Source organism: Gorillibacterium massiliense (assembly GCF_000455485.1).
GTDB lineage: Bacteria > Bacillota > Bacilli > Paenibacillales > NBRC-103111 > Gorillibacterium > Gorillibacterium massiliense.
The window spans coordinates 57672-115342 of sequence record NZ_CBQR020000101.1; the positions used below are offsets into that span (position 1 = coordinate 57672).

Below are 57671 nucleotides of genomic sequence, written 5' to 3' on the forward strand. Positions count from 1 at the left end.
CAGGACCGCCGCCGTGTCCGCCGGGACCGCCGTGTCCGCGTCTCGGGCCACGTCCGCCTGCGGGTGCTCCGCTCATAGGCTTGCTCATGCGATCTCCTCCTCGGACAGCTGCGAAGACACGATCTCACGGTATACCTGACTGGTCTCCATCAGTTGTTTATGCGTGCCCATGCCGGTGATTTCCCCGTCGTCGAGCACGATGATGCGGTCCGCATCCATAACCGTGCTCACCCGCTGGGCGACGATGAGCACGGTGGCGTCTCCCGTCTCCTTCTTCAAAGCCGCACGCAGTCTGGCGTCAGTTTTAAAGTCGAGAGCGGAGAAGCTGTCGTCAAAAATATATATTTCCGGCTTGCGCACCAAGGCGCGGGCGATGGACAATCGCTGCTTCTGGCCGCCGGACAGGTTGCCGCCGCCTTGGGCGATCTCTGAACCAAAGCCCTCCGGCATCGACTCGACGAAATCGGCGGCTTGGGCTACTTGGGCCGCATAGCGCACTTCATCATCCGTCGCGTCCTCTTTGCCGTAGCGGATATTTTCCGCGATGGAGCCGGTAAACAGCACCGCCGTTTGTGGCACGAGGCCGATTTTGGAGCGCAGATTTTCCTGAGTTAGCTCCCGTGCGTCCACGCCGTCGATCAGCAGTTGTCCGCCATTATTATCGATGTCGTAGAAACGGGGAATCAAGCTGATTAGCGTCGACTTGCCGGAACCGGTACCGCCGATGATCGCCGTCGTCTCGCCGGGACTGGCCGAGAACGTGATATTGCGGATCGCCGCTTCTTCGGCGCCAGGATAGCTGAAGGAAACGTTGCGGAATTCCACGAAGCCCCGCTTCGAGCCGGTCGTTTTCGGTGCGTTCGTATCGGTGATTTCCGCCGTCATATCCAGCACTTCGTTGATCCGAGCGGCGGAAGCTTGAGCCCGGGGAATCATGACGAACATCATGGACATCATGACGAGGGAGAACATGATCTGCATGGCGTATTGTAAGAAAGCCATCAAGGCGCCAACCTTCATGTCTCCGTTATCAATACGGATTCCCCCGAACCAGATGATCGCGATGGATGAAAAGTTCATCACCAGCATCATGACTGGCATCATAAGGGCCATGATTTTATTAACGCGGATTGCCGTATCCGTCAATTCTTCATTCGCTTTCGTAAACCGTTTGACTTCCCGGTCCGTGCGGTTAAACGCTCGGATAACACGGATGCCCATAAGGTTTTCCCGGACTACCCGGTTCAGGTTGTCGATTTTGACCTGCATGATTTTAAAGTATGGAATCCCTCTGCGAGCGATCAAGAAGATCGCCAAAGCCAAGACGGGGATGACGATCGCGAAAGACAGCGACAGCTCCGCATCCTTCGATACGGCCATGATGATGCCGCCGATACACATGATCGGAGCCATGATCATCATCCGCATGATCATCAACGTCACTTGCTGCACTTGGGTGATATCGTTGGTGGTACGGGTGATCAGCGAAGCGGTGCCGATCTTATCAATTTCATGCAGCGAGTAGCTTTCCACCCGGGAAAACACCTTCCGCCGCAAATCTCGGCCGAAGCCCATTGAGGTTTTGGCCGAAAAATAAGAAGCCAGAATACTGCAGATAGCCCCCCCTGCCGCTACCAGCAGCATGTAGCCGCCGATGCGCCAAATGTAGGGGATGTCTTTCCCGACGACACCCTTATCCACGATGTCCGACATCAAGGTCGGCAGGTAAAGCTCCGTCATCGCCTGAATGAACAGCAAAATCACCGAAATCACCACAATCCAGGCGTACGGCTTTAAATTGCGATAAAGCTTAAGCATCTCTTTTTCTCACTCCTGTCCGTTACATCCATCGGTTTTGAATGGCCTTTCCAGACCGACTGCTTGTGCCAAATTGTCTCGCATTTGCCCAAACAGCCTCTGCATGGTTAGCGTATCCTCCGGCGAAAAATGCTGAAAACATTCATCCCGCAAAGTCTGCATCACCTCTTGCATCTTTACGCATACGTCCCTCCCTTTATCTGTTAAATACACCCGGGAAATCCGCTGGTCATTGGGATCCTGGCGGCGCTCGATGAACCCGCTCTTCTCCATACGACCCAGCATGACGGTAAGGGTAGCAGCCTTAATGTGCAACAGATTGGCGAGCTCCTTCTGTTTCCAACCGTCTACCCTGCTCAAAGCGACCAAAAGAGGCGGCTGCCCCGGATATAAACCGACGGTATCCAACAACATTTGATTGCGCTGATAATGCAGCCGTATGACCTGAAAGAAAAGACGTGAAATGGAATCGTTGGAAGTTGGGGTCATCCTTTCTTTGTCTCCTTGTATTTTTAGTTAGCCGACTAAGTATCCCCATCATACGCGCTTAATCCTTTAGCTGTCAACTATCTAAATTTTGTCGAAAAGAAGACCTCGCTTACTCCGTTATAATCCCTTTATGTAAACGGAATATAAACAAATAGAGTGACTATTCCGACAGGCAACTACAAAAAGAACACCCTCAGGGGCGACCTGCCTTGCGGCATAAGTTCGTTTCCCGGAGGGTGTTTCATCCTTGTTAGTCTATGCTTACCATTAAAATCAAAATGCCCAGTTCCCTTTGCGGAAGACCGGAACCACCGAACCGTCGGCCAAAATCCCGTCGATATCCATCTCCGCCGACCCGATCATAAAATCGACATGAGTGATGCTTTCATTGACGCCATGGCGCTCCAGTTCTTCCGGGGTCATGGTCTTGCCGCCGGTGATATTGAAGGCGTACCCGCTGCCGATGGCCAGGTGATTGGATGCATTTTCATCAAACAGCGTGTTCAGGAACAAGATCCCGGACAAGGAAATCGGGGATTCATGGGGAACCAAAGCGACTTCCCCCAAATAATGCGAACCCTCATCAGAATCCACCAACCGCTGCAAAATCTCTTGTCCTTGCTCCGCCTCCACCTTGATGATGCGTCCCTGCTCAAAAGTAAGCTTGAACCCATCGATCAGATTACCGGCGTAGCTAAGAGGTTTCGTGCTGGAAACGAATCCGTTCACCCCGTCCTTCTGCGGCACGGTGAATACTTCTTCCGTAGGCATATTGGCCATGAACGTCACGCCTTTCTCGTTCACGCTTCCGGCCCCTACCCATTCATGCTTTTTGTTCAGTTCGACGACAAGATCAGTGCCCGGAGCCTTATAGTGCAGCTTGCGGATACGCATGGCGTTCAGCTCATCCACTTTTTTACCCAAGGAAGCGTTATGCTCTCTCCAGGCATGAACCGGATCCTCCGCTTGCAGCCGAACAGAATTGAAGATGGCCATCCACAGCTTGTCTACCGCTTCTTGGCCGGTTGCATCGGGAAATACCTTTTCCGCCCAATCTTTAGTGGAGGCGGCGACGACGGTCCAGCTTACTTTATCCGCTTGAACCGCCCTGCGGAAATAATCAAGCCCCTTGCCGGCCGCCTTTTGGTAATTTCCGATCCGCCCGGGGTCGATGCCCTTGAGGAGATCGGGATTCGGCGAGGTGATGGCGATAAAAGCCGCGCCGTTGTCCACGAAGGCGTTGCGCTTCGCCGTCTCCCACTCCGGAAAACGGGAGAACACATCGTCAGACGCCTTTTCATATTTCAGACGGGTCAGTATTTCGTCGTTCCAATCGACATGAACGTTGCTTGCCCCACATTCATAAGCTTTCGCTGCCAGAAGGTGCACAAGGGCGGCGGATTCTGCTGTCGCTCCATAGAGAAACACTTCCTGCCCCGGTTGGACATTGACGCCCACTTGCACGATCAAATCCGCGTATTTTTCTAGTTGCCGCTCAAATGTCATCGGTAATCGCTCCTTCTTTTATAACCGTCCGGTTCGGAAAATGGAGTACAGCACCCACAAGAACATCAGCCCCGCCACCGAGGAACCGACCTCGATCAGCGGAAAATGGTGCAGCAGCATCGGCACCTTGCCGACGGACGATGCGATGATCAGGCCCATGACGATAAGACTGAAGGACAGCAGCACGATACTGATGGAGATCCGGTTGCTGATTTGGTCCATTTTCTTCAGTAGGACATCCAGCTCAGGGATGCCGATCTCCACCTTCAACTTGCCGGCTCGAGCAAGCCGCGCCAACTGGCTGGCCTGCCGGGGCAGTCCAGAGATGTCCTCGAAAAACTGGGCTGTGGTCCTCCATGCCCGCTTGGTCATCTGTTCCGGATGCAGCCGCTCCCGGATTAGCCTCCGCCCGAAGGGCTCGGCCAGGTGTACCATGCTGAGCTCGGGATAGATGACCTGGGTAATGCCTTCCATGGTGAGCAGAGCTTTTCCGAGTAAAGTCATGTCCGTCGGGATGATAATATGATGGCGGTTAGCGACGCCGAACAGCTCCCGCATGGCCTCCGCTACGCTGACGTCTGCAAAAGGCACGTTGTAATATTTATCTCTTAGCATGTCCAAATCCTTGCGCAAAAGCACCATGTTGACCTCTTCCGAAACGAGGCCCAAATGGAGGATGGCGCGGATGATGGCATCGCTGCTTTTACGCATGAGGGCAATGAGCAGCGAGCTGAGGTGGTATTTCATCTCGTCGTTCAAATAACCGGTCAAACCGAAATCGACGAATGCGATCCGGTTGTCCTTGGTGATCATCACGTTCCCTGGGTGCGGGTCAGCGTGGAAAAAGCCGGCGATGAAAATTTGCTGGAACATAGCGTTGACGACGCGTTCAGCGATATTTTTCAGATCGTGGCCTTGGTTCTTCAACGTCCGCAGTTGGTTCAGCATCGTGCCTTCGACGAATTCCATCGTCAGCACTTTAGCTGTGGAGTGCTCCCAGTACACCTTCGGGATGAGCACGGTGGCGTCATTTTTAAACTGCTCGGCGATGCGGTCGCAGTTTTTTCCCTCGTGGGTGTAATCCAGCTCTTCCTGCATGGAACGGGACAGCTCGTCCAATATGCTGCGCACCTGAAAGCGGGCGATCCACTCCACTCGTTTTTCGGCCATGGCAGCCAAATCCCGCAAGATTTCCAGGTCGAGGGTTATGATCTTGTCCACGTTAGGCCGGCGGACTTTAACGGCGACCAGTTCGCCAGTGAGCAACTGCGCCCGGTGCACCTGGCCGATGGACGCAGCAGCCAGCGGAACTTCCTCAAAGCTGCGGAACACTTGCTCCATCGGCTTGCCGAACTCGGACTCGACAATATGGCGCACTTCTTCAATAGGAAAAGGCGGCACCTGGTCCTGCAGCTTCTGCAGCTCATGTATGACGTCTTCCGGAATGAGGTCGCTGCGGGTGCTGGAGAGCTGGCCCAGCTTAATGAAGGTCGGTCCGAGATCCTCAAGGACAAGCCGGATTCGCTCGCCCATGCTTTTGGTATTCTCTTCCCGCTCCTGCTTGCGGAGCCATTTGACCGGCAGGGACATCAGGTTGAGAAGCCCTATATCTTCTACCATATATCCAAATCCGTGGCGGGCGAGGGCCACGATAATTTCTCGGTAGCGGTTCGTATGCCGCATTTTCACCATTACGGGTTCGTCGTCTCCGGATTATTCGCGGACTCGGAAGAGGCAGACGCGTCTGTTGCCGATGAATCGGAAGAAACTGGAGCGGTGCCGGACAGCTTGGCTTCCAGATCGAGCAAATCCTGTTTCGTGGCGACGTCCAGTTCCACCAGGATTTTTTTCACCTGTTCGCGGACCATGCGCATGATCTCCGACTGCTGCTCTTGCCCTTTGGCAATCAGATTGTTGACCAAATCCTTGGACTCATTTTGACCCAGCTCGCCCTTCATCACTAACTCATCCACAAAGGATTGAACCTTCTCTTTGCTTACAGCTGTCACGCCGAGTCCCAAGGACAGGGCTTTTTTGATAAAATCGCTCATCTCTTATTCCCTCCAGTTCATTATGTTCACAAAACCCTTTTCATGAGGGGCAGATCCCCGCGTCTTGCTGTATTAACATTCTGCTAATATTATACAAGGGCTTAGATTAAAAGGAAAACAATCGACACTTCAAATATCAACGAGTCAGCACAAAAATGGACCCGCACTCCACAGTAGAGAGAACGAGGCCTTTAGCGATCTTGATCAACCACGTTTAACGATACTATTTTATAAGATTGCCCATTCGATCATAGAATAAATATTCACCTGTAAAATCTTCAATGGGCAATTTTATCAAAGTGAGTGAAGGATTGGCATCGATTTCTTTATCGATTGTTTTCCCGTCCTTTACCGTCATTTCTATTTTTGATAAGTCGGCATTCAAACTTAGGACAACTAAGTAGGGAACGATTTCATTTTTCTCGTCGAACAAGTCGATATATTGAATATAAATATCACTTGCTCGAGTTATCAACTTTTCAAAAGGAATTAACTTTATTAATTTATAGTTTGAATGACCGTTATTTTGCATCACGGCAAACGCGCACTTTTGTTCTTCCTCTACTATAGTGAATCCGACGATTTCTTTATCGTAAATCTCTTGGTTGTCAAAAATCTTGATAAGTGTTTTTGCCTTGTACTGTTTTGATAAATGATTCCCAATGAGTGTGACTTTATCGTGGCCCGTATTTCGCGAATAAATCAAGATTGCTGACGGTATGCTAATCCCTATGATAATGAGAAGGATCATGATCCTTCTTTTCCCCGTAATCATCGTACGCCCTCTCTCTCAGGTTATCTTAGTCCCTATCAGTTCAGAACACCCCTCCTTGCTGTTTACCCTTTTGGAACATCGGCATAATCAAGGCTTGTCCGCCAACTAATGGTATGGATTGAAGTTGAAGTTCCCCATATAGGTAAATGTCTTTGTCACAGTATGGTTTTTGCTATCGGTTAAAGCCACAGGAGTAATAACATTCTTCCAATATTATACAAAGGCTCAGATTAAAAGGAAAACAATCCGGTGACGCATACTAGAAAGGTCCATTGTTCTTTTTTCCGAAAGGAGCGTCAACCATGAGCTTGCTGCCAAATGCCCAAAGCATCCGCAGCTTCATCACCAAGCCTTTCGTCTTTTTCTCCCTTCTCCTCCTGTTCAAAAGCTTTCTCGCCTGGGCCGTCATTTTCGAAAATGGAATGGCCTGGAGGACGCTCATCACGGAAATCCCCTTTGTTTGGATTATATTCTGCTTCGTGGAATGGTTTTCCTCGCGGCATAAGCTGGTGATTTACCAAGGGGTGAACCTGGCGCTTACCGGGCTGCTTTTTGCCGTCATCATGTATTACAAATATTACGGGGTCGTTGTGACCTATCACGCGCTGCAACAGGTGAATCAGGTGACCGCCGTCAGCAACAGCGTCTTCTCCTTGCTCCAACCTTATTATCTACTGATCTTCACGGACGTTCTGGTGCTGGGTTATTTTTTTCTGCGGGGTAAGCGACGAAAAGCCTGGAAACGGCATGGGGCGATAAAAGTAAAACGAAGCGTCGTCATGACGCTGTTCATCTTTTCCCTGGCCGTCTGTCTGTTTAACATCCTGCCGAACCGGGCCAGTATGAGCGAAATCAAAAAGGCGGAAGGGATGGGCATCTTCGGCTACGAAGCCTATACCATCCTTTCCGATGAGAAACCGGAGGATCTGGTGCCCGTCTCGGAGATCAGCCAGCCGGTGATCGACAACCTGAAAAAAGGGTCCGGTTCCGGTCAGCAAAATGGGGAGCACTTCGGAATCGATGCGGGGAAAAATCTTATTATCATCCAACTGGAGTCCTTCCAAAACTTTCTCATCGGTCTAACGGTGGATGGAATGGAAATCACCCCGACGATGAACAAATTGGCGAAAGAAGGGTTGTATTTTCCGAATTTTTATCATCAAGTGGGGCAGGGCAATACGTCCGACGCCGAGTTTATCGTCAACACCTCATATTACATCCCTTACCGGGGAGCGGCTACCGGAAGCTACGCCTACAAAAAGCTGCCCAGCTTGCCCAAGCTGCTGAAGGAAAACGGCTACACGACGTCAACTTTCCATACGAATATTGTGGAATTCTGGAACCGGGGTGAATTATACGATGCTCTGGGGTTCGATCGGTATTACGACAAGGCGTTTTTCGGCAGCAGCGATGAGGTTTTCTTCGGCGCCTCCGATGATGTGCTGTATGCGAAAACGTTAGAGGAACTTAAAACGAAGGAGCAATCGAGCCAGCCGTTCTATTCGCAAATCATCTCCATGACGGCTCATCATCCGTTCACCATACCAGAAGACAAGAAGCTGTTGAAGCTGCCGAAAAGCTACGACAACACGCTGGTAGGCGACTATATCCAAGCACAGCATTACGCCGATCACGCCCTCGGCCAGTTCATCGAAGGGCTGAAGGAAAACCGGATGTGGGACGACAGCCTGATCGTCATCTACGGCGACCATATGGGCTTGCCCATCTACTCCCTTGAGCATGATGACAAGAAACTGATGGAAGATGCCCTTGGTCATGAGTACAGCTATCCGGATATGATGAATATCCCGCTGATGATTTTATCAAGCGGTGTCCCCCCACAAACGGTAGAACAAACCGGGGGTCAAGTGGACGTGCTGCCTACCGTCGCCAATTTGCTGGGCGTATCGCTGGAAGGACACCTGCACTTCGGCCAGGATATCCTGAATGAGAAGCATAATGTTTTGCCGGAACGGTATTACTTGCCTACGGGGTCTTTTATCGGGGACGATGCGGTATTTATTCCGGGCGTGGCCTTCGAGGACGGGACTTCCTATCCGCTGAAAATCACCAACGACGGCGCCGAGGCGCTGCAATCGGATTATGAGGCGGCGCTGCGGCTTTTGAAGCTGTCCGACAGCTACGTCCGTCGGCTGCCGGATCGGGGGAAGAATCCAAACGCCCAATCTGTTGAGAAAAATGAAAGCCCTGCGGATTGACACTGAAATCGTTTCATTCCATCGGTTTCATTAAACAACCAAAAAGCGACCTAAATCGGTCGCTTTTTGGATATTACTCATGATAGCGAACTACTTATTTATAACCGACCAGAAGCATGGCTTCGGTTCATGCTGATGGTTGAACAGCATTGGCCAAGTGGTGCGCTCTTTTCCCGGAAAATAATCAAGCCACGTATAATCGTCGGCCGCCCCCCAGAACGTAACATTCGTGATGACATCCTTATAAGAACGGAACAAATCGAAAATTTGTTCATACCGCAGCCGTTGCTGCTCCACCATTTCTTTGGACGGGGCTGTAAGATCCCTGCGTTTGTCGTCCTCTTTGAACATTGGGAGATCCATCTCAGTAATATGGAGTTGAAGACCTAAGGAAGCAAACCGCTCGATGGCTTCCTTGATCAAGTCGAGAGAAGGGTCATAGATATTCCAATGGGCTTGCAGCCCGATCCCATGAATCGGCGCACCGCGGTCGAGCAGACTTTTCACCAGCGTATACATGCGTTCCCGCTTTACCGGTTCCGATTCGTGGTAGTCGTTGTAGAATAATAGGGCATTCGGGTCGGCCTCATGGGCGAACTCAAAAGCTTTTTGGATATAATCCTCGCCGACGGATTCCAACCAACGGCTTCGGCGCAGAAGTTCGCCTTCTTTATCATTAATCGCTTCGTTCACCACATCCCAACAGTACACGTCGCCTCGGTAGCGGCAAACGACGGTGTCGATGTGGGTTTTCATCCGCGCCAGCACCTGTTCCCGTGAAGCGGGATTGCCGTCCCGCCCTTGGAACACCCAATCCGGCGTTTGATTATGCCAAACAAGAGTATGTCCCCGCATGCGCATGCCATGTCTCTTGGCAAAGGCCAGAATGGAATCCGCCTTATCGAAGGTAAAGATGCCCTCTTCCGGTTGAAGTTCTTCCGGCTTCATGTGATTTTCGCAAGTCAGGCTGTTGTAATGACGGGCGATAAGCGATCCCGTCGATTGCAGGACATCGGGGTTAACGGCGGTCCCTATCGGAAAATACCCCGCAAAAGCATTGTGCAGCGATGGGATTTCATTGAGGCATTCAGCTGGTTGCTGAACTGGCTCTTTATTGATATTCATCTTATTTCCTCCCCATCCGAGATCCTCGGTATCTTTGCGGCAAAAGTGCCCGCTGGGTCTATGTTTGCTCCTGTCCTTGCTCCTGTCTGGCAAGCGATCAACCCTTCACGCTGCCCATGACAAGTCCTTTCATAAAGTACTTCTGCAAGAACGGATAGACCACTAGTACCGGCAATGCCGCCAGGAAAACTTGCGCCGCTTTGAACGTACGGTCGGATACTTCGCTCATATCCACCAGTTCATTGCTCGAGACCGCGTTAAGCTCCGGCGTAATAATAATCGTCTGCAAATAGCTTTGCAGCGGATAATTTTTCGGAGAATTCATATAGATCAGACCGTCGAACCAGGAATTCCAATGTTGAACCACCGTGAACAACGTAACTGTCGCGATCGCCGGCAACGAGAGCGGGCAGAAGATTTTCGCCAGAATCCGCCATTGCCCAGCTCCGTCGATCAATGCAGCCTCCTCAATCTCCTTTGGCAAATTGCGGAAGAAGTTCATAAGCAAAATAACATTGAAAACCGGAACGGCTCCTGGAAGTACGAGTGCCCAAATCTTATCGAGCAAATGCAGTTCCTTGATCGTCATATACGTCGGAATCAAGCCGCCGCTGAATAACATGGTGACGATGAAAAACCAAGCATAGATGTGCCGTGTTCTAAAGGAAGTCCGTTCCTTAGAAAGCGGATATGCCGTTAAGATCGTCAGCAGCATGCTGATGGTATAGCCAATCGCAACCCGCTTCAGCGAGATCAAGAACCCAGTCAGAAATTCAGGCTTCGAGAGCACGTATTTATAAGAAGCGATGGTAAAATCGACTGGCCACATTTTCACGTAGCCGGCAGCTGCCGCTGCTTTCGAACTAAACGAAATCGCCAGCACGTTTATAAGCGGCAAAATGCACAGCAGAGCAGCAAGGATCAATATGGCGTAATTGGCGACGAGAAATACTTTACGTCCCATCGTAGGTTTGTGCATTAGTTATCCCCCCTTAGAAAACCCGGTAACCAGCGTACTTGTTGGCAAGCTTATTGGACAATACGATCAGCACGAAGGAAATGACCGACTTGAACAGTCCGACTGCCGTTGCCACACCATACTGTGCATCCAAGAGTCCGATTCGATAGACAAACGTATCAATGATATCCCCTGTACTGTAAACCATCGGGCTATACAAGTTGAACACTTGCTCGAACCCTGCATTCAGCACGTTCCCCAGACTAAGTACGGTCATCAGTGTAATGATCGGCATCATCCCAGGCAACGTAACGTGCAGCGTCTGCTTCCAACGGCCCGCTCCATCGACGACTGCTGCTTCGTACAAGCTTTGATCGATGCCCGTGAGCGCAGCCAGATAAACGATTGTACCGTAACCAAAGTTTTTCCAGGTATCTGAAACCACGAGGGTAACCGGAAACCAATGTTCGTTACCGAGGAAGAAGATCGGCTTGATGCCGAAAAAACCGAGGAATTCATTGACTAAGCCGCTTGAAGGCGACAAAATGTCGATGAAAATGCCTCCGAGGATGACCCAGGACAGAAAGTGCGGGAAGTAAATGATCGTCTGTACCGTCCGCTTGAAAAAGGCTTTTGAAACTTCATTAAGCAGCAACGCGGCAATGATCGGTACGATCAAGCCCGCGATAATTTTCAACACGGCAATATACACGCTGTTCCATAAAACGCTTGTAAAGTTCGGCAAATCCAGCATGTAATTAAAGTTTTCGAGTCCGATCCATTTCGAATGAAAGATGCCCTTAGACGGTTGAAACTTTTGAAAAGCCATGACGATCCCAGCCATTGGCACGTAGCTGAACAGCAGCGTGAGGATGACACCCGGTAATAACATGATGTGCAGGGGAAACTCCTGCATTCTTTTCTTCCAAGACATGATGGCACCTCCTGTTTGCTAGAAAAAGATGGGGAAAGCCATTAAACGCTTTCCCCATCGCTCGATACCTGTTTGTTATCGAAGCGCGATTAGTTTACTGTTTGGCTGCCCATTCGTTGACTTCTTTGGTAATTTGCTCCCCGCCAAGGTTCTTCCAATCTTGAACGAACTTGTCGAAGGTGTCGATCGATTGTCCCATGATGATTTTGGTGAATACTTCTTCTTCCATTTTATTAAGGGAAGCCATCTTCTCGACCATCGTCGGTGTCGACCCGCCATAGAAGCTGTCGAGCTTATAGTTGTCATCCTTCACATACTGATCGATAACATCGAAGCTACTTGGCGAGCCGAAGATACGGTCTTGTCCCCAATTAGCCCGGTTACCCGCACGATAGTCAACAATCTTGTCGTAGTACGTTTTCTCCTCCGTCGACAGCGTGGATGGATCTTTCGTTTCCAAGGCCTTCAATACGTTATGGTGCGCGTTCAGGTTTTTCATTGCCGGCTCGGCTCCGATGAAGTTATACAAATATACTGCGATACCGCTTGCACTGAACCCGAAGCCCGTATCTGCCGGAGCGTCAGGAGCGTAGCCTTGCATGCTGAAGTTGAGCAATTTCATAATGGCTTCTGGATGCTTGGACTGTTTGCTGACCGCGTAATAAAGCTGTACTGGCACTTTGCCCATCGGCGTCGCCTTCACTTCATCAGCGGACACGATTGAGAATGCCTTCCATTCAGCATTGGGGTCATTCGTTACGTTGTCCTGGATAATAGAGCCCGGCGAGGACATGCCGCCGTAGAACATGCCAAGTTTGCCGCTGACAACCGATTCAGTCACTTTGGCGCGGTCCTTGACACCAAATTCAACATCCAGAAGTCCGTTTTTATACATATCCTGCAGGAACTGCAAGCCTGCCTTGGTACCCGGTTGAATGCTGCCGTATTCGAGTTTTCCGGAGTCATCCGTTACCCATTTCTGTGGATAGGCATGGAAGCCGGCGAAGAAGCCCGCAGTACCGAAATGGTTATCCGTCAGAAATGTTTTCGTCAATCCGAGACCGATCGTATCGGCTTTGCCATTACCGTCCGGATCTTGCGTGACGAAGGCTTTTGCAATATTCTCGACATCCTGCATGGTCTTGGGTTCGGACAGATTCAGCTTTTTCAGCCAATCCGTCCGGATATGCAGGATCGGAAGGCCGTCTACCGCCGAAGCCGTCTTCGGAATAGCCATCAATTTACCGTTGATTTTTGCCGTATCGAAGGCCTTTTGGTCCTGTTGCAGAATTTCCTTAGTAGTTGACGATGCATATTGTTCGTAGAGGTCCGTCAAATCATAAAGCATGTCGTTGTCGGCCAAATCCGTCAGTTGCTTATTCGTCAGCCACATAATGTCCGGCAAATCGCCAGATGCGATCGATACGTTCATCTTCTGTTCGAACTGCTCGATCGGAACCGTCCATTTGTATTTGAGGTTGATTCCAAGATCATTCAAGTAAGCCTTCGTATAAATGTTGCTGTCGATAGTATCGCCGTTTTCATACTTATACGAAGCCTCTGTATACCGCCAAGCCGTAACATCGATAGGTGTTTCGTATTTAGCCGTGATATCCAATTTCGGTTCAGCAGTAGCAGTGGCGGCAGGCTGGTTCGAAGGAGCCGTGGTTCCTTTTGACTCATCCTTCTTGTCGCTGGATCCGCATGCTGATAACACAAGCACGCCTGCCATTGTCAACGCAACGGCCATATTGGTTTTGCGTTTAATACTCATCGTTCGTCCCCCTGAGTGTTAGTGATGTTCTTGTTACAATTTAATGATAGCGCTTACCGCCAAGGGACAACAATATTCATGAGTTGACATTCCGATCAGGCGTTTACTTGTTTGCCAGCGACACCCGGTAATCTTGAGGAGTCATTTGGGTAGCCTTTCGGAACGAACGGGTAAAATTCGTCGCGGTGCCGTAACCGAGCCGGTCAGCGACTTCCTGTATTTTCAGATTGGGATCCTCCAATAGCCGCTTTGCCCTTGTCAGGCGGACTTCCGCGATATATTCGGACAAGTTGATTCCGGTCACCTGCTTAAACAATCTGGACAAGTAGGAGGGATTGAAATAAGCCAGATCCGCCAGCCTGACTAGGGAAATCTCATTGGGATCGTGCAGGTGATTCTGGATGTGCATTTGAATGGTCGAGACGACCGAGTTCGCTCGCCGTTCCTCTTCTTGGTTCTGCAAATGAAACAGGACGTCTCCGACCTTGACTAAATAAGCAATCGCGGCCGGCCACGATTCATGTTCGGCAGGACGCATCAGCTTGCGAAGCCCTATTGCCGCATTCGCCTCTTCCGACAGCTGCCACCGATTCATATACGAGAGGAGAACCATCGCAATGGAATAGTACAACTCTTGTGCTTGCATGTGGTGCATTGAATTCAGTTCTCGAAGCCCGGCAGTGGCTTCGTTCAGCATTTTATGAAAATCATCTTTCCTGCCATTCTCAAGCCCTTCGGTAAGCAAGTCCAGCACAGCCGGCCGAACGCGCAGTTTGTTCGAAATCGGGTTCTCCATATTCCGGTCTCGTCTTGCCGCATGTTTATCGAGAAGCAGCCCATGTGATCGGCCGATGCGATAGTTCATCAACGTATGAAGTTGAGCGAATCGTTCCGCAGAATCCGGCCAAGCCACAGGGTCGTCGTCCAGCACAAGAGACAGCTCCAAACCTGACGATTCCTTGCAGGCCGCCTGCACCAGCTCCAGACTGCCCTTGAGAAACGTCAATAGCCTGGACCATGCAACCTGTCCCGGCACCGGGTCATCTTCGCTTGCTTGTAGCGGTTGAAGCAACCAGACGAGGTCATATTGTTCATGGACAAAATCGACAATCGCAGCGTGCGATGCCAAATAAGAACGGGCGACGGCACTAACGCGATAGAGCCGATTGATTTTATCGGAATACGTAGAACAATCGGATAAACGATTCACTCTGCCGAGCAAAAGCAGCACAGGATCTCCCGCGCAGAGCGGAATATCCAGGTTTGTAAACTGCTGCCGGTTCACTTCTCCGGTATCGATACGACCGTTCAGCACCCCATACAAAAAATCTTTGCGCAGCAATTCCTTCGCCTTCTCGGATTGTTCCCGGGCTCGCACCAGCAGCGCCTCTGCACGCCACTCCGCCTCGATATCGGAAATAGCCCGGGCGACGGTTTCGATCACTTTGTCGTAGCCCTCGGTTTTCAACAGATAGTTGACGCAATCGTTTTGAATCGCCGAGTACACGTACGAGAATTCATGGTAGCCAGTCAGGAAGATGACGCGGCACTTGGGCCACATGGTCCGGATATTCTGCAGCAGCTCCAACCCGTCCATCTCCGGCATTCGAATGTCGGTCAACACGATGTCGAAACGCGTCTTTTCGAACAGCTTGATCGCTTCATATCCCGAATAGGCTTTATATACGTCCAGCTCAAGATCCGGCACGCCTTGCAGCACTTCGGACAATCCATCGGCAATAATCGCCTCGTCATCAACAACAAGCAACCGGTACATTTTTTAACCCCTTCCTTCCGAAGTTTCGATTGTAATCGTAACCCTCACGCCGCCCCATTCACTTCGTGACAATACAAGGCCGCTGCCAGATCCGAATTTCAAACGGAGCCGTTGGTGGATGTTGATCAAACCGGTGGTTTCAATTTCAGGTTTCTCGAAATCGTGGTTGATGCGTTCGAGCTCTTCGTCGTCGATCGGTTCACCGTTATCTTCCACGATCAGATAAAGCCGACTATCTTCCTTCTCGAATTGAACGTTTAACTGGCCGCCTGTCGCTTTCCGCTCCAAACCATGCTCGAAGGCATTCTCGATCAACGGCTGCAGAATGAGTCTCGGCACCATCACATGTCCCGTATTTTCAGGCAATTCGCCGAACGAGACCGTAACGCGATTTGCGAACCGAAGCCCCTGAATTTCCGCATAGACCTTTGCATGCTGAACTTCTTTGCTGATCAGTACTTCGTCGGAATGGCTGCGCGTCATAAACTGGAAATACTCGCTGAGTTGATTGGCGAACCGTTCCACCTGATCATAGTCACCAAGACGAGTCATCGTTTTTAAAATAAAGAAACTGTTGTACAAAAAATGGGGATTGATCTGGGATTGCAGTTGCTTGAGCTCCGCCTTCTGCGTCAGAATCTGCTGCATGTAAACCTGATCGATCAACGATTTGATGTTGTCGATCATCGCATTGAATCGGGTATAAATATATTGAAATTCGTCCCGGCTTTCGTGCCGGATTTGCGCGCTGACATCGCCAAGCTCCACCTTGCGGAATGCTTTGACCAAACGGTCAAGGGGTTTGTGGATATATTTGTACACGAACAGCGAATAGAGGAGAATGATGGCCAGCGAGACCACTGCGAACAGCAGAAACCAATTCCTGTACTTTTCCAACGGCTGAAATACGGCTCGTTCGGGCACATACTTGATCAACATGGCTCCGAAGAAGCTTGATGACATGTTGACGGTCAAGTAACGTTGACCATCGACTCGGATAACCCGAGACGCAACGCTCCCCCCCTTCCCTTGAACGATCTGCTGCACGATTTTATCGTTCAGATCGGTATCCAAACTCGTCGCAATCTTTGTGAACTGTGTGCTGCTGAAGACCAGCCCCTCCTCCGGCAAGGTTCGCATGGCATATAGAGCATCCCGCAGCTTATCCAAGGATAACTTGATAGCGACAATCACGATCGGCTCGCGTTTACTTCCGGGCAACAGGTAAGGATAGGCGGAAACCATATACATGCTGTCACGGACGTTGACCACTTGCGCTTCGCCTAAAGCCGGAAGATTCATGAGATCAACGTACATGCCGCGGTCGAAATCCGACACGCTTAAGGCGGAGATATCTTTTGAAATGGCCGGAATATACGCATGCACTTCTTCAATGTAAGCGCTGCTATTTCGAATCGCATTGAGCCGCTGCTGCAGAGCTAATATCTTCTCTACCTTATCAATCGCGGTAAGAGATTCCGGAATGGCTGCAAGCGCATTCAAATTATCGTCGCTTAAACTGTCTAGTTGCAAATCCTGAATACGGCTGAATTCGTTCTCCAACCCGGTGAAATACTGGGATACTTGCGAAGTCATCGAATTGGATATTTCCGTTTGCAGCGTTTCGATTCCCCAGTTGTAGATCACCATCGCCAAAATATAAAGCGGTAAAAGAATGCAGATGAACGATAAAATGAGCCGATTAAGAACCATCTTCTTCCATGGGTTTCTGATCATCTTCATGAAGTGTTCCTCCCACGATCGTGATACGTACGTTTCTATCAAATCATACCATGACGATCCAATCGCACCCGTATCATGTATGACAGAATTGACAAAATGGAATAGCCTTAGGCCGATGGGAGTCGAGCTAAGGCTGATTGATAAATAGTTGGAATCTTCCATTTGGGCTTGTATAAACGTATTAATAAACCAGTCGTTGGGATATTTCGAGTCTCTACACCAGCTCCAGCTTTCCATTCCGCTCCTGGAGTTCAATAAAGACCGGCCTCTCATCCGGTGAGTGATTGGGAGTGTGCAGCGCCAATATGAGCTTCCCCTCGAAAGTGCGGAAAATCATGCCATGGCCCCCGTCGCTGGCATAGAGCGGGGCAGGCTCCTGGAGCCAAGGGCCAAGGATGCTCCCTGTGGCGGAACGGGCAATGCTCTGGGCATACTGGCCTTGCAGGAAGCTAGACCACAGAAGCAGCAGAGATCCGTCCTGGCAGCAGTAAGCAAATGGTCCGTCGGTAACATAGCCGACTCCGTTCTTGGCTGACTTTACCGGCTCTACCCAGACTGCATCTCGGGCTGCGAACAGCTCTACCGGCTCTCCCAAGGCCCTGTCCAGCTCCGGTGAAAGCTTCACGGCGCACACCGTACCGTTACCAATCTGCACCCACTCGTGGCAAAAAACCATCCAGGGCGTCCCATCCTGCTCCACCCACAATGTACCGTCCAGGCACTCCCAATCCCGGGGAGTCACCGGACCGTCGCTGTGGGGCAGGAAAGGACCGAGAGGATGATCGGCGGCGAGAATTTGCGTGCCTCTGCATACCCCTTCGGCTTTGAAAGTGGCGAACATGTAATATCTGCCTTTGTACGGATGTACCTCAGGCGCCCAATAATTGATGTCCGACCAGAATCCGGCCGGCGGACGAAAGGCGGGAAAAGGCCCTTCCCATTCTTTCAGATCCCTGCTCCGGTAAACATCGAAACCGATGGCTTTGCTCTTCCAGATGTCGGGATCGGTCGACCCGTATAAATAATAATAGCCATCCTTGTCTTCCCGAAGCACGAAGGGATCGCGCATCTGGATCTGTTCCTTGCTAAGCATCGCGCCATCCCTCCTTATCCCCGTTTCCCTCTCCATCCGGGCAAACGGTATTCGATTTAAGCTCAACTGATATAGCTTGCCTGTCGACGCCAGCCGCTTCCCATGCTGGATAAAACCTCATTCCGAGGCTGGGAACACGATGCCGGGCGCCGCCTCTGCTGTGAACGCTCCATTTTGGTAACGCAATACTTCGTTGCCGGAAACCCGAAACTGAATCTCCCCCTGGACGCGTTTCACTGCGCCGCTGACCGAACGGACCGACATGCCCACGACCTTGCTCAGGTTGCCCAAACGGTCCGTCACGATGCGGATGCCGGAAGGAAAGCGATATAATAGAGCGCCGTCCCGGTACACAAAACACTGATCACGGGTATTGCACAATTCAAACACCCGGCCGTCCACCATCCGGCTGTAAGCCGTCTCGTCCGCCAGCTTCACTCCATGGTCCCGTGTTTGCGGCAGCAAACCGGTAAACCATAACTCGCCTTCCGGCGTCGGCATAATTCCGCTCAACCGTTCAATGAAATCCAGGAGGCAGAGAATGGCCGGGGAATACGCTTCGGTATACCCTTCCTTTCCTGTCCAAGGGCTCAAAACTTGCCCGAAACGGGTCATCTGCGACATCGCCGACAGAATCGGCTGCATCACCCACGTCAGCTCGACGTGGCGGCCATACTTTTCAAAGGCATGGGGAGCCCGAATCAAACTCAAGAAATTGACCGCCCCGCCCCAGGTATTGTAATCGGAAAAGGGGTCGAAGCGCGGATCGTCCATGGCGACAGACGTAAAGGGATACTTGGCGAAAAGCTTGCGGGTATTCAGCAAATAGCGGGAAAGACTGGCGGCGAACAGCGCGTCATCCCCCGCTTCGCAGGCCAACACCCGCAAAAGGGTGTCGGTCTGAATACGGTTGAACCGGCCGCGGTTGTCCACGTCATAGAAAAAGCCGTCAACTTCGTCGAAACAATGGGCATACAGGTGGGCCAACGTTATCGCCGCTTTTTCCTCCCAAACGCGAGCCTGCTCCTCCATACCCAATTCCCCTGCCATTCGCGACAAATAGAGCCTGCTGCAATAAACGCTGGCCGTCAGATCAGGGGCGAGATAAGGCAGGAGCGGCGAGTCGGGATCATAGCTGGCAGGATCATCCCGGTACGGCGTATCGGGTACATGCCAGAACCGCGGCGACATATCGTGGCCGGTATCGAAGGTACAGAAGGCCTCGATACAGCCGGTACCGCGGGTATTGCGGTGCCGGTGGAGCCAATCGTCGTATCGGGCAAAAGCCTCATACATCGTTTGCAAAAAGGCCGTCTTCCCTCCGGCAAGCCGATAGTGATTCCACACGCTTCTGGCCGGCGGCGTGACCAGTTGAATTTGCTTGAAAGCGGGACCGTCCGCTGTCACCTTGTACGGAATCAAACCGTCCGCACGCTGAAACCGAGCGAATGGCTCAAAGGTCCGGCCCGCCGTCTCCGGACAGAAACGGGAGAGGATTTCAGCATTGATCGTTCCCGTGCTTTCCAGCCAGCATCCGTGATAGACGCCACCTTCCTGCAGAAAGAGACCTCCCTCACTGTCCGGTTTGACGCAATCCGCCAATCTTCTGACAGCGGCATCGTATACCTTTTCCAACGTATCCGGAGAAGCGGAGAAATGGACGCCGGAAGCGGCAAACTCCTCATGAAGAGGATGTACGCCTTCTATGCCGTTTCCCTTTGCCAAATCCACTACCGTCTTCGACCGCAACTTTTCCATTATCGTACTCACTGCCATCACTCCAACGGCTTATTAATGAAACTTCACCAGGTCCTTGATCTTCACCGGTTGGCCAGTGCGGATGGCCCGGTTGGCGGCAATACCCGTCAGGATCGAGCGGGCGCCGTCAATATGGTTGGCAGCCCGGTGGAACCGATCTTCAGCCGGTGTTCCGAAGATGTCATTCAGCAGCACGGGGTCACCGCCGCCGTGGCCGCCTTCTCCTTCACTGATTTCGATTTCCACCGGAGGCTTCCACATCGGGAACAGGATGATACGCTTGTCCTTGAGGGCGCCTTCCAGCGATTTGTCACCGCCGGAGTTGACGTAGGACTGCTCAACAATGGTCATTTCCAGCCGCCCCTTCGTTCCGTTGAAGGCAATGCGGTAACCTTCCCACGGCATGTAGGCGTTTAAGGAATAGGTCAGAATCGCTTTGTTCTTGTAGCGGACGATGACGCCCATCGTATCTTCAATATTGATGCCGTCGCCGAACACGCTTTGGTCCCGGCGGTAGCCATCTTCATGCTCGGCATCCAGATACATCGCCTTCAGATGCTCGTTATCGTCCAGATGCAGGGCGAAGGGATCTTCCTTGGCATAGGAATTGCCCGTAGCCCGCTCATAAAACTGCGTCACACCCCGCTGTTCCGCGTTTTCCCTGCCGTAAAAGAGCAGATCCCCGTATGCGAACACTTCTTCCGGTTGGGAGCCGATCCAGAAGTTGACCAAATCGAAATGGTGGGTCGATTTATGTACTAGCAGCCCGCCGCTGTTGCGCTTGTCCCGATGCCATCTACGGAAATAGTCAGCGCCATGCATCGTATTAAGTAGCCATTCAAAATGGACGGAAGTCACCTGGCCGATGGAGCCCTCCATGATTAATTCCCGCGCTTTCGTATGATGCGGGGCATAGCGGTAATTGAAGGTCACCCGCACGTTGCGGCCTGTCCGCTCCACGGCGTCAAGGATTTCCTGGCATTTGGCCTCGTCCACGGTCATGGGCTTCTCCGTAATGACATCGCAGCCCAGTTCCATCGCGCGAATGATATAGCGGTGATGGGTCCGGTCCACGCTGGTGACGATGACGGCATCAGGCTGCTCCGCTGCGATCATCGCATCGAAGTCCTCTGTTTTATAGGTCGCCACTTTGGGATAGTGATACTTCTCTTCCAGAAGTTTGTTGGCGTAGTCCATGCGCGTTTGGTTGATATCGCAGAACGCCGTCAGCTCCGATGTTTCATGATAGGTGGACGCAATCGCCCCGTAAAAAAACTCCGCTCTGCCACCAGAGCCGACTAAAACGTATTTTTTCTTCGCCATCGTCTGTTCACTCCTCACATATTGAAGCACAACCCCATCATAGGACAAAATAAATCTTTTGAAATGGTCTTTTTTGCTATAATGGTGGTATTCATGATCTATTTTGTGGTGAGGTGATCATTCAGGCTTATGCAATTGAAGGAGAAAGAAATCGTTGCGTTTGAATTTGCCGACCCGGCAGGCGACTTTTATATCCAGCAAGTGACGCGAACCGCTTCATTGGGGCAGTTCAACCACTACCATGATGCTTACGAAATCTATTACCTGTTCTCGGGGAGACGTTATTATTTCATCAAGGACGACACGTACCCCATGGCTCCTGGTGATCTCGTCTTTATCAACAAAAAGGATGTGCATCAGACCTCGGACCTCGGACATCCCCAGCATGAACGGTTGGTCATGAATTTCACCGATGCTTTTCTCGGGTTCGGGCATCCCCTGTTCAAGCCGGACCTGATGCAGGTTTTTCAGCGCAAAAGCAGCCTTTACCGGCTGAAGCCCCAGGAACAGCAAGCGGTGGAGGAGTTGTTCCGCAGGTTGGCGGAAGAGATTCGCCTGCGGGAGGAAGGATTCGAACTTTCGATTCGCCTATTGGTCTCGCAGTTGCTGCTGTTGGCCTACCGAAAGGGCGAGACGGAGATGTCGCTGGCCGACGACCCCATGAGTCCGACCCACAGGCGCATTGCCGAAGTCGTCCAGTATATCGGGGCTCACTATCAGGAGAGGCTCCCCCTCTCCGATCTGGCTCGGCAATTTCATCTCAGCCCCTCCTACTTGAGCCGCACCTTCAAAAAGGTGACCGGTTTCACTGTCGTCGGCTACCAAAACCTAACCCGCATCCGAGAAGCCCAGATCATGCTTCAACAGACTGATACCAAGGTGGCGGATATCGCCCTCACCGTCGGGTTCGAGCAGTTCGCCCATTTCAACCGCACCTTTCGTCGCATCGCTGGCACAACCCCCAGCCGGTACCGGAGTTGGCGTAGGGGCGATGTGTAAACGTACATGAAAATTCATCCTTCCTTCCACGATCCCGGCTTCCGTCAACAGGAAGAGCTTATCCGCGGAGAAAAGAATAACCTCCCCGTTTAATCGAGGAGGCTGTTTCACAATCATTTATCCTACCATTTTGAGTTGCCGGAGTTGTTGTGGTGCCCTCCGCAGTGGACGGCCGCGACGCCAATTCGGATTGCCGGAACAGCGCCGCCCCCAGCATACCCGTGGAATGCAGCGCGTCCAACACCGTTTTGGACAACATCCCGGAGCCGGGCAAGAGCCTATCCTTTCTCTTCCGCAACATGGAAAACGTCAGCACATAACCAAAAGAAAAAAATTACTCCCCTGCGCTCACCGGCATTTTCACCAACATATTCTCCGCCAGCCTGTAGTACGCCGTGCTCTTGTCTTGTCCGATCCGTCCAACAGCAAATAACGGCATAGCCACCTCTTTTTGCAGCATGGCAAACCACTTTGCCCCATCCTTTTGTGTCCCAGCCAAAGCGTCCACTACGGAGAAAAGAGTCTGCAAGGTGCCGCCCTGCCCTTTAATAATGGACAGATCTGACCGATCCACGAACAACCCTGGATTTTCCAGAATGATTTCATCCGTCCCATCATGGTCCATATCGATAAAAGTCGCATTCCCCCAAGTTTCAAAACCAAGCCACTGATCCGCTTGAGAATCGTATACGATCATCTTTTTTAAACCCGGATTCACGGACACCATCTCGATGCTTCCCGGAAAGTATAGCCCCTTTGCTCCATTGGGAATATATTCGTTAAAGCGTGTAATTCCTACAGGCGGGTTCCCGTTCGAAGTACTGAGAAACGCATCGCCATACACATCCGATATAAGATAGGTCTTTTCCCGCCATGAAAGCACGGCCGAATAGCGCGAGGTTTGGCGTGTAATGGTTGTATCCTGCTTTTCCTGTTCCCGATAGATCGTTAACGTAACAGGTTGCTCTTCCACCTTGCCGAAAGCAAGCTCTCCGAGCTTTACCCATTCCGCGGACGCTTTACCGGGAGTCAACGCTTCCAAGGCTAAAGGTTTATAATCGAACATCACCGTATCCGGATATCCCGTTTGATCCTGACCCGCCTTTGGCTCACCTGTCGGACCGCTGCCGCCGCTGGATGACTCTTGCGGCGTGCTATCCAAGCTTAATACATCCTTCCGACCGCCGCCGAAAAGATCGCAGCCTGCCCCAACAAACCCAATGACAAGAAAAATCAGGAGGGGGATCATCATCTTTTTCATAAACGTTGCGTCACTCTTTCCGTTTCATTACCCATTGTCCCAGAAATCGCCGCGATTTTTTCCACGAATATCGGCCCATTTCCCTGCATTCTATGATACAGTATGTACTTGTGGGGAAAAAGCCCCATCGCGGTTCGTAACCATCCCGCGTTATCAAAACTAAGGGAGAGATTTATCATGTTCAATTTTTGGTGGGGTTTGTTTTTTGTCATTGTCAATTTTGTCCTGTTTCTCGCCTGCTACCGCCTGTTCGGCATCCGCGGGCTCTACACCTGGATCGGTCTCGCCACCGTGCTGGCCAACATCCAAGTGGTGAAAACCATCGAAGTCATGGGGATCGTCATGACGTTGGGGAATACGATTTACGCCTCCATCTACATGACCACCGATTCGATGAACGAGCGCTACGGCACGAAGGAAGCTCGAAAAGCGGTGTGGTACGGCTTCTTTTGCCTATTGACCGCGACGGTGCTGATGCAAATGGTGCTGCACTTCCGCCCCGAGCCCAGCGATATCGCCCAAGGGCCCTTTGAAACCATCTTCGGTTTGATGCCACGGATCGCCGCCGGGAGTATTTGCGCGTTTCTGGTGAGCCAGCTTTTAGACGTGTTTCTGTTTTCCAAAATCAAACGGAAGTTTGCCGCGCGCAATCAGTTTTGGATCCGCATCAACGGAAGCACCATCGTCAGCCAGTTTATCGATACGCTGATCTTTTGCTCCATCGCCTTCCTCGGCGTGCACACATTCGATGTATGGATTCAAATTTTCCTGACGACATATGTCATGAAGTTTATTATATCCGTCGCCTCGACGCCGGTGCTATATATCGCCCGGACGTTTCCGAAAGAAACCGACGCTGAGCTGGCGCCGGGACGAAGCTAAGTCCAATAGACGCGGTGAACGGGTACCGATAGGAAAATGAGCGGTTTTGAAGCCTGATTGGCTTCAGGGCCGCTTTTTCATTTACCAGCTCCCTCCCTTTACTCCGTCTGCCACTCGGCGGGCAGCAGTGCCCGGTACTTCGGTTCCCGAAACCGGTCATCCACCAGCACAAGCACCCCTCGGTCCTCCTCCGTGCGAATCAACCGGCCTCCCGCTTGTAAGACTTTATTCATGCCCGGGTAAACGTAAGCGTAGTCGAAGCCGTTTTTGCCGGACTCGTCGAAATAACGCCGCAATATCTCCCGCTCCGGCCCCACTTGGGGCAGCCCCACGCCAACCACCACTACACCGGTCAGCCGGTCCCCCTTGAGGTCGATGCCCTCCGAGAATATCCCGCCCATCACCGCAAATCCCACCAGCGTTTCCTTGCCATGGTCCTGAAAAGCCCCGAGAAACTCTTCCCGTTCCTCCTCGGACATGTTCACTTGTTGCACGAGCACCCGCCCCGGCGTCTCCCTCTGGGCAAACACCTCATAGACGCCCGTCATAAACGCATAAGAGGGGAAAAACACGAGATAGTTTCCCGGCCTTTCTTCGGCTAGTCGGTGGATCAGTTCCGCCAGCGGTTCGACAGCCGCCTCCCTGTCCCGGTAGCGGGTGGACAACGGCTTGACGATCACCTCCAATTGCTCCCGGTGAAAAGGCGAAGGTACCGCGATGCTGTAATCCTCCCTTTCCCCGCCTAGCATATCGGTATAATACCCGAGGGGCGACAAGGTAGCGGAAAAGAACACATGCGACCGGTAACCCTTCCCCATCTGGCGGAGTAAAAAGGACGGGTCTAGGCAACTCAGCTTATGAACGGCTGCACCGCTGGAGATTTCCAAGTGCGCAACATAGCGTTCGTCAAACCATTCCGCTGTACGCACAAAGTTTTGGGCGGCAAAAAAAGTATCCAGCAGCAGGTTCCGTTCCTCCGCTTCTTCGGAAGACGAGGGCGCTCCAGCTTGGCCGGCCAGCTCCTTCTCCGCTTCCAGGAGAAAAGCTGCACTTAGCTCGACCAATTCCTCCGGCAGCTCCTTGCGGACGGAGCGCAGACCAGCTTGGCCTTCGTCAAACCCATCAGCTGCAGCTTTTCCCGCCTCCAGCGCCTTTCGCCGGGCGATGAAGTCCCCATTCACGGCGGAAGCGGCGGCGGACAGCCCCGGATTGCGCTTCTTGTACGCCCGCTTTAACTGTAAAAACGCCCGCTTGTCCAGCTCTGCCGAATACATGCTGCGAGCCCGGTCCACCAAGTTGTGGGCTTCGTCTACTAGCAAGACGGTTTTCCGCTTTTGCTCCTCCAGCTGGCGTTTCAACGAAATGCGCGGATCGAACACATAATTGTAGTCACAAATGACGGCATCCGCAGCATAGGCCGCATCCAAAGACAGCTCAAAGGGGCAGACTCTATGTTTGCGGGCGCAGCGCTCCACCTCCTCACGGGTAATGCGGTTGTCCGTGGAGAGCAGCTCCAGCATCGCTTCATTGATCCGGTCAAAGTGGCCTTCCGCATACTCGCACTTGTCCGGTGAACAGACAACCTCGTCCTTGAAACAAATTTTCTCTTTTGCCGTGATCGTCACCGTTCGAAACCGCAGCCCCCGCTTCTCCATCAGGCCAAAAGCTTCTTCCGCCGCCGTCCGCGTCGTCGTCCGAGCTGTTAAATAGAAGAGGCGTGACGATAGCCCAGCACCGATCGCTTTTACGGAGGGAAACAAGGTAGAGATCGTTTTTCCGATGCCTGTGGGAGCGCGAACAAAGAGCTTCCTGCCGTCCGTTATCGCTTTGTACACCGCTCCCGCCAGCTTTCGTTGACCGGGCCGGTAACCGGGATAAGGAAAAAGCAATTCACCGATGCTCGCATCCCGCTCCTTTTCATATTGCAGCTGCATCCGGGCAAACGGCTCGTAGGTTGCAAAGAGTCCGTCCACAAGCGCCGTTAAAGCAGCAATGTCCATTTGTCTCATAAAATGCTTCTGCTCGCCGGTATGGGCCTGCACATAGGTCAGCCGCAGTTTTATTCCCGGCAGATTTTGCCGTATGGCGTACATATACGCATAACAAGCGGCTTGCGCCCAGTGGACCGGATAGGTGTTCTCCTCGATGGCTGCCAAATCGCCGACCGTCGACTTGATCTCATCGATCATCATCCCGTCGGGAGTGGTTAGCAGGCCGTCGCACCGGCCTTCGAGTGAATACGTGATGTCGCCCCGGCAAAAAAACGCTGTCAGGTGTACCTCCTTTTGATCACTCTCGGCATACGTTTCCTGCACCATCCGGTGGATGCGCGCCCCTTCGTTTAGCTGAGCCATCGCCCCTACACTGAAGCCGCTAATGATGCTGCCGCTGCGGTGCGCGTATTCCGCCAACTGCCTCACCGATAGCCGTACCGCATCAGGATTTGCAGGCTGGGCAGCATTGGAGTCCTCCGCCGCTCGCAAGCTTTCCTCTTGTTCGGTGCCCGCCGCCGGCTCACCCTCCGGCCTCGTCAATATCCCCTTGTTATCCGCCGGGTCTGACATGCTATCCCTTCCTTTATCGCCGCACTTCGCCGTCCCGCACTTTCGCTGCAACAACGCCAGGCACTCTTTCCGTTCACACGCAAACATTCGTTCTGTTATCATACCATTTTTTCGGAAAATCAGCAGGGGATTTCCGCTATAATAGAAAAAAAGGAGGGATTCTCGTGGAGAAACCGTTAGCCGTTGTCACCGGCGCCAACTCGGGGATGGGCCTTGCCACTACGATAGAACTGGCAAAGCGCGGATACCGGGTCGTCATGGCGTGCCGACACGTCGGGCGCGGACAAGACGCCCTTGCCGAAGCGTTCAAACAAAGCAGCTCTGGGGATCTGGATTTAATGATATGCGATTTGGGCTCGCTTGCCGGCATCCGCAGCTTCGCAGCCGAATTCAACCGCAAGTACGATAAGGTAGATGTTTTGATCAACAATGCGGGAGTCGTTTCGATAAAACGCCAAGAGACTTCCGATGGCTTTGAGGCGATGATGGGTGTCAACCATTTGGGGCACTTTTTACTGACGAACCAGCTGCTTCCGAACCTCCAACGAGCGGAACAAGGACGCATCGTCGTCGTCTCATCCGGAGCCCACAAAATCGGGTCTATCCGGTTTGCCGACCCCTATTTCAATAAAGGATTTACTGTCTGGAACGGCTACGCCCAGTCAAAACTGGCGAATATCCTGTTTACGAAAGAACTGGCGAGAAGACTGCAGGATACGAAAGTTACAGTCAACTGCCTGCACCCGGGAGCCGTAGCCACCAGCATCGGCGTCGATCGAAAGACCGGCTTCGGCAAGCGCATCATGGGGATGACAAAAGCCTTTTTCCTCAGTCCCGCAGAAGGGGCGGACACCGCCATCTATCTGGGCACAAGCCCAGATGTACGCGGGGTGAGAGGCGAATATTTTTACAAGAGGAAGATCGCTCCAGTGTCCAAAAACGCAAAAGACCCTCAATTGGCGGCACAATTTTGGGCGTGGAGCGAGCATGAAGTGGGGCTCGATGAGTGACGAAGAAGGAAGGCCGGAACCTTTCAGGAAACCAGCGGTAGAGCACCGAAAGACCGGCACCGATTATGAGACTCTCGCCCATTGGCTCGATTCCAACCGAACCTACCCGCAGCTGTTTCCCTTTAATCAAAAAGCTACAGTCCACTAGGACCGTAGCTTTTTCGCATCTTCTATAGCATCCGTTCAACCGCGCCAATCGGAACTGCCTCCGTCGAAACTAGCTAGCTGCCAGTACAAAGAACGATTCCCAATCTACTCAACCCGGCCAAACGCCTTCAAGAATTTGACGTTCTCGATGATCAGCGTTCCCCGCCACCAGTTTGCGCTGATGGCAAACTCTTTTTCGTAGCCGCCCCAGTTCCAGGTTATGTCCCATACCCCGCTCGCGTCTCTCGTGTCCAACAGATAGTCGAGCTCTTTCTCCACGATCTCCTCGTTCCCATTGTAATAGGAACTGCCCGGGGATGAGATATAGACAGAGGGGCGCATGGTGTACTGGGGCCATTTTGCCGGATCGCGTTCGATTGCCTCATTCACACGGATCGCCAAGGCCTCCGCCAGAAATGTAGCATCAAACCGCTCGGACAACCCAGCCTGTCCAATATCGTCGAGAAACGTGCAGTACGCTTGCAGTTCATGAACTTCCAAGTGACCCTGCCGTCTCAGCTTGTCCACCATTTGATCCGCCAAGTCCAGCGCTTTCTCGTACACAACGGAAGATTCATCGGAGAAACGCAGGAGAAACCCGACCAAAATGGCTGTGGGATTAAAGCCCATCTCCGCATTGGCTGCCCCGCTGTATGACCACCAAGGGGCACACGGGTACTCGCTATTGGACGGAATGGTAAACGGCCACCCTTTATCCGTCGTATATTCGCCTCGTCCCAAAAAGTTCAGAATTCCCTGCGCCAGAGGATGACCGGTCTCCGAGAACCCGATTTCCTTTAACAATAGAACGGCAGTAGACGTCGTTAAAGGAGATGAGCTTGGGTTCCAGCTATCCGCCTCCAGCGCATGTCCAAAGCCGCCATCCTCGTTTTGGTAGGCCGATAAAGCCTGAAGCACCTCATCCCTGCTGCCGTTTTCGAAATGATACCGCCATCGGGCTAGATCGACCGGCCGCGCATTTCGGTACATCCAGGAACCGATTAGTTTGTAGGCTTTTGCATCCAGCTTCTTCTTCATCTCCCGCACCTGCCTCGCTTATTAGAGTTGTCTCCCATTAAACCATGGAAACCCATCCGCCGTATTGTAAAAAAACGACTTCCGACGCTGGCCTCTCCGAGCTTCGGTATTCATTGTTCAGGCGTTATGATGTTCAAGGCCCTTGCACGGGCTTGGGCGGGAGTGACGCCATGGAATTTTTTGAACTCGTGAAGCAGATGCGATTGGTCGGTGTAGCGGTATTTCACGACGGCTTCCTGCACATCGAACGTCTCAGAGCGAAGGACGTCCCGCCAAAGGGTCTGGAATCGCACCAAGGTGGAGAGCGTTTTGACGGAAATCCCGATGCGTCCGGCAAATAGGCGTTCCAGTTGCCTTTGGCTTACCCCCGTATACGCGCAAATTTCCTTTGCCGGCAGCGTTCCCCGCCCCTGCAGGATACGGTAAGCCGCATTGAAAACATCGGCGTTCATCCGATTTCCATTGAGCTTGGCCATAAGAAACGGCTCTACTAGCCGCGCCCGTTCCTGAAGCGTGTGCGCAGCGCTGAATCGCTCCATTAGTTGCGCCGTCCAGCCGTTGAAAAATGCATCTACCTCATCCGAGATGTTGCTGCTTCCCAAGAGCGTACGGCCAGCAAACAACTGGACGGCCCAAAAATGAAACCGGATACCGAAGATAGAGAGTCTTCCCGCCTGATCCGATCGACCGGTCGTAAACGGCTCGTCGTTCAATCCGCAAAAACAACTGCTCGCTTCTCCGGTCGTATGGTTGAAATTGAAAATAATGTCCATGCACGTATCCGGGATAACTAAGCCATGCCCAGCGGGAGCCGGTGACGTTTTTCTTCCTTCATTCTCATATGGCTCCGGCGAACCCCAGAAACAGACGATATATGGCTTCAGCGCATCGCAAGGCGAAATCTCGGAGTAAGCACGTGAGGACGAAAAGGGAGTCGCTATCAGCGGCCGGTATAACGAATTCAATTGGAACATGGGTTCACCATCCCTCGTAAAAGCGGAGCGGAAAGACGACTTCATCTTCCGCTCCGTATGGATGCTCAACTATTTTCCCGCTTAACAACTAGTCCTCCGGCGTCTCCATATGGCTGTTGGCCCCCCATTTGCCCATGAACGGCCACCAGTTGGCCGGTCCGAAGGTGCGCACCATGACCGGAATGAACAATGGCAACATAATCAGCGCGTAAAGGAATAGCCCGCACAACACGATAACCGAGATGATCATCAGCGACAGCACGCCCGAAGGCATCATTGCCGCAAAAGTCCCGCCCAGAATGACGGCGGCGGACATGATGACGGAGCCCATGTTTTTCATCGCCGCCAGGATAGCTTCCCGTGCCGGTAGATGGCGGTACTCCTTGAAGCGGTCCATGAGGAAGATGCTATAGTCCACCCCGAGGGCCATCAGCATGACGAAGCCGAAGAAGGGAACGGCCCAAGTGAGCCCCGAGTACCCGAGAATGCGGACAAAGATAACTTCCGTGATCGCCATCGAGGTGTAGTAGGTCAGCACCAACGACAAGATGAGATACAAAGGAATAATCAGCGAGCGGAACAGCAGGATCAAAATGACAGCGATCCCTGCCAGCATCAAAATAACCGTCCGAGTATAGTCTCCGTGGGACATTTCCCGCAGGTCGCTGTTCATGCTGGTTACTCCGCCCACGGCATACTCGGACTTGGCAAGGGCTGTTCCTTTGAGCGCACGGTCAACCGCCTGCTCCAGATCCTTCGATTTATTCATTGCTTCCTTTCCATAAGGGTTATCGGAAAGGACAACGTCAATTTTGGTGATTTTGCGGTCTTTGGACATGTACACATCCAGCGCTTTCTGGAAGTCCGCGTTGGACAGCGCCTCTTCCGGCATATACCAACCGGCAAGCTGCTGGTTGGGAGCGCCCGACAGCTGATTCAGATAACCCTGAGCGGAGCGCAAACCGGTGGAAATTTGTCCGATGCCGTCGACACTCTGGTCGAGGCCGCTGGTGAGTTGGCTCAGTTGATTGTCCAACTGGCTATACCCCTCAGCAAGCTGCTGCTGCCCGGACACCAATTGGTCGAAGCCGGCAGTAAGCTCCGGCAGCTTCGCCACGATGGCGCCTTGACCGTCGGCGGCTTGGGCGACGCCAGTCTGCAGACGAGCGATGCCGTCCGACAGGGATGCAAGCCCGCCCGCCAGCTTCTTCTGGCCGTCCGCTGCTTGAGCAAATCCGGTATTGGCGGTGCTAAGCCCTTTGTTGAGATCAGCCAATTGGCCGTTGATTTGCATAAGTCCAGCGCTTAGTTGCTGAGCGCCTGTCTGGAGTTGCGTTACCGCCGCCCGGGTTTGAGTATACACTGGATCATCCAGCAGCTCCGGGTGGGTTTTCGCCAAGGTATCAAGCCCCTGACCGACTGAGGTCAGCCCTTGGCCCAAGCCTGCCGCTTTGTCCGCGATGCCGCCGTAGGCGGTCGCCAGCTGGCTCAAGCCCCCGCCCAGCTGCTGATAGCTCTGCAGCAGCTTGCTGGAGCCCGCGGCCAGCTGATCGGCGCTGGCCTTCGCCTGTTTGAGGCCGGCGGCCAGGTCGCCCGCTCCCGCGGAGCCGCTTTGCAGGCCGCTCTGGAGCTGCTTCAACCCGTCACCCAACTGGGTGACGCCAGTCTGCAGCTCCTTGGTGCCCGCCTGCAGCTTCTCCGCTCCCGCGGCGGCCTCCTTCAGCTTGGGCGCATTAGCGCTGAGGGACTTACTGGCATCGGTCAAGCCGCTGCCGATTTTGTCCAGTCCCTCGCTGCTCTTGCCCAAGCCGCTGCCGACGGTGCCCGCCTGGCCCGCCACCTGCAGATCCGCCAGCGGATCGCCGGTGGGCCGGGTGGCGCTGCGCACCATTTTCACCCCGTCCACTTTCGCCAACTCGCGGGAAACCTGCTCGATCAGGGCGAGGTTTTGCTGGGTCGCCAGGGGTTGATCGCTCTTCAGCACCACTGTGGTGGGAAGAGTGTCCCCAGGCCCGAAGGCGTTGGCGATGATATCGAAGCCCTCGGCAGATTTATAACCCGATCCCAGCTCATCCAAAGAGTTAAACGAAACCGTGCCTTTATAAGCAACGAGAAAAGGAACCGTAATAATTGCGATCAAAGCCAATGCCGCCAGCGGCCGCTTCAAAGAGAATCCGCCGACAGTACCCCAGAGACGGTTTTCCCTATGCTCCAGAGACCCTTTTGAAGGCCAAAACAGCTTCTTGCCCAAAACCGAGAGGAAAAACGGCACCAACGTAGCCAACGCCAACAGCATGACGGCTACGCCTACCGCCACGCCTACTGCCGAACGGTAGAGGGAGAAGGTGGACAGTCCGATGGTGGAAAAGCCCACCAGCACTGCCGCTCCCGAAACCAGCACCGTCCGTCCCGCCGTGCGGTATGTAGTGAGCACCGCGTCTTCGCTTGTCGCACCGGCGGCTAGTTCCTCCTTAAACCGGCTGATCAATAGAATGCAGTAGTCCGTTCCGATTCCGAATAAGATCGCCACGATAAAGATCTGCGAGAAGTTGGATAACGGAAAATCAAACCAATCCACCAAATACGCAACCACCGACTGAGCCGTCAAATAGCTAAATCCAACGGCAATAAGCGGAATAAACGGTGCGACGACCGAACGGAACACAATGATCAAAATAACTAAAATGAATATGACCGTAATGATCTCCGTCTTTTTCAGCCCATCCTGCGAGCTTTGAACGACGTCTTCCACGATCAGCCAGTTGCCCGTGAAATAATGCTCCACCTTGTTATCGTCCAACGCCTGGTACAGAGCGTCCCGGGCTTCCGCCTCGGTTCTCCCGTTCATCGTCACGTTCATCAAAACGAGAGCCGTCGTTTTATCAGCGGACAGCATTTGGCTGGCCAACTGTTCATTATCCTGATATGTCGTAATGGAGGTGATGCCTAGAGCCTGCTGATCGGCTTTCAGCTTGTCGATGCCCCGCTTTATCTCCTGATTGTCCGCATCGGTAAACGGCGTCTTGCTGTGAAAAGCAAGAACCGTGCTTACCCCGCCGCCGCTCTTCGTATCTTTTCCCATCTCATCTAGCAATTTCGCAGCCCGGCTGAAGGAATAATTATCGGGTACGGTGATCTGGCCTTTTTCCCGCACCAGACTTTCCATACTGGGGGCTGTCGTGACTAGAATGGCCGCGATGGCAATCCAGAGCACCAGCAGGACCCATTTTAACTTCAATATGATTCTCATTTCTCTCTACCGCTCCCCTCATCCGGTTGCGCCAGCAGCTTTGCCAGCCTTTCGTAGGTGACCATAAACTGCTCCCCCTCGTCCTCCGTAAAATGACCCATATGCCGGCTCAATGCTTGGATCAGATTAGCCTCCACTTGCATAGACAGATCGACGCCCTCCTGGGTAAGGCGCAGATAGGAAACCCGCCGGTCCCGGTCGTCCGGTTCCCGCTCGACCAGGCCTTTCTCGGCCAGCCGGGTGATGATCGCCGTAACCGAGCTTTTGCCGACACCAAAGCTGTCCGCCAATTCGGAGGAAGTTACCCGCTCTTGATCGCGTAAATAGCGAATGGTAAGAAACTGATCGCTAGTCAACTCCCCTGGCACGACATTGCGCAGCATCGGACTCAACACACGATGAATCGTAAAGGTCGCTGCAAAAAACCGCTGGATGATCCCAGCAAGCATAAGCCGCGCTCCGTCTTCGTCCTGACACGACTTATTCGTCTTGATCTGGTCATCTTCCATCCTATCCCTCCTGACTCCAAACTCCCGTTATCTCTCCAGAAAAATAAATTAGTTCGATAGTGAAACAGTTCAACAATAGAACTATATCAGAAGATGAGTTCGCGAGTCAATTATTGGAAGCGGTTTCGCTAAAATATTGCAGCGGTCCTGCTCAACGAAAAACCTCCACTTGCCTATAAAGGCAAAATGGAGGCTAACTCAGGCCCGCCGACAAGCAGGATCAACCTTTTACGGCACCTGCCACGACACCTTTTACGATATATTTTTGCAGGAAGATAAAGACGATGATGGAGGGAAGCACCGCCATCACCATGGCAGTCATGGCGTACTGCCAATCCGATGTGTACTGGCCAACAAATGTATAGGCCGCCAGTGTCAAGGTCTTGGTCTCCTGCGAACCGTTGACCATGAGAAGGGGCAGCAGGAAGTCATTCCAGATCCACATGACGTCGATTATGACGATAGTAGCCGTGACCGTCCGAAGCAGCGGAAAAATGATGCTGAAGAACAGCCGCAAGCTGGAGGCCCCGTCTATCGTGGCGCTTTCGTCGATTTCCCGCGGGATGCCTTTGACAAATCCATGATAGATGAAGAGCGCCAGCGGAGCGCCGAAGCCCCAATATTGAATCCCAAGCCCCCACGCGCTTCCGGTCAGGTGCAGCATGCGCGCCAGTTTCAATACGGAAAGCATGATGGATTGAAAGGGAACCAACATCGGCATGATGCAGAGAAAGTACACGATCCCGCTCAGCTTCGATCTTGTTCTGGCCAGCCTGTACGCGCCAAGGGAGGATACCAGGACAATGCCCGCCAGCCCCAGAAGCGTGATAATCGCATTATTGAGGAACAACCGCGGATAGTTGATGTATTTCCAGACATACCGGTAATTCTCCAGAGAAAGCGACTTGGGCAGCGCGATGACATCCGTCATCACTTCGGAAAAGCTTTTAAAAGAGTTGAACAGAGCGAGAAACAACGGATAAAGAAACAGCAAAGCGAACAGGATCATGACAACTTCAAACACGACCATCCCTGTCTTCTTTCTGGCTGTCATCCTTCCACCTCCCTGCTCTTGAAGAACGTAAGCTGGATAATCGTAATGATCAGCACGGCGACGAACAGAATGAGCGCCTTCGCCGTCCCGTATCCGTACATATTGTTCTGGAAGGTATCCCGGTAAATATCATAGGCGACGCTGAAGGTGGTCCCCCCCGGGCCTCCGGCTGTCAGGGATACGATGACGTCAAAAATCTTGATGGAGTTAGTCAATGACATAAAAACGGAAATCGTAATGGAAGGAGCGAGCAAGGGAAGGGTGATGCTGAAAAACCGTTTGATCGGTCCTGCCCCATCCACCGTAGCCGCCTCTTTCAAATCATAGGGAATCGACTGCAGTCCGGCGATATAGATCACCAGGTAAAAGCCGACGGACTGCCAGATCGAAACGCCAAGTACCGAATAGAAAGCCAAATTCGCTTCACCCAGCCAACTCAGCTTGAAGATGCCCCATCCCGTACTTGCCCCCAAAGACTCGAACCCCTGCATGAAGATGAATTTCCAAATAAAGCCGACGATGACCAAACTTAAAATATACGGGATAAAAAACGCGGCTCGCAGCAGCGGCGCCGTCTTCAGCCTCAAATCCAGAATGACCGCCAGCAAAATAGCCAACACGTTGATCAGCACGATGTACAGCACCGCATATTTGAATGTGAACCAGGATGCGCTGCTGAAATTGGCGTCACCCGAAAGGATTTGCCGAAAGTTATCCAAGCCGACGAATTTGGGATGCTTGGATATCCCGTTCCACTCCGTGAGGGAATACCGGAACGTCATGCCGAGAGGAATATAAAAGGCAAAGACGACACAGATCAGGACAGGCAAGGTGAAAATGCCAAACTCAAGCTTCTCGGTCCATTTTCTCCCCAGTTTCATCATCCAGCACCTCTTCCCGAAACGATTTCCAAAATGAGGCCCTGACACGGCGAGATGAAGAAGGTTGTGCCAAATTCACCGGCAGGCTGGTCAATTATGCTTATCCTGCTCTTTATGTCCAGAATTATTCTGGCGGTCGCTTCGCTTCGTTGCATGAAAATATTTTTTTAAGCAGCGAGTATTATGAAACTTTTCAAGCAAAAATATGGCTCAAGGAAACCAACCTGCCTTTTGCGACCATTTTTTCAACAATAGAATGGCCTTGGCTTCAAAAAAACCACGTACAGATGGGGGCATTCCAATGATCAAAAAAGCAGTATCCCTTTTCTTGGTTGCCGTGCTGACAACCAGTTTACTGGCAAGCTGCTCCAGCAAAAAGAAGGAAGCAACGCCGGAGGGAACAAGCGATACATCGAAACCAGCCACGATCAAAATGTTTACGGCTTCCCCGGAATACACCAATGCCTTTAACGCTTATATCGCCGAATACAAAAAGGTCAAACCGAACATCACGATTCAATTGGAAATCATGCAAGCTGACTATAACACGGTCCTCAAATCCAGAATCGCTTCGGGCAGTACCCCCGACGTGTTTCAAACGACAGCCGGCGGTGATATCGATACCTACGCCGACTATAGCGCCGATTTGACCAACGAACCATTGGCCGCTGCCATGACCGATGCCGTTCGCAGCAACATGACCTCCTCGGGCGGAAAAGTCTTGGGTCTTCCGGTCAAAGGAAATCTGTTCACCTTAATCTACAATAAGACCCTTTTTGAGCAAGCCGGCATTACCAAAGCTCCCAAGACGACGGCCGAACTGAACGACGCCATCACGAAGCTGGAAGCCAAAGGGACCAAGCCCTTCGCCAACGCCTATAAGGAGTGGTGGGTGTACAAGCACATCTTCCAGCATTTCGTCGATGCCGCTTCCGATAATCCGAAGCAGTTGGTGAGCGACTTTATCGCCGGCAAAACAACCTTTGCCGACCATCCGGTGTTGGCTAACAACTTCTTCGCCTTCATTGATACCACCGTCAAACACGGCATGGATAAGCCGCTGGAACGGGATAGCAACGCGGAAGTCAGCGACTTCGCAACCGGCAAAGCCGCGATGATGACAGGCAAGGGCGCCTGGGACGAAGAAGCGATCATGAAGATCAACTCGAACATGAAACTGGGCATCATGGGCTATCCGGTCAGCGACGACGCCAGCCAGTCGAAAATCATCACCGGCGCGGATCAAGCTCTGCGCATCAACAAGGATTCCAAGGTGCTTAAAGAAACCGTCGAGTTCTTCAACTGGCTATACACCTCCGATTATGGCAAAAACTGGTTTTCCACCGTTGCAAAGGTTATCCCTCCTGTCAAGGACGCTCCTTTGCCTGATCTGCAAATGCCGAAGGAAATGGAGGAAATCCTCAAGACCGAGAAGTCCGGCGACCTGTCCGTCAACTATTCGCTCGATACCTTCCATCAAAAATTCGGCGAAATCATGCAGAGCTACATCGGGGGCAAATCGAAGGATGCGGTCATTAAGGAAATTGAAACAGCTTGGAAGCAGTTGGGCGGTGCTCGGTAAGTGTTCAAACAAATGCCCTTTCGTCTCCCGCCAGGAGTCGAAAGGGCATTATTTTGGGAAGAACTCAGTGGTACTTCCGGAAGGTTTCCGGCGTAATGCCCGCATGTTTACGGAAGCTGGCGACAAAATGGCTCGTATCGCGAAACCCGACTCGGTCAGAAACTGTCTTAACGGTCAGTTCCGGCCGGTTCAGAAGCAGCCCCTTGGCCTTGCGGATTCGGAGCAGGACCAGATAAGCATAGGGAGACAACCCGAAGGCTTCGCGGAACAACGTGTTCATGTGCCGGGGCGTCACTCCAATCCGCTGCGCCATATCGTTCACGCCGATAGACGGGTCGGCAAAATGCTCCTCTAGCCATTGCAGAAGCGGCTCCAGCCCCTCCATGATGCGGGATGGAGACAGACGGTTGTTGGGCTGGCCGTGCTTTTTCAACTCCGTGACGAAGCGGTACACCTCCATCGACCCATCAAGGGCGGAGAAGCGGCTGTTTTCTTCGACATTGTGCAAGATTCCCTCCACCAGCTCCTGAAGCGGCGAATCCTTGTTCCACCTATAAAAAGCGGACGTGCCGCCAAGCCCGATAAGCCGGAGGATTTCCTCCACCAGCGCGCCGCCAAAGGTTATATACACGGTAGACCATACCGCGCCTGTCGCCTCATAGCGATGGGGGTCACCGGGAGAAAGCAGCGCACCCGTTGACGGTGGGAGCAGATAAACATGATCACCAAGCCGCAGTTCCCCTACCCCTTCGTTCGTTTGAATCCAATGATAATAGGGATAGCCGGCATCTTCCCGGACGACAGGCTCCTGCTCCGGGTTATAGCCGATAGTTTCAATAAAAAGCGGATAGGCCTGACCGGATATTGGGGCCATAACGCGGCGGATCATCATTGCTTTTCACTTCCGTTTTTTTATATATGGCTTCGGTAATATTATATATAAAAGGAATGAGCGATCAAATAAAATAGAGCTAAACTTACATGTCTCCGTTCGCAACCTATCGGAACCGGGACGAAGAAGGAGCGAAGCACATTGATTAATACCAAACTGCCGAAGATGTGGTACGGCGGCGACTACAGCCCCGAGCAATGGGATGAAGCAACTTTTGAAGAGGATATGCGCATGTTCAAGTTGGCCGGCATCGACGTGGCCACGATCAATGTTTTTTCATGGGCGTTAACTCAACCGGATGAGGATACGTATCATTTTGAATGGCTGGACAGCTTGCTGGACCGTCTGTACCAAAACGGCATCTATGCTTGTCTTGCCACCAGCACCGGTGCCCATCCCGCCTGGATGGCAAAAAAACACCCCGACGTTACCCGCGTGGATTACGAAGGCCGCAAGCGGAAGTTCGGCGGACGCCATAATTCCTGCCCGAACAGCCCCACATACCGCAAATACGCGGAGCGCATCGCGGATAAGCTCGCCGAGCGCTACAAGGATCACCCCGCCGTCTTGATTTGGCACGTTTCCAACGAGTACGGCGGCTATTGCTATTGCGAAAACTGCGAAGCAGCTTTCCGGGACTGGCTGAAAGAACGCTACGGCTCTCTGGACGCCGTGAACAAAGCATGGAACACCCGGTTTTGGGGACATACCTTCTACGACTGGGATGAAATCGTCGTGCCTAACGCCTTAAGCGAAGAGTGGGCGGGTACCCGCACCAACTTCCAGGGCATCTCCCTGGACTACCGCCGTTTCCAGTCCGACAGCCTGTTGAACGCCTACCGTTTGGAGTACGAAGCGCTGAAAAAACACACGCCCCACATTCCGGTCACCACCAACCTGATGGGCTTTTATCCGGAGTTGGATTATTTCAAATGGGCGCCTTATCTCGACGTCATTTCCTGGGACAACTACCCTGGCCTTGATACGCCCCACAGCTTTACAGCCATGACTCACGACTTGATGCGCGGCTTGAAACAAGGGCAACCGTTCATGCTGATGGAACAAACCCCGAGCCAACAGAACTGGCAGCCCTATAACAGCTTGAAGCGCCCCGGCGTCATGCGCCTGTGGAGCTACCAGGCCGTCGCCCGCGGCGCCGACACGGTCATGTTCTTTCAACTGCGCCGCTCCATCGGAGCCTGCGAAAAATACCACGGTGCCGTCATCGAGCACGTCGGCCATGAGCACACCCGTGTATTCCGCGAGTGCGCCGAATTAGGCGCTGAGCTGCAAAAGTTGGGCGATGCAACGCTGGACTCCCGCTTCCAAGCAAAAGTCGCCATCGTCTATGACTGGGAAAATCGGTGGGCGCTGGGCCTATCCAGCGGACCGACCGTCGCTCTCGATTATGTGAATGAAATCCACAAATATTACGACGCCTTGTACAAGCAAAACATTGCAGTCGACATGATCGGCACCGAAACCGATCTGAGCTCCTACGATATTGTCATTGCCCCGGTCCTTTACATGGTCAAGCCAGGCTATGCCGCCAAGGTGGAAGCGTTCGTGGAGCAAGGCGGCACCTTCCTCACCACCTTCTTCAGCGGTATTGTGGGCGAGTCGGATCTCGTAACCGTAGGTGGCTACCCCGGCGAGCTGCGCAAGCTCTTGGGTATCTGGGCAGAGGAAATCGACGCTCTACTTCCTGACATGAAGAATGAAATCGTGATGAAGCAGTCTTGGAAGGATCTTTCCGGCAGTTATGACTGCGGCATCCTCTGCGACCTGATCCACTCCGAAGGTGCGGAAGTCTTGGCCGAATATGGCACCGATTTTTACAAGGGAATGCCCGTTCTGACTCGGAACCGCTTCGGTACCGGCGATGCCTGGTACGTTGCCACAAGTCCGGACAAAGATTTCCTGTCTGATCTCCTCAGCAGCATCTGCCGGGAAAAGGGCATCCGGCCGCTGGTCGCCGCAGCCCCGGAAGGCGTGGAAACGACCCTTCGGGCAAAAGATGGTCAGGAGCATCTTTACATCTTGAACCACAATGCCGGCACCCAGCAGGTCGAGCTGCAGCCTGGATCGTACCGCAATCTTCTTACAGGAGAAGCCCTCAGCGGCGCTATTGAGATCCCCGGCCGGGATGTACTGGTCCTCCGCGGCGAATAAGCGACTGGTCTACATTAATGAGATGAAAAAGACGCCAGCTCCCCTCGCGGAAGGCGTCTTTTTTCGCATTCCCTTTTCCCGACAAGTTGCGGCTCTGGTGTTTGAATCCGGAAGGACAAGGTTAATAGTTGTCACGTCATTCAAAAGACATTCATTATGAAGGAGTTGAATCCTATGGAATTCCTATGGTCATTGATTATCGGCGGAATTATCGGTTGGCTGGCAGGCTTAATTATAGGAAGAGATGTCCCAGGAGGCATCATCGGGAATATTGTGTCGGGTTTTGTCGGATCGTGGCTCGGTTCCGTGTTTCTGGGCGAGTTTGGTCCGGAAACCGGCGGATTCTTTTTTATCCCCGCTTTGATCGGAGCGGTCGTCCTCGTCTTTATCGTCAGCTTGGTGCTTCGCTCGGCAGGACGCAACCAAGTCTAAAAGAAACCAGCGAGCTGCGGGGATTTGTTTCCCGGGCTCTTTTTCACGTTCGGATCGTTTTTTTTCCTTTTTGGTGTATAGATTTTCATGCTTTTATAGTAAAATAGCACCGAGTGTGCCGATCAGAAATAATTCTATTTTATCAGTGACATCCGTAGAATTGTGTCGAAATGATGATTTTGCAACAAAAAGTGTAATATAAGTCACTAGGAATACCGATAAAATCTGGTATAATAGGAACTACTTTGTGAAACGGCTCACAAGCCAGATATATCATTTAGGGAGGAAGTTTTACATGAAGAAAACCGTTTTAGGAGTTTTGTCCACAGTTTTGGTCGTCGGTATGCTCGCAGGTTGCGGCGGCAAAAAAGATGAATCAGCAAGTTCTAGCCCTAGCACTTCCGCTGCTCCAGCTACGACTGCTCCATCCACCGCACCATCGACAGCTCCGACAGCTGCACCGGCTGAAGCGAAATACGCTGATGGGGTATACTACGCAGAAGGCGCCGATTTCGACGCCAAGACAGGCTGGAAAGAAGTCGTTGCTCTGAAGGTTGAAGGCGGCAAGATCACAAACGTAAATTGGACCGGTCTGAATAAAGACGGCGGCATCGACAAGAAAACCTATGCAGCGCAAGGCAAGTACGGCATGAAGAAGGCTGGCTCTGCCCTGGAATGGAACGAACAGGCTGCGAAGGCTGAAGCTTTCTTAATCGAGAAACAAGATCCGAAAGAAATTCCTTTCGACAAAGATAAGGGCACGACCGATGCCATCACCGGGGTATCCATTCACGTGAGCGGTTTTGCCGAGCTGGCTGAGAAAGCTCTTGCCGCAGGTCCTGTGCAAGCTGGCCCGTACAAAGACGGCACCTACCATGCAGAAGCAGCCGACTTTGATAAAGACTCCGGTTGGAAAGATACAGTTGACGTCACCGTGCTGAACGGTAAAATCTTTGCTGTACGCTGGTCTGGTGTCAACAAAGACGGCGCTGACAAAGTTCAATTCTCCAAAGACGGCAAGTACGGCATGAAGAAAGGCGGCGCTTCTTCCGAATGGCACGAGCAATCGCTCCTGGCTGAGAAAGCTCTCCTGGAAAAGCAAGACCCGGCTGCCATTACGGTTAAAGACGACGGCAAGACAGATGCAATCAGCGGCGTATCCATCCATGTTGCTGGCTTCACCACGTTAGCGGCAAAGGCTTTGGAAGGCGCGAAATAAATCAACACAATTGCACTACCCCTATCCATCAGAAGAGGTGAATGACAGATGAAACAGATCATTGTGCTTGGCGGGGGTTACGGCGGTATTCTCACTGCAAAACGTCTGGGCAAAAAGCTGAAGAAGCAGCGCGATGTCCAAATTACACTTATTGACCGTAGCCCGTTCCACACTCTCCTTACCGAATTGCATGAAGTCGCAGCAGGACGAGTGGAGGAAGACTCCATCCGCGTGGATCTGAAAAAGATCTTTGACGGATTCAAAAACGTCAATGTTGTACTGGACGACATCTCCCATATTGATTTCGACTCCAACACGCTGCAAGGAGAAGGCAAGACCTACCGTTACGATTATTTGGTTATCGGTACCGGCAGCAAGCCGACTTTCTTCGGAATTCCAGGAGCGGAAGAGCATGCTTTCACCCTGTGGTCTTATGAGGATGCCGTCAATCTGAGAGAGCATATCCTCAACATGTTCCGCGGTGCTGTGAAGGAACGGAACCCCGAGAAACGCAAGCAAATGCTCACCTTCGTCGTCGTGGGCGCCGGCTTTACCGGCGTCGAAATGATCGGTGAACTGGCCGAGTATGTCAATGATCTGTGCCGCGAGTTCCGCGTGGATCGCAGCGACGTAACCCTGCACGTAGCGGATATGGTCGACAAGATTTTGCCGATCCTCCCGGAAAAATTGATTCGCAAAGCGGAAAAACATCTGCGTAAGCTGAAGGTCAATATCATCACTGGCACCAAGATCACTGGCGTAAAACCAGATGGCGTCATCTTGGGCGATCAAGAGATCTCCTCCAAGACGGTCATCTGGACCGCCGGTGTCGAGGGCTCCGATTTGGCGGGCAATGCGGAAGTTGAGCAAAAGGGCAGAAAACGCCTGCTCACCAACGACAAACTGCAAGTCCCCAGCCATCCAAACGTTTATGTCGTCGGCGACAACATCTTCTACATTCCGGAAGGCGCAGCCGCTCCCGTACCGCAAATGGTCGAGAACGCTGAGAATTCCGCTCCGCTTGCTGCTAACAACATCATCGCGGACCTGCAAAACAAGCCGAAGGAATCGTATAAGCCTAAATTTCATGGTATGATGGTAAGCATCGGCAGCCGCTATGGCGTAGCCAGTGTCGGAGCATCGCCGAAATCGATGTTCAACTTGACCGGATTCTTCGCTATGTTCTGTAAGCATTTCATCAATATGTGGTACCTGTTCCAAATTTGCGGCTTCAACAGGGTGTACACGTACCTGCTGCATGAAATCTTCCATGTAAATCATAAGCGCAGCTTTCTCGGCGGTCACTTCTCCAAACGTTCGCCTAACTTCTGGCTGTTCCCGCTGCGTCTTTTCGTCGGCGGTAGCTGGTTGGTCGAAGGCATCGATAAGCTGAGAAAGGTCATCGACGATCCTAATAAGATTTTCTTGATCCCAGCTAAAGTGGCTGACGGAACCTCCGGCGCATCCGAAGCCGTGTCCGGTCTCGATACGAATACAATCTTGAAATCCATTAATGATATCATCGCTAACGGGGACCCGGCCGAAACTGGTTCGACCGTTTCCAGTATTACAAGTACCTTAGACAAGGCAGGCGCGATTCCGGCTGCGGCTCCGACGCCACTGCACGTTCCTCACTGGATCGAGCGCATCGTCAGCTGGTTCATGGACCTCTTCTTCTACACTGGCGACGGCGGCTACACGGGCCTGGCCCATGTGTTCCAAACCGGTATGGTTTGTGCGGAAATCCTGTTCGGCGTCCTTCTGATTCTCGGTCTGTTCAGCGCTCCAGCGGCGATTATCACCGTCCTGATGGGCATCATGATCTGGTCTTCAGGTATGGCCTCCCACGATATGCTTTGGTACATGTTCAGCGGTGTCGCCTTGATCGGCGGTTCCGGCAGCATCCTGGGTCTCGATTACTATGTGTACCCGGTCTTGAAAAAAGCATGGCGCAAAATTCCGTTCATCAAACGTTTTTACCTGTACGCTGACTAATTTTCACGCACGACCAATCATTTAACAACCGAGAGAGTAATCTGCCTGCTTCAGGCAAATTACTCTCTCTTATCTGGGAGAGGGTCCTATGGACACACAGCTTATACAAGATACCATCAGCATGCTGGAAGAAACCATTGATCCCGATGCCCTCATCAGCCTTGACGCAGATGAAAGCGGCCTCGCGGATATGGTTGCCCTGCTCCATTCTTATGAGATCACCCGATCACGGAAAATGACCATTCTTGGATGTTATATATTGCTGCAAGCAGCCGTCAGCAAGCATCATGAAGCGTCGCCGGATGAAAGCGGAGCGATGACCCGCAGCATATTGGATGGAGATTATTTGTTTGGCCTTTATTTCCGCATCCTTGTGCAATTCAGCGAATTGAAACTGCTGACGTATTTGGCGCCTGTGCAAAAGAAAATCCAGCTCGGTCTTATCGCCGGCAAGCCGATGGCCCATATTCTGACGGAGTTACACGAGCCTTTCCGTTTATACCTCAACGAACAGTGCGCATAAGGCGGTGACGACTATGCAGCTTCATGAAGCTCTGTCCATCGATCTGGCAGACCTCAATCAAACCTTGCTTAACATAATCGAATCGGATCAGGACCTGCCTAAACCTTCCGATATCCATTCCGGTATCATCCGTTTGATCGAAGCCGGGGGCAAACGCCTTCGTCCCATTATGGCCATCACCGGCGGAAGATTCGGGCCGGCAAACAACCCCGATAAAGTCATGCGCATAGCAGCCATGTTGGAATATATCCACATGGCTTCCTTAATTCATGACGACATCATCGATGATTCCGATTTGCGGCGTAACGTTCCGGCTCTGCACAAGAGCGTCGGCGTCAACCACGCCATTTTTATCGCCAACTACTTGATGGCTCGAGTCGTAGAATGGGCGACAACAGGCGAAGACGTAGACTCCGCCTTTTCCGCGCTTTGCGCCAGCCTCGCTTCTCTTGCCACCCAGCTTTGCGTCGGGGAATATCAGCAATTGGAGAACCGGTTCAATTTTAACCTGACACTGGATGAATATCTGGAGAAAACCCGCAGTAAAACTGCTCTGCTCATGGCCAAATGCCTGGAAGCCGGAGCCCAGTGCAATGAGGCTGACGAAAAAATAAAGCGCATTCTTTACGAATTTGGAGACGCCCTGGGCATCTCGTTTCAAATCCGCGACGATGTGCTGGACTACACCCAAACCTCGGAAGCCATCGGCAAGCCTGCCGGGAACGATCTGCGCAACGGAAACGTGACGCTGCCCGTGCTGTACGCCTTGGAAGATCCGGCTTTGGCAGCGGATATCTTGATGCTGAACGCCGAATCCTCTGACGAGGAGTTTGCCGCTATCGTGGTGAGCATCAAGTCGTGCGGCGCCATCGAGCGAACCTTAGCGTTAAGCGAGAGCTATCTGGCTAAAGCCCGGTCGTACATAGCCGAACTGAAAGAGTATCCGGCGTATAAAGATTTGGAGATATTACTGGCCTTTTTTTCACAAGGATAAGACATACATTCGCTGACGCGGCATCAGAGAATGTATGAAATATCGGCAAAGCCGCCTGAAGCTTAACCTACATGAGAAAAGGTTATTTCAGGGTAGAAGGTGTCTCAAAAATAAGCATTGGAATACCTCAATAATGAAACAGAAAAACCAAGGAGCTAAGCGACATCTTCTCGCTTAGCTCCTTGGTTTTTGGCGTCCACTGCTGCTTTCTTGAACGTAACTTACCTAATTACTTTTTCGTTACTAATGCTTGTTTACCTGTTACAAAACTTTTCGCATCCATTTTGAAAGTATCTTTCGCTAGTTGATTCGTAAAATATACATTTCCTTCAACAACAGTACCTACTAACTGGAAGTTTGCTGCCGAAATGTAGAGGTCACCTTTGAATGTCCCGTTTTGTATTCTGGCGTTTGGACTCTCAATGGTTAATTTCGGCGCTACAAGAAGGAATCTTTGAAGGACTACATGATTATCATCTTGTGTATAAAGAGCTATTTTACGTTGAATGGCATCATTACCGCTGGCATCTTTTTTGCCATTTTCATAGGCGCCTTTTAAAACAAGCTCCTTATCCGTGATCAAATCCTTTGTCGTAGCGATAATCCAGCTGCCATTCGTGCTCATTGCTTTTTGGAGATCACTTGCATTATCTACTATTGAAGCCGTTGTTACAGCATCCACCAAAATCGGCTCTTGGTTTCCAATGGAACTGGTATTATCCATTTTGAATGTAGATTTATCCGTATCATTGGAAAAATATACGTTTCCTTCAACCTTAGCTTTATTAGTCATCTGGAAGTTCGGCGCTGAAACATAAATATTTCCTTTAACAGTAGCATCGGTTAAGAGAAAATCGGACGATGTAACGTAGACGTCGCCTTTAAAGATACCGCCTTGAATTCTTGCCAGCGGGCTCTTGATCGTCAAACTGGGCGCCGTCAGTGTAAATCTTCTAGTTACAATGTGTTTGTCATCTTGGCTGTAAAGAGCTATTTTACGCTGAATAGCGTCGCTGCCATCGGGGTTTTTCTTTCCGTTTTTAAATACGCCGTCCAGAACAAGGTCCTTATTAATGGTTAAGTCTCTAAGCACAGGTGTAATCCAGGTCCCGTTTTTGCTGATCGCCTTTTCAAAGTCAGTGGCATTGTCCACGATTGAAGCCGTCGTTACCGCGTCTACTTCAATTAAGGTTTGCTCTCCTGTTACAGAGCTTTTAGCATCCATTTTGAAGCTGTCTTTTGCTTCTTGAGTAGTGAAGTATACGTTTCCTTCAACCTTGGCGTCTACTAACTGGAAGTTCGGTACCGTAACGTAAAGGTCACCCTTGAAAGTTCCGCCTTGAATTCTGGCATTTGCGCTCTTTATAGTCAGTTTTGGTGCTGTTAATGTAAATCTGGCTGTTACGTTATGGGCATCGTCTTGAGTATAGAGGCCTATTTTACGCTGAAGAATAGGGAAGCCCCAGTCACTTATCTTCCCGTTTGGAATGTCGCCATCCAAAACAAGTTCCTTATTAATAACAATGTCTTTAGTCGTACAAATAATCCATGGACCCTTGCTGCCGATTGACTTTTCAAAAACCGCGGCGTCATCGGTTAAGGAAGCTGTTGTCACTGCATCGACTACAGGGGAAGCTGATGGTTTCGATGTTGCCGTTGCGGTTGGCTTCGGTGTTGCTGTTGCTTTTGGCGTTGCAGTTGCCTTTGGCGTTGCGGTTGCTTTTGGCGTTGCGGTTGCTTTTGGCGTTGCAGTTGCCTTTGGCGTTGCCGCTGGCTTTGCGGTTGCTTTTGGTGTTGCCGCTGGCTTTGCCGTTGCCGCATTTTCCTCTGTGGCTGCAGAAACAACGTCTACTGCAAAGGGGGAGAGTTTTGTATTCCCTACTTTAGCTGGAAGGGCTGATAACACTAAGGTTGCACAAAATACGGAGATAAGCAGTTTTTTCAAAGTAATAACCTCCTTGTATGTAAGAAAAACTTCTGATTTGGGGGTTGCTCTTTTGACTTTTGTACCTTGATGACGCAATCCATTTGTCCCGGTGGAAGACGCAATACAAGCGAAGAACGGAACAACTTGAAGAGATATGAAGATACAAGTTCTAAGTTGTGAAATTCTGCACTTAAATTATGAAAACTTGCACTAAATTTGTGAAAACCCGCACTTAACCTGTGAAATTTTTCACGTTTTTTGTTACAACAGCCCCGACAGGAAAATACCTGAAAACCTAGTAAGCATGCTAAGTTTGATTTGCCTTTTTCCTTGCCACCTCCTATGACATTTATTACAACAAAAACAAATTGGTTTAATCCACAGGGATTTCCACATGAAAATTATAACAACCAAGGGTTCAAAAGTACATGTAGAAAATAAGAATTTAACTTGACACTTGCAAAAATCTTCGCTATTACTCCCTGAAAAGAGCAGACGGGTAGCGTTTGCGACATTCTAGCTTTATGAAATCATCTTTAAATCACGTAGAATGTACAATTCCTGTCGCTGAAACGGACATTGATACTGTGAAGTGAAAAGATATATTATTAATGGTACAGCCATTTGCAAGTGAAACGGAGGTTTGCCGGTTTGCCCCAGATCGATATGCCATCGCTCATCCTGATTTTGCTAGCCTTACTTGGCGTTATTAGCCGTAACAATTCCATTACGATTGCCGCCGTCGTGCTTTTGCTCATTCGAGTCGTCCATTTTCACCAGGCCTTCCCGTGGATTGAAAAGAACGGCCTCAACCTTGGCATCATTATCTTGACGATCGGCATTTTGGCGCCCTTGGCCAGCGGATCGATTAGCACGAAAGAACTGTATCAGTCTTTCCTGCAGTGGAAATCCATCGCCGCCATCGGTGTCGGCGTGCTGGTGGCGTATTTAGGCGGACGCGGCGCACAGTTGATGTCTGGCAACCCCACAATCGTAACAAGTCTGGTCATCGGGACGATCCTTGGCGTGGCCTTTCTAAAAGGCGTGCCGGTAGGACCTTTGATCGCCGCCGGAATCCTGTCGCTGCTGATCGGAAAATAACAGCTGATCTCGCGTTCCTTATGTTTACTGTTGAATCCACCCTTTGATTTGCGCAGCCACCTGGCGTACGTCCGTGTGGGTGGTGTCGATGATAGGCATAGGAGGAGAGTAAGAATCGAAAGAAACGTGCCGCATTCCACCTCCATTCCGTTCCTTGTAAAATAGGAGAATACCCCTGCTTCAGGTTGAGGAGGATGACGATGAAAAAGCGGTGGTTGGTTTGTCTGTCCATTGCGGCTGCCCTTATTCTCTGCCTTTCGGCGGGTTATGGCCTTCATGGCTTTCCGAATCCCTCCCATGCCCTGGAATCCATCGTCGCTCCAAAAATAGACAAGCTCTCTGAACAATTTTGGAACGTGGATCTGATCATAAGGGGAAAGGTCTTGGCGCAAGGCGATTCGTACACTCAGGATACCGGCGTGATGATAAAGATGCCGGCGGCAATAGAGATCACCCCGGCAACCTTTGAAATCGAGGATGTCATTTACGGGCCCGATCCCGGCAAAACCATCACCTATCTTCAACATGGCAATACCCATGATCCAACGATTCCCCGGGATCGTTTCGTACATCCTCAGGAAGAGGTCATCCTCATCCTAAACCGGACCCCGCAAGGAGCATTTTGGTCCTACAATTTTGACGATGGGATATGGATCGTGAAGGATGGCAAGCTGCAATCCAGCACAACCCTGGACGAGCTGCCAAAGTACAATAACACGGATGCCGACGGGAATAGCCCCTTTATCATGGAAATCGCCAGGGCTGCGAAATATAAACATAGAGAGTCCCGGTTTAAGTAATCGGTTCAGAAAAAAAGAGGCATGCGGATCTGCCCGCCTGCCTCTTCTTATTTGCTTTCCGTCTCATTCGGCCCTGCCAGCGACTTGAACAAGTCGTACAGCTCCGGCAATTCTTTTTTCAAGGCGACCGGACGTTTGCGAATTCGGCTGTAGAAGCAGTGACGGGTCTCTCCCGTGGCGCGGAGTTCCCCTGTGGCAACGTCAAGGACACGGTACAGCACACTCATGCGGGACGGCTCCATGGAGGTGATCCGGCATTCCACCGCGACCGTATCGTTAAAGCGGGTCATGGATTTATATTCGCAGGATGCGGACAGCACGGCAAAATCGATGCCGGCCTCTGTGGCACGGTCGTAGCCGTAATGGATCTGCTCCATAAAATCCACCCGCGCCTCTTCAAACCATTTGATGTAATTGGCATGATGGATAATGCCCATCTGGTCGGTTTCGTGGAATTGCGCTTTTCGTACATAGGGCTTGATCGTCAACTCTCCGCATCTCCTTTCTTTTATCAAAAGTTCCGCTATAGCCGTGCTTACCCGTACACGCTCATATTCAGCGCCAGCATAGCGCCCAGCAAAACGACAAAGACGAGGATAAACACTGTGTCCCGCCGCGCCCAGTCGAGCGCGTGGAACTTAGAGCGGGGCGCTCCCAGCCGGTAGCCCCGGGATTCCATGGAATCCACCAATTCCATCGCCCGCCGCACCGCGCTTACGGTAACGGGGACGAGAAGCGAAATGAGCAGCTTTGCTTTTTTGGCCAAAGGCTGATCCTTCAGGTCCATGCCCCGGGAGGACTGGGCCTTCAAGATCTTTTCCGCTTCTTCAAAAACGGTAGGAATGAAGCGCAGAGCGATTTCGATCATCAGCGTAATCCGTGCAGGAGAGATACGTAAAATCTTCAGCGGCCGGAAAAAGTCCTCCAACCCCCGGGTCAGCTTGGCCGGCGGCGTCGTAAAGGTGAGGATCGCCGTGAAGCCGACGAACAGGATCATCCGCACCACCGCCAGAATGCCTCGTTCCAAACCGCCGGAGTAAAACTTGAAGGGACCAACGGCCATCATTCGGGTGCCGCTTGCATCGAACAACAAATGAAACGCAAAGATGAATACCATGATGAAAATAAGCGGCTTCAGCGAGCGCAAAAACTGGGATAGAGGAATGCGCGTGCTCTGCATGATGACGATGGCAAAGAGAAAAACCGCCGCCGCCTCGATAAAGGTGCTGACCATAAAAATCGCGACCATGTACATGAGCATTGCCGCCACCTTGGCGCGGGGGTCCAGACTGTGCACCCAGGAGCCGGTATCATAGTAACGGCCAAATATCATCCGGTTTTGCATGCCGGCACCTCCTACATGGGTTTATTTTTGATCGACTCTGCCACGAAAGCGGTAGCTTCTTCGGCGCCGAGGGGGCCATCCGGTGGAGTCACGCCAAACCGCTGGCAAAACTCCCGCAAAAAGCGGACCGAGGCCGGCACCTGAATACCTGCCGCATCCAAAAGGTCCGTCCGCTCCAAAAGACCGGCGGGGGTCCCGTGGAAGACCGCCTCTCCCTGCTGCAGCACAACGTATTCGTCGGCGTATTTCAGCACTTCCTCCAGCCGGTGGGTGACGATGATAATCGTCCGACCCTGTTCGGTTGAGAGGCGGCGAAGCAACAACAGCAGTTCCTCGCGGCTGGCTTGGTCAAGGGATGCCGTCGGCTCGTCCAGCACAAAGACGTCCGGCTCCGCCGCCAGAATCGTCGCGATGGCCGCCTTGCGCATCTGTCCGCTGCTCAGTTGAAACGGATTGCGTGCCAAGATCTCTGCGTCCAGGCTAAGCGCCTCCACCGCACGGCGGGCGGCTTCCCGCGCCTCATCTTCGGGTACGCCGAAGTTGACAGGTCCAAACATAATATCTTTCTCTACTGTATCTTCAAAAAGCTGCTGCTCGGGAAATTGGAACACAAGACCGACCCGTTTACGCAGTTTGCCTAATCCTTTTGCCGAATCGCCAGCTTTGATATGGAAATCGAGGATATGAATGTCTCCCGATTGAGGCAGCAGCAGCCCATTAAAATGCTGCAGAAGCGTAGACTTTCCCGAACCGGGGGCGCCTAGAACCGCGATGAACTTGCCTTCGGTAAGCGACAAATCGAAATCGTTCAAGCCGATTTGCGGTGTTACGCTTTTGGCGTTGTAGGAATAGTTGACGTGCTCGAAGCGGATGCCCATAGCGCCTCCACCAGCTCCTTCTCGTTGTATTGGCCGGCAGGAACGAGTCCCCTATCATGCAGCCGGTCTCCGATTTGGATCAGAAACGGCTGCTCAATGCGGCACAAGTCCAGCAAATCCGGAGACCGGAAAAAGTCCTGCGGTTTTGCATCCGCGACAATCGTTCCGTCTGCCAAGGCGATGATCCGGTCAGAAGCCAGCATTTCATCGCTGTCATGGGTAACGGAAAGAATCGTGTACCTTCCGGCAGCCTGCATATCCCGAATAATGCCGATCAACTCGTGCTTTGCCTTTTCGTCCAGCATCGAGGTGCTCTCATCGAAAATCACGATCTGCGGCTCCATGGCTAACACAGAGGTGATCGCCACCCGCTGTTTTTGCCCGCCGGAAAGCTGGCTCGGATGGCGATCCAGATAACCCTCAACCTTCATCTCCACCACGTACCGGTCGAGCCGCTCCTGGATTTCCTCACGGCTCAAACACAGGTTTTCCAGCCCGAAGAGGACATCGTCCATCACCGTCAGCCCGACAAACTGGTTGTCCGGGTTGGCGAAGATCATGCCGATGCGCTGCCGCACCTGACCTAGAGTATCAGCGCCCAAAACAATGCCGTCCACGGTAATCGTTCCTCCGCTGACGGGCAGCAACCCGTTTAAAAGCCGTACCAAAGTTGACTTACCGGAGCCGTTGCGGCCCACGATGCTGATCCATTCCCCGGAGGAAACTGTCAAGTTGATGTCGCGCAAAAACGGGGCTTCTCCCCGCTTGTGAGCATAGGACACGTCCTTCATCGTGATCAAGGGTTCCTGCTTTTGTTGATTCCGGTCCATGTCCTTCACCTCCCGACCTGCTGCAGCCCAAGTGATTCAAACAACGCCAGCTTGTTCAAAGATTCCGTTAAATATTTAGTGGCGATACCGACGAAAATTCCCGTCACCACGCCTGTTATAAAAAGGAAAGGTAAATAATAGAAGATGGAAGTCGTCCCAAGCACGATGGCGGCGGCCCCCAATTGCCCCACGTTATGCATAATGCCGCCCATAACGCTGATGCCGTAGATGCTGAACTCGTTCCGGCCGAAGCGGACCATGAGAAACATAATAATGAAGCTGGCTAGCGCCCCGAGAAAACTGAAGAGAAAGGTCGAGAACGTACCAAGAATAAAGGAGGTCAGCAGCGTTTTCAGCACGATAAGGGTCAAGGCGTCCCGGCCTCGAAAATAAAAAAGGCAGGTCAGTACCATAATATTGCCAAGGCCGAGCTTTGCTCCCGGAATCGCTACGGTAAAGGGAATCAGCGACTCCACGATCCCCAGGACGACGGCTACCGAAGCAAATATGGCGATGATCGCCGTTTTTTTCAGCTCGTAGGGATTATTGGACAACCGCATCGATATCACCATTCCCTTTGCCATTCTCATCCACGATCTCCACCAACACCCGATGGGGCAAGCAAACGATGGTTTGCCCCACTTTGCTTACGAACCCGAAGGTCAGACAGACCTTATCCGGGCAGTCGGCGTCAATCATTTGCGCACCGTTGTTATAGATCTTCAAAATATTGTACCCGTACTTGGATTTGATATCGAGCTCCGACGCTTCCTTAGTCAGCTCCACCGTTTTGTAGTGGTCTCCATCTATTGTAATTTTGGCATATCGTGCGCCGCTCGCAGGTGTATTATGATGCGTAAATTTGGGAACAAGAAAAAAGGCCGCAATGGCGAGCACAATAACACCAAGCAAGATATCTCCGCGTTTCATTCGTTATTCGCTCCTTTTTGCTGCCGATTGCCGAAATACGTCATTTTTTCGACATTGTGATGTCTTTCACTATTATTACCTTTAACCCCACCCTCAACTATGAAAATTGTCACTTTGCACGATTTGACCATTTGTTATAATCCTTCCATAATATAAAGAGAAATAAGGGGAGGGAGAAAATCCATGCAGCTTCGTCATCGAAAGAAGCTCCCTTTTTTGCTTGTGCTGGTTCTCGTCCTGATCGCCGTGCTGAGCGGCTGCGGCAAATCTGCCGGAAATACGGAAACTACTGAGCCGAAAAGTGAGCGTTTTTACATTTTCGACACCATCGTCACGGTAAAAATATACGACACCCGGGCAAATGACGCCACCTTTAACGGGGTTAATGCCGTGCTGCAGCGCATCGACCACGAGGTCAACCGCGAAGACAAAACCAGCGAGATCTCCAAAGTCAACAGCAAAGCGGGAGACGGGGAGTTCGTCCCGGTATCGGAAGAAACGTTTAAAGTTATCAAGCGTGCAGTAGACTATTCCGAATCTTCCGGCGGCGTGTTCGACCTGACCGTCGGCCCCTTGGTCGACCTGTGGGCCATTGGCAAAGGCGGAGAGCATGTACCGCCGAAAACCGATATCGAAGACCGTTTGAAGCTCATCGACTATAAGCAAGTCGAGTTGAACGAAGCCGATCATTCGGTACGTTTGCTGAAACCCAAGATGTCTATCGACTTGGGCGGCATCGCTAAAGGCTACTCCGCCGACGCCATCGCAGAATACCTGCAAGGCCAAGGGTTCAAGAGCGCCATCATCGACCTGGGCGGCAACATTCTGGCCATGGGTCCGAAGCCCGGCAACAAGGACTGGGTCATCGGCGTGCAAAACCCGGAAGAAAGCCGGGGCGCTTACATCGGGACTCTCAAGGTGCAAAATAAAACCGTCGTCTCTTCCGGTGTCTATGAGCGCTTTTTTATCGAGGACGGCGTTCGCTACCATCATATCATGAATACATCAACCGGCTATCCAGTACGCAACGGCTTGACCAGCGTCACCATCGTCACCGATCACTCCTTTGACGCCGACGGCCGGTCCAACACGACCTTCTCCATGGGCATCGAAAAGGGCACGAAATTCGTCGAAGGCCTGAAGAACACAGAAGCGATTTTCATTACGGAAGACCACAAGGTGTACATCACTCCCGGCCTCAAAGGCATCTTTACCTTGACGGATAATAATTTCACATTGATGAATTAAGGTCCGATGCCAATTAAGACGTCTTTCTTAAGATATCAGAAAGTTTAACCTTCGAGTCTGGCTTCTTTGAATGTACGTCGATAGACGTCTTTCTTAAGATATAGAAAGATAACCTTCGAAGCCAAGGCTTCCTGATATCGCAAGAAAGACATCCTTTAAACGCGGTCTGGCTTCTTTGAATTTACTTCGATAGACGTCTTTCTTATCTTAAACTTTCCAGAAACCGACTGCAACAAATCTCCCCCGCCAAAACTGGCGCGGAAAACGAATAACGGCATCGCGCCGCCTTGAGTAAAAGGCGGGGGATGCCGTTTTTTATTGATATGCGCGGGGCAACAACTTGTTTACAGATCAGAAAGAATGACTGTGTAATAATCGTTTACGTTTTTGCTGCGGAAGCCGACAGACTCATAGAGCCCCAGCGCCCGATCGTTGTCCGTCGCAACTTCCAGCAAGAAGTGACGGATGCCTTTTGCGCGGTACAGGTCAATCACAACGGTAAGTGCCGTTCGGCCATAGCCGCGGCCGCGGAATTCCGGAAGTACACTGAAGCCGAAAATGAATACGCCATCGTTATAAGGACTGATCCGCAAACTGCCGATGGACTCGCCATCCGCTTCCACCACGTAGTAGGTTTCCTTGGTGTCCAGCAGCGTTCTTTTCACATATTCCGAGGCTTCTTCCGCTTCCATATCGAATCCTTCGCTAGCCAGGCGGATGAGCAGGGCAAGATCGTCAAGGGATGCCTTGCGCAGTCTGATTTCTTCGCCGCCAGCCGTGACGCCGCTGCGGTTCGTCTGCCCGGTTTGTGCCGTCGTATCAGCAGAATCCTCATCCTGCCGTTCCATCCAATATTCGGCGGAGGAGAATTTCGCTCCGAGCTTTTGGGTTAGGAAGGGTTTGCCTGCCGCCGAGCCCCGCTGGCACATATAGATCATTTTCGGTATTTTCCGTTTGCGGCATTCCTTCACCGCTTCGTCTGTCAGTGCCCTAAAAACACCTTGCCGCCTATATTCCGGGTGCACCATCCCGCTAAGTTCGATCTCTGTGGATTCAATTTTGTACATACCGAGAAAACCCACAAGCTTGCCATCCGCATAATAGAGAAAATCGTTGGTATCGTCCGTCGTGCGGGCTTCGAGCATATCCCAATTCAATTTAAGGGTAATGCTATCTTCCCGGTTACAGCGCTCCTCCAACTCCTTGATATCCTTCAGCTCGTTTTCCGTTAATTGCTTTCTGGCTTGTATTCCTTGTTTCCTTAGCTCCAAACCTTTCCCTCCCTCGTCTTTTCCTGACACCGTCAGTATAGCAGATTCGGTATCGGGATAAACCGGAAAGATTGGTTATAATGATCGCCTTATTTCGCGAATAATACCTTTATCAGCTCTTCATTGACAACGCGGCCATTGCGATCCACTAAACCGAAATCCATCTCCTTATAGCTCCAGTACGCCCGGCCAATTCCGCGAGCATCCAACAGCTCCACCACATCCCGAACCCAACGGACAGCATCCTCCGGCTGGGCCTGATCAATGACCCCAAATTCTCCGCAATAAAGTTGATTGCCGGTATAGGTCATAAAATGATCGGCATGGCGCAAGTAGGTCTCAATCAGTTGCTTGTCGTTCTTCTCCCATGCTTGACGTCCAAGCTTATGCAAGTATTCGGGATGCTTGTTAAGGTATGCCTGCACTTCCGGCATCTCGCCGGGGTAATGGATAACGCGGCCGTATTCCAGAATATCTTCGCTGAAGGCAGCAAGCTGATGCGTAAAGAACAGCGGATCATAGTGGTGGAAATTATAAACCACACGAGGATCGTCGGTTAAGGTCAACTCCTTAAGGGTAAGCACGCTGTTGGCATCATTGCCGCCCACAAGAATGACACGCTCCCCGTCCACTTCTCGAATGGCCTCCACCGCTCTTACGTAAAGCTGATTCCACTGGTAGTCGGTGAAGTCTGAGATTTCGTTGACAAGCTCGAACACCAGCCTGTTCCCGATTCCCTTGTACCTTTCAGCCAGCATCGTCCAGATCGCCAGAAAGCGGACCCTGTTCTCCTCGACATTAAGCATCGGATTGGGCTCCGGAACGTACCCGTACACTTGGCCCGGACCCTTGTGCAGATCGAGAATGACGTTAAGTCCATGCTTCTCGCACCAGCCTAGACAGCGGTCGATCCTTTCCAGATTGGCTTCGTTGTACGTCAATGGTGCATCCCCGTTCTCGAGGATATCAAAATCCACCGGCAGCCGGACATGATCGGCGCCCCACCCGGCGATGACGGCGATATCTGCCTCGGTCACGAAGGATGCGAAGTGATCGCCTCCCGCCAGGTTGGCAAAATATTGCGAGAGCCAACCTCCCAAGTTGACACCGGCTCTATAATGGCTGTAAAAAATCATCGAATATCCCCTCCAAATAAGTCCTTAGCTCTTCGTTTCGCTTATGGCCTGCTGCCCTCTGCTGCGGTATTCGTTCGGCGTGCAGTGAACATGCTTTTTAAAGGCAATATAGAAATTGCGTGTGACTTTATAGCCGGCCTTCTCAGCGATTTCGGACACTCCCCAATCCTTCTCGACCAGCATTTGTTTGGCCGCTTTCATGCGGACTTGCGTTAAATAGTGATGATAGCCGATCCCTGTCTCGTTTTTGAACACTTGTCCTAGGTAAACCGGATTCATATAAAAAATGCGGGAAATGCTCTTGAGCGTAATCTCTTGCGCATAGTTCTCATTAATATAGGACTGCATTTGTTCCACTACCTTGCCCGGCCGGTTCCTGTGAGCCATGTACACGTAATCTACGATGTTGACGCAGGAAGCGTAAAACTGCTCCTCCAGTTCGTCAAGCGTATGTTTATCCAACCATTCGTCGAGCTTGAAGCTT

At 51.8% G+C, this 57671-nt stretch carries 50 protein-coding genes (2 of these 50 cut by a window edge); 15 read left to right on the forward strand and 35 right to left on the reverse strand.

The window, feature by feature from the left end; genetic code table 11:
- From TJ79_RS12755 to TJ79_RS12785, 7 genes are all read right to left on the reverse strand, one after another.
- A protein-coding gene (locus TJ79_RS12755) for an ABC transporter ATP-binding protein (protein ID WP_420319389.1) crosses the window boundary here: on the reverse strand, nucleotides 1–88 show its start. The gene continues 1829 nt to the left of window position 1, outside the view; the window shows 88 of its 1917 coding nt (coding positions 1–88); its start codon is at nucleotides 86–88; its stop codon lies beyond the left edge, outside the window.
- Nucleotides 85–1818: an ABC transporter ATP-binding protein gene (locus tag TJ79_RS12760; protein WP_040950703.1), complete on the reverse strand. Its 1734-nt coding sequence runs from the start codon at nucleotides 1816–1818 to the stop codon at nucleotides 85–87. The genes TJ79_RS12755 and TJ79_RS12760 overlap by 4 nt, the downstream gene beginning before the upstream one ends.
- Before the next feature lie 9 nt (nucleotides 1819–1827).
- On the reverse strand, nucleotides 1828–2307 hold the full coding sequence (locus TJ79_RS12765) for a MarR family winged helix-turn-helix transcriptional regulator (RefSeq protein ID WP_040950704.1): 480 nt from the start codon (nucleotides 2305–2307) through the stop codon (nucleotides 1828–1830).
- Nucleotides 2308–2580: 273 nt separating this feature from the next.
- Complete coding sequence (locus TJ79_RS12770) at nucleotides 2581–3813, reverse strand: aminopeptidase (RefSeq protein WP_040950705.1); 1233 nt, start codon at nucleotides 3811–3813, stop codon at nucleotides 2581–2583.
- An 18-nt stretch (nucleotides 3814–3831) separates the two neighbouring features.
- Complete coding sequence (locus TJ79_RS12775; protein WP_040950706.1) at nucleotides 3832–5505, reverse strand: ABC1 kinase family protein; 1674 nt, start codon at nucleotides 5503–5505, stop codon at nucleotides 3832–3834.
- Nucleotides 5505–5864, reverse strand: a complete 360-nt coding sequence (locus TJ79_RS12780) for a phasin family protein (RefSeq protein ID WP_040950707.1) — start codon at nucleotides 5862–5864, stop codon at nucleotides 5505–5507. The genes TJ79_RS12775 and TJ79_RS12780 overlap by 1 nt, the downstream gene beginning before the upstream one ends.
- 223 nt (nucleotides 5865–6087) lie before the next feature.
- On the reverse strand, nucleotides 6088–6639 hold the full coding sequence (locus tag TJ79_RS12785; RefSeq protein ID WP_040950708.1) for a hypothetical protein: 552 nt from the start codon (nucleotides 6637–6639) through the stop codon (nucleotides 6088–6090).
- A 302-nt stretch (nucleotides 6640–6941) separates the two neighbouring features.
- On the opposite strand from TJ79_RS12785, the gene TJ79_RS12790 reads away from it, so the two are divergent.
- On the forward strand, nucleotides 6942–8858 hold the full coding sequence (locus TJ79_RS12790; RefSeq protein ID WP_052339552.1) for an LTA synthase family protein: 1917 nt from the start codon (nucleotides 6942–6944) through the stop codon (nucleotides 8856–8858).
- 90 nt (nucleotides 8859–8948) lie between these two features.
- Here the strand turns inward: TJ79_RS12790 and TJ79_RS12795 are convergent, their stop codons facing one another.
- The 9 genes from TJ79_RS12795 to TJ79_RS12835 all read right to left on the reverse strand — a co-directional run bounded on the left by TJ79_RS12795 (nucleotide 8949) and on the right by TJ79_RS12835 (nucleotide 21343).
- Nucleotides 8949–9983, reverse strand: coding sequence for an endo-1,4-beta-xylanase (locus tag TJ79_RS12795; RefSeq protein WP_052339553.1), 1035 nt, complete (start codon nucleotides 9981–9983; stop codon nucleotides 8949–8951).
- A 97-nt stretch (nucleotides 9984–10080) separates the two neighbouring features.
- Entirely contained in the window at nucleotides 10081–10962 is an 882-nt protein-coding gene (locus TJ79_RS12800; RefSeq protein ID WP_040950709.1) for a carbohydrate ABC transporter permease, read from the reverse strand.
- A 13-nt stretch (nucleotides 10963–10975) separates the two neighbouring features.
- The gene (locus TJ79_RS12805) at nucleotides 10976–11875 is read right to left on the reverse strand and encodes an ABC transporter permease (protein WP_040950710.1); all 900 of its coding nucleotides are present in this window, start codon (nucleotides 11873–11875) and stop codon (nucleotides 10976–10978) included.
- 94 nt (nucleotides 11876–11969) lie between these two features.
- Nucleotides 11970–13649: an extracellular solute-binding protein gene (locus TJ79_RS12810; RefSeq protein ID WP_040950711.1), complete on the reverse strand. Its 1680-nt coding sequence runs from the start codon at nucleotides 13647–13649 to the stop codon at nucleotides 11970–11972.
- Nucleotides 13650–13752: 103 nt separating this feature from the next.
- Nucleotides 13753–15426, reverse strand: a complete 1674-nt coding sequence (locus TJ79_RS12815; RefSeq protein WP_040950712.1) for a response regulator transcription factor — start codon at nucleotides 15424–15426, stop codon at nucleotides 13753–13755.
- 3 nt (nucleotides 15427–15429) lie between these two features.
- Entirely contained in the window at nucleotides 15430–17169 is a 1740-nt protein-coding gene (locus tag TJ79_RS12820) for a sensor histidine kinase (protein WP_052339554.1), read from the reverse strand.
- Between the two features lie 214 nt (nucleotides 17170–17383).
- On the reverse strand, nucleotides 17384–18262 hold the full coding sequence (locus TJ79_RS12825; RefSeq protein WP_040950713.1) for a glycoside hydrolase family 43 protein: 879 nt from the start codon (nucleotides 18260–18262) through the stop codon (nucleotides 17384–17386).
- Between the two features lie 117 nt (nucleotides 18263–18379).
- Nucleotides 18380–20038, reverse strand: a complete 1659-nt coding sequence (locus TJ79_RS12830; RefSeq protein WP_040950714.1) for an MGH1-like glycoside hydrolase domain-containing protein — start codon at nucleotides 20036–20038, stop codon at nucleotides 18380–18382.
- Nucleotides 20039–20053: 15 nt separating this feature from the next.
- Nucleotides 20054–21343 carry a Gfo/Idh/MocA family oxidoreductase gene (locus TJ79_RS12835; protein ID WP_040950715.1) on the reverse strand — a complete coding sequence of 430 codons (1290 nt, stop codon included), beginning with the start codon at nucleotides 21341–21343 and terminating at the stop codon, nucleotides 20054–20056.
- Between the two features lie 129 nt (nucleotides 21344–21472).
- Here TJ79_RS12835 and TJ79_RS12840 point away from each other — a divergent pair, with 129 nt between their 5' ends.
- Nucleotides 21473–22342: an AraC family transcriptional regulator gene (locus TJ79_RS12840; RefSeq protein ID WP_052339555.1), complete on the forward strand. Its 870-nt coding sequence runs from the start codon at nucleotides 21473–21475 to the stop codon at nucleotides 22340–22342.
- A 152-nt stretch (nucleotides 22343–22494) separates the two neighbouring features.
- Entirely contained in the window at nucleotides 22495–22662 is a 168-nt protein-coding gene (locus TJ79_RS27225; protein WP_162162954.1) for a hypothetical protein, read from the forward strand.
- Nucleotides 22663–22676: 14 nt separating this feature from the next.
- Here TJ79_RS27225 and TJ79_RS12845 read toward each other — a convergent pair whose 3' ends face one another.
- Nucleotides 22677–23603: a hypothetical protein gene (locus TJ79_RS12845; RefSeq protein WP_040950716.1), complete on the reverse strand. Its 927-nt coding sequence runs from the start codon at nucleotides 23601–23603 to the stop codon at nucleotides 22677–22679.
- 177 nt (nucleotides 23604–23780) lie between these two features.
- Here TJ79_RS12845 and TJ79_RS12850 point away from each other — a divergent pair, with 177 nt between their 5' ends.
- Nucleotides 23781–24485, forward strand: coding sequence for a queuosine precursor transporter (locus tag TJ79_RS12850; RefSeq protein ID WP_040950717.1), 705 nt, complete (start codon nucleotides 23781–23783; stop codon nucleotides 24483–24485).
- Between the two features lie 98 nt (nucleotides 24486–24583).
- Here the strand turns inward: TJ79_RS12850 and TJ79_RS12855 are convergent, their stop codons facing one another.
- Nucleotides 24584–27136 (reverse strand): ATP-dependent DNA helicase, encoded by a 2553-nt coding sequence (locus tag TJ79_RS12855; RefSeq protein ID WP_238322992.1) that lies wholly within the window; start codon nucleotides 27134–27136, stop codon nucleotides 24584–24586.
- A 77-nt stretch (nucleotides 27137–27213) separates the two neighbouring features.
- Here TJ79_RS12855 and TJ79_RS12860 point away from each other — a divergent pair, with 77 nt between their 5' ends.
- Nucleotides 27214–28059: an SDR family oxidoreductase gene (locus TJ79_RS12860; RefSeq protein ID WP_040950718.1), complete on the forward strand. Its 846-nt coding sequence runs from the start codon at nucleotides 27214–27216 to the stop codon at nucleotides 28057–28059.
- A 252-nt stretch (nucleotides 28060–28311) separates the two neighbouring features.
- Here TJ79_RS12860 and TJ79_RS12865 read toward each other — a convergent pair whose 3' ends face one another.
- The 6 genes from TJ79_RS12865 to TJ79_RS12890 all read right to left on the reverse strand — a co-directional run bounded on the left by TJ79_RS12865 (nucleotide 28312) and on the right by TJ79_RS12890 (nucleotide 35915).
- Nucleotides 28312–29244, reverse strand: a complete 933-nt coding sequence (locus TJ79_RS12865) for a hypothetical protein (RefSeq protein WP_040950719.1) — start codon at nucleotides 29242–29244, stop codon at nucleotides 28312–28314.
- A 110-nt stretch (nucleotides 29245–29354) separates the two neighbouring features.
- Nucleotides 29355–30287, reverse strand: a complete 933-nt coding sequence (locus TJ79_RS12870; protein WP_081756891.1) for a helix-turn-helix domain-containing protein — start codon at nucleotides 30285–30287, stop codon at nucleotides 29355–29357.
- Between the two features lie 19 nt (nucleotides 30288–30306).
- Nucleotides 30307–33468, reverse strand: a complete 3162-nt coding sequence (locus tag TJ79_RS12875; RefSeq protein ID WP_040950721.1) for an MMPL family transporter — start codon at nucleotides 33466–33468, stop codon at nucleotides 30307–30309.
- The gene (locus tag TJ79_RS12880; protein ID WP_238322993.1) at nucleotides 33465–33977 is read right to left on the reverse strand and encodes a MarR family winged helix-turn-helix transcriptional regulator; all 513 of its coding nucleotides are present in this window, start codon (nucleotides 33975–33977) and stop codon (nucleotides 33465–33467) included. The genes TJ79_RS12875 and TJ79_RS12880 overlap by 4 nt, the downstream gene beginning before the upstream one ends.
- Nucleotides 33978–34197: 220 nt before the next feature.
- Entirely contained in the window at nucleotides 34198–35031 is an 834-nt protein-coding gene (locus tag TJ79_RS12885) for a carbohydrate ABC transporter permease (RefSeq protein WP_040950722.1), read from the reverse strand.
- Nucleotides 35028–35915, reverse strand: a complete 888-nt coding sequence (locus TJ79_RS12890) for a carbohydrate ABC transporter permease (protein ID WP_040950723.1) — start codon at nucleotides 35913–35915, stop codon at nucleotides 35028–35030. The genes TJ79_RS12885 and TJ79_RS12890 overlap by 4 nt, the downstream gene beginning before the upstream one ends.
- A gap of 298 nt (nucleotides 35916–36213) precedes the next feature.
- Here TJ79_RS12890 and TJ79_RS12895 point away from each other — a divergent pair, with 298 nt between their 5' ends.
- A complete protein-coding gene (locus tag TJ79_RS12895; RefSeq protein ID WP_040950724.1) occupies nucleotides 36214–37494 on the forward strand; it encodes an ABC transporter substrate-binding protein in 1281 nt (426 codons plus the stop codon).
- Between the two features lie 64 nt (nucleotides 37495–37558).
- Here TJ79_RS12895 and TJ79_RS12900 read toward each other — a convergent pair whose 3' ends face one another.
- Nucleotides 37559–38386, reverse strand: a complete 828-nt coding sequence (locus tag TJ79_RS12900; protein ID WP_052339556.1) for an AraC family transcriptional regulator — start codon at nucleotides 38384–38386, stop codon at nucleotides 37559–37561.
- A gap of 141 nt (nucleotides 38387–38527) precedes the next feature.
- Here TJ79_RS12900 and TJ79_RS12905 point away from each other — a divergent pair, with 141 nt between their 5' ends.
- The 6 genes from TJ79_RS12905 (at nucleotide 38528) to TJ79_RS12930 (ending at nucleotide 45721) form a co-directional block, all read left to right on the forward strand.
- On the forward strand, nucleotides 38528–40558 hold the full coding sequence (locus TJ79_RS12905; protein WP_040950725.1) for a beta-galactosidase: 2031 nt from the start codon (nucleotides 38528–38530) through the stop codon (nucleotides 40556–40558).
- A 174-nt stretch (nucleotides 40559–40732) separates the two neighbouring features.
- Complete coding sequence (locus tag TJ79_RS12910; protein WP_040950726.1) at nucleotides 40733–40990, forward strand: GlsB/YeaQ/YmgE family stress response membrane protein; 258 nt, start codon at nucleotides 40733–40735, stop codon at nucleotides 40988–40990.
- Between the two features lie 295 nt (nucleotides 40991–41285).
- The gene (locus TJ79_RS12915) at nucleotides 41286–42209 is read left to right on the forward strand and encodes a hypothetical protein (protein ID WP_040950727.1); all 924 of its coding nucleotides are present in this window, start codon (nucleotides 41286–41288) and stop codon (nucleotides 42207–42209) included.
- A 48-nt stretch (nucleotides 42210–42257) separates the two neighbouring features.
- Complete coding sequence (locus TJ79_RS12920) at nucleotides 42258–44204, forward strand: NAD(P)/FAD-dependent oxidoreductase (protein ID WP_040950728.1); 1947 nt, start codon at nucleotides 42258–42260, stop codon at nucleotides 44202–44204.
- A gap of 88 nt (nucleotides 44205–44292) precedes the next feature.
- Nucleotides 44293–44727, forward strand: a complete 435-nt coding sequence (locus tag TJ79_RS12925; protein WP_040950729.1) for a hypothetical protein — start codon at nucleotides 44293–44295, stop codon at nucleotides 44725–44727.
- Nucleotides 44728–44740: 13 nt separating this feature from the next.
- Nucleotides 44741–45721, forward strand: a complete 981-nt coding sequence (locus TJ79_RS12930; RefSeq protein ID WP_040950730.1) for a polyprenyl synthetase family protein — start codon at nucleotides 44741–44743, stop codon at nucleotides 45719–45721.
- A gap of 229 nt (nucleotides 45722–45950) precedes the next feature.
- Here the strand turns inward: TJ79_RS12930 and TJ79_RS27750 are convergent, their stop codons facing one another.
- The gene (locus tag TJ79_RS27750) at nucleotides 45951–47666 is read right to left on the reverse strand and encodes a hypothetical protein (RefSeq protein WP_202903322.1); all 1716 of its coding nucleotides are present in this window, start codon (nucleotides 47664–47666) and stop codon (nucleotides 45951–45953) included.
- A gap of 633 nt (nucleotides 47667–48299) precedes the next feature.
- On the opposite strand from TJ79_RS27750, the gene TJ79_RS12950 reads away from it, so the two are divergent.
- Together TJ79_RS12950 and TJ79_RS12955 are read left to right on the forward strand one after the other, a co-directional pair.
- A complete protein-coding gene (locus TJ79_RS12950; RefSeq protein ID WP_040950732.1) occupies nucleotides 48300–48749 on the forward strand; it encodes a DUF441 domain-containing protein in 450 nt (149 codons plus the stop codon).
- Between the two features lie 200 nt (nucleotides 48750–48949).
- Nucleotides 48950–49549, forward strand: a complete 600-nt coding sequence (locus tag TJ79_RS12955) for a hypothetical protein (protein WP_040950733.1) — start codon at nucleotides 48950–48952, stop codon at nucleotides 49547–49549.
- Nucleotides 49550–49596: 47 nt separating this feature from the next.
- Here the strand turns inward: TJ79_RS12955 and TJ79_RS12960 are convergent, their stop codons facing one another.
- From TJ79_RS12960 to TJ79_RS12985, 6 genes are read right to left on the reverse strand one after another with little or no spacing between them, the layout of a single operon-like run.
- Nucleotides 49597–50037, reverse strand: a complete 441-nt coding sequence (locus tag TJ79_RS12960) for an acyl-CoA thioesterase (protein WP_202903323.1) — start codon at nucleotides 50035–50037, stop codon at nucleotides 49597–49599.
- 47 nt (nucleotides 50038–50084) lie between these two features.
- Nucleotides 50085–50894 (reverse strand): energy-coupling factor transporter transmembrane component T family protein, encoded by an 810-nt coding sequence (locus TJ79_RS12965; RefSeq protein ID WP_040950735.1) that lies wholly within the window; start codon nucleotides 50892–50894, stop codon nucleotides 50085–50087.
- 11 nt (nucleotides 50895–50905) lie between these two features.
- Complete coding sequence (locus tag TJ79_RS12970; protein ID WP_040950736.1) at nucleotides 50906–51772, reverse strand: ATP-binding cassette domain-containing protein; 867 nt, start codon at nucleotides 51770–51772, stop codon at nucleotides 50906–50908.
- The gene (locus TJ79_RS12975; protein ID WP_052339558.1) at nucleotides 51721–52602 is read right to left on the reverse strand and encodes an ATP-binding cassette domain-containing protein; all 882 of its coding nucleotides are present in this window, start codon (nucleotides 52600–52602) and stop codon (nucleotides 51721–51723) included. Before TJ79_RS12975 ends, TJ79_RS12970 begins: the two co-directional genes overlap by 52 nt.
- Before the next feature lie 5 nt (nucleotides 52603–52607).
- The gene (locus TJ79_RS12980; protein WP_238322994.1) at nucleotides 52608–53192 is read right to left on the reverse strand and encodes a Gx transporter family protein; all 585 of its coding nucleotides are present in this window, start codon (nucleotides 53190–53192) and stop codon (nucleotides 52608–52610) included.
- Entirely contained in the window at nucleotides 53146–53532 is a 387-nt protein-coding gene (locus tag TJ79_RS12985) for a NusG domain II-containing protein (RefSeq protein ID WP_040950738.1), read from the reverse strand. The genes TJ79_RS12980 and TJ79_RS12985 overlap by 47 nt, the downstream gene beginning before the upstream one ends.
- 183 nt (nucleotides 53533–53715) lie before the next feature.
- Between TJ79_RS12985 and TJ79_RS12990 the strand changes: the two genes are divergently transcribed.
- On the forward strand, nucleotides 53716–54780 hold the full coding sequence (locus TJ79_RS12990; protein WP_040950739.1) for an FAD:protein FMN transferase: 1065 nt from the start codon (nucleotides 53716–53718) through the stop codon (nucleotides 54778–54780).
- 344 nt (nucleotides 54781–55124) lie between these two features.
- On the opposite strand, the gene TJ79_RS12995 is transcribed toward TJ79_RS12990, so the two are convergent.
- From TJ79_RS12995 to TJ79_RS13005, 3 genes are all read right to left on the reverse strand, one after another.
- On the reverse strand, nucleotides 55125–56051 hold the full coding sequence (locus TJ79_RS12995) for a GNAT family N-acetyltransferase (RefSeq protein WP_052339559.1): 927 nt from the start codon (nucleotides 56049–56051) through the stop codon (nucleotides 55125–55127).
- An 89-nt stretch (nucleotides 56052–56140) separates the two neighbouring features.
- Nucleotides 56141–57187: a glycoside hydrolase family 5 protein gene (locus TJ79_RS13000; protein ID WP_040950740.1), complete on the reverse strand. Its 1047-nt coding sequence runs from the start codon at nucleotides 57185–57187 to the stop codon at nucleotides 56141–56143.
- A gap of 24 nt (nucleotides 57188–57211) precedes the next feature.
- Nucleotides 57212–57671: the 3' portion of a response regulator transcription factor gene (locus TJ79_RS13005; protein ID WP_040950741.1), read on the reverse strand. It continues 1151 nt past the right edge of the window; 460 of the gene's 1611 nt are visible here — the last part of the coding sequence; its start codon lies beyond the right edge, outside the window — the gene reads right to left on this strand; the stop codon is at nucleotides 57212–57214.

What these genes read in the sequence shown, in the direction of transcription:
- TJ79_RS12815 (WP_040950712.1), bottom strand. Translation starts at nt 15,426, where the DNA reads ATGTACCGGTTGCTTGTTGTTGATGACGAGGCGATTATTGCCGATGGA.
- TJ79_RS12875 (WP_040950721.1), bottom strand. Translation starts at nt 33,468, where the DNA reads ATGAGAATCATATTGAAGTTAAAATGGGTCCTGCTGGTGCTCTGGATT.
- TJ79_RS12825 (WP_040950713.1), bottom strand. Translation starts at nt 18,262, where the DNA reads ATGCTTAGCAAGGAACAGATCCAGATGCGCGATCCCTTCGTGCTTCGG.
- TJ79_RS12985 (WP_040950738.1), bottom strand. Translation starts at nt 53,532, where the DNA reads ATGAAACGCGGAGATATCTTGCTTGGTGTTATTGTGCTCGCCATTGCG.
- TJ79_RS12925 (WP_040950729.1), top strand. Translation starts at nt 44,293, where the DNA reads ATGGACACACAGCTTATACAAGATACCATCAGCATGCTGGAAGAAACC.
- TJ79_RS12975 (WP_052339558.1), bottom strand. Translation starts at nt 52,602, where the DNA reads ATGGACCGGAATCAACAAAAGCAGGAACCCTTGATCACGATGAAGGAC.
- TJ79_RS12795 (WP_052339553.1), bottom strand. Translation starts at nt 9,983, where the DNA reads ATGAATATCAATAAAGAGCCAGTTCAGCAACCAGCTGAATGCCTCAAT.
- TJ79_RS12920 (WP_040950728.1), top strand. Translation starts at nt 42,258, where the DNA reads ATGAAACAGATCATTGTGCTTGGCGGGGGTTACGGCGGTATTCTCACT.
- TJ79_RS13000 (WP_040950740.1), bottom strand. Translation starts at nt 57,187, where the DNA reads ATGATTTTTTACAGCCATTATAGAGCCGGTGTCAACTTGGGAGGTTGG.
- TJ79_RS12990 (WP_040950739.1), top strand. Translation starts at nt 53,716, where the DNA reads ATGCAGCTTCGTCATCGAAAGAAGCTCCCTTTTTTGCTTGTGCTGGTT.
- TJ79_RS12855 (WP_238322992.1), bottom strand. Translation starts at nt 27,136, where the DNA reads ATGTTTGCGTGTGAACGGAAAGAGTGCCTGGCGTTGTTGCAGCGAAAG.
- TJ79_RS12775 (WP_040950706.1), bottom strand. Translation starts at nt 5,505, where the DNA reads ATGGTGAAAATGCGGCATACGAACCGCTACCGAGAAATTATCGTGGCC.
- TJ79_RS12765 (WP_040950704.1), bottom strand. Translation starts at nt 2,307, where the DNA reads ATGACCCCAACTTCCAACGATTCCATTTCACGTCTTTTCTTTCAGGTC.
- TJ79_RS12890 (WP_040950723.1), bottom strand. Translation starts at nt 35,915, where the DNA reads ATGATGAAACTGGGGAGAAAATGGACCGAGAAGCTTGAGTTTGGCATT.
- TJ79_RS12790 (WP_052339552.1), top strand. Translation starts at nt 6,942, where the DNA reads ATGAGCTTGCTGCCAAATGCCCAAAGCATCCGCAGCTTCATCACCAAG.
- TJ79_RS12780 (WP_040950707.1), bottom strand. Translation starts at nt 5,864, where the DNA reads ATGAGCGATTTTATCAAAAAAGCCCTGTCCTTGGGACTCGGCGTGACA.
- TJ79_RS12810 (WP_040950711.1), bottom strand. Translation starts at nt 13,649, where the DNA reads ATGAGTATTAAACGCAAAACCAATATGGCCGTTGCGTTGACAATGGCA.
- TJ79_RS12840 (WP_052339555.1), top strand. Translation starts at nt 21,473, where the DNA reads ATGCAATTGAAGGAGAAAGAAATCGTTGCGTTTGAATTTGCCGACCCG.
- TJ79_RS12850 (WP_040950717.1), top strand. Translation starts at nt 23,781, where the DNA reads ATGTTCAATTTTTGGTGGGGTTTGTTTTTTGTCATTGTCAATTTTGTC.
- TJ79_RS12865 (WP_040950719.1), bottom strand. Translation starts at nt 29,244, where the DNA reads ATGAAGAAGAAGCTGGATGCAAAAGCCTACAAACTAATCGGTTCCTGG.
- TJ79_RS12760 (WP_040950703.1), bottom strand. Translation starts at nt 1,818, where the DNA reads ATGCTTAAGCTTTATCGCAATTTAAAGCCGTACGCCTGGATTGTGGTG.
- TJ79_RS12835 (WP_040950715.1), bottom strand. Translation starts at nt 21,343, where the DNA reads ATGGCGAAGAAAAAATACGTTTTAGTCGGCTCTGGTGGCAGAGCGGAG.
- TJ79_RS12820 (WP_052339554.1), bottom strand. Translation starts at nt 17,169, where the DNA reads ATGAAGATGATCAGAAACCCATGGAAGAAGATGGTTCTTAATCGGCTC.
- TJ79_RS12800 (WP_040950709.1), bottom strand. Translation starts at nt 10,962, where the DNA reads ATGCACAAACCTACGATGGGACGTAAAGTATTTCTCGTCGCCAATTAC.
- TJ79_RS12900 (WP_052339556.1), bottom strand. Translation starts at nt 38,386, where the DNA reads ATGATGATCCGCCGCGTTATGGCCCCAATATCCGGTCAGGCCTATCCG.
- TJ79_RS12955 (WP_040950733.1), top strand. Translation starts at nt 48,950, where the DNA reads ATGAAAAAGCGGTGGTTGGTTTGTCTGTCCATTGCGGCTGCCCTTATT.
- TJ79_RS12930 (WP_040950730.1), top strand. Translation starts at nt 44,741, where the DNA reads ATGCAGCTTCATGAAGCTCTGTCCATCGATCTGGCAGACCTCAATCAA.
- TJ79_RS12885 (WP_040950722.1), bottom strand. Translation starts at nt 35,031, where the DNA reads ATGACAGCCAGAAAGAAGACAGGGATGGTCGTGTTTGAAGTTGTCATG.
- TJ79_RS12845 (WP_040950716.1), bottom strand. Translation starts at nt 23,603, where the DNA reads ATGAAAAAGATGATGATCCCCCTCCTGATTTTTCTTGTCATTGGGTTT.
- TJ79_RS12805 (WP_040950710.1), bottom strand. Translation starts at nt 11,875, where the DNA reads ATGTCTTGGAAGAAAAGAATGCAGGAGTTTCCCCTGCACATCATGTTA.
- TJ79_RS12830 (WP_040950714.1), bottom strand. Translation starts at nt 20,038, where the DNA reads ATGGCAGTGAGTACGATAATGGAAAAGTTGCGGTCGAAGACGGTAGTG.
- TJ79_RS12770 (WP_040950705.1), bottom strand. Translation starts at nt 3,813, where the DNA reads ATGACATTTGAGCGGCAACTAGAAAAATACGCGGATTTGATCGTGCAA.
- TJ79_RS12915 (WP_040950727.1), top strand. Translation starts at nt 41,286, where the DNA reads ATGAAGAAAACCGTTTTAGGAGTTTTGTCCACAGTTTTGGTCGTCGGT.
- TJ79_RS12785 (WP_040950708.1), bottom strand. Translation starts at nt 6,639, where the DNA reads ATGATTACGGGGAAAAGAAGGATCATGATCCTTCTCATTATCATAGGG.
- TJ79_RS12910 (WP_040950726.1), top strand. Translation starts at nt 40,733, where the DNA reads ATGGAATTCCTATGGTCATTGATTATCGGCGGAATTATCGGTTGGCTG.
- TJ79_RS12980 (WP_238322994.1), bottom strand. Translation starts at nt 53,192, where the DNA reads ATGAGAATGGCAAAGGGAATGGTGATATCGATGCGGTTGTCCAATAAT.
- TJ79_RS12895 (WP_040950724.1), top strand. Translation starts at nt 36,214, where the DNA reads ATGATCAAAAAAGCAGTATCCCTTTTCTTGGTTGCCGTGCTGACAACC.
- TJ79_RS12970 (WP_040950736.1), bottom strand. Translation starts at nt 51,772, where the DNA reads ATGGGCATCCGCTTCGAGCACGTCAACTATTCCTACAACGCCAAAAGC.
- TJ79_RS12880 (WP_238322993.1), bottom strand. Translation starts at nt 33,977, where the DNA reads ATGGAAGATGACCAGATCAAGACGAATAAGTCGTGTCAGGACGAAGAC.
- TJ79_RS12965 (WP_040950735.1), bottom strand. Translation starts at nt 50,894, where the DNA reads ATGCAAAACCGGATGATATTTGGCCGTTACTATGATACCGGCTCCTGG.